55 protein-coding genes, 2 tRNA genes and 1 riboswitch (2 of these 58 running past the window's edge) are annotated in these 55,038 nt (G+C 73.1%); of the genes, 38 read left to right on the top strand and 19 right to left on the bottom strand.

Going from position 1 to position 55,038, the window contains the following annotated elements:
* From mnmA to IFT77_RS09220, 10 genes are all read left to right on the top strand, one after another.
* On the top strand, positions 1–65 hold the 3' end of the coding sequence (gene mnmA, locus IFT77_RS09175; protein WP_192169794.1) for a tRNA 2-thiouridine(34) synthase MnmA. It extends 1,057 nt beyond the left edge of the window; only the last 65 of its 1,122 coding nucleotides appear in the window; its start codon lies beyond the left edge, outside the window; it ends in the stop codon at positions 63–65.
* Between the two features lie 83 nt (positions 66–148).
* On the top strand, positions 149–2,467 hold the full coding sequence (ligA, locus tag IFT77_RS09180) for an NAD-dependent DNA ligase LigA (RefSeq protein ID WP_192169944.1): 2,319 nt from the start codon (positions 149–151) through the stop codon (positions 2,465–2,467).
* A 107-nt stretch (positions 2,468–2,574) separates the two neighbouring features.
* The gene (locus IFT77_RS09185; protein WP_192169795.1) at positions 2,575–4,080 is read left to right on the top strand and encodes an alpha/beta hydrolase; all 1,506 of its coding nucleotides are present in this window, start codon (positions 2,575–2,577) and stop codon (positions 4,078–4,080) included.
* A gap of 122 nt (positions 4,081–4,202) precedes the next feature.
* Positions 4,203–4,502, top strand: a complete 300-nt coding sequence (gene gatC, locus IFT77_RS09190) for an Asp-tRNA(Asn)/Glu-tRNA(Gln) amidotransferase subunit GatC (protein ID WP_123548173.1) — start codon at positions 4,203–4,205, stop codon at positions 4,500–4,502.
* Positions 4,503–4,504: 2 nt separating this feature from the next.
* Entirely contained in the window at positions 4,505–6,055 is a 1,551-nt protein-coding gene (gatA, locus tag IFT77_RS09195) for an Asp-tRNA(Asn)/Glu-tRNA(Gln) amidotransferase subunit GatA (protein WP_192041186.1), read from the top strand.
* Complete coding sequence (gatB, locus tag IFT77_RS09200) at positions 6,055–7,554, top strand: Asp-tRNA(Asn)/Glu-tRNA(Gln) amidotransferase subunit GatB (protein WP_192041187.1); 1,500 nt, start codon at positions 6,055–6,057, stop codon at positions 7,552–7,554. Before gatA ends, gatB begins: the two co-directional genes overlap by 1 nt.
* A gap of 37 nt (positions 7,555–7,591) precedes the next feature.
* Complete coding sequence (locus tag IFT77_RS16875; protein WP_192169796.1) at positions 7,592–8,425, top strand: hypothetical protein; 834 nt, start codon at positions 7,592–7,594, stop codon at positions 8,423–8,425.
* The gene (locus IFT77_RS09210; protein ID WP_192169797.1) at positions 8,418–9,254 is read left to right on the top strand and encodes a DUF3097 family protein; all 837 of its coding nucleotides are present in this window, start codon (positions 8,418–8,420) and stop codon (positions 9,252–9,254) included. The genes IFT77_RS16875 and IFT77_RS09210 overlap by 8 nt, the downstream gene beginning before the upstream one ends.
* 188 nt (positions 9,255–9,442) lie before the next feature.
* Positions 9,443–10,093: a spermidine/putrescine ABC transporter substrate-binding protein gene (locus tag IFT77_RS09215; protein ID WP_192041190.1), complete on the top strand. Its 651-nt coding sequence runs from the start codon at positions 9,443–9,445 to the stop codon at positions 10,091–10,093.
* Positions 10,094–10,122: 29 nt separating this feature from the next.
* Complete coding sequence (locus IFT77_RS09220) at positions 10,123–10,470, top strand: DUF3054 domain-containing protein (RefSeq protein WP_371741002.1); 348 nt, start codon at positions 10,123–10,125, stop codon at positions 10,468–10,470.
* A gap of 41 nt (positions 10,471–10,511) precedes the next feature.
* Here the strand turns inward: IFT77_RS09220 and IFT77_RS09225 are convergent, their stop codons facing one another.
* Positions 10,512–10,835 (bottom strand): ATP-dependent DNA ligase, encoded by a 324-nt coding sequence (locus IFT77_RS09225; protein WP_192041192.1) that lies wholly within the window; start codon positions 10,833–10,835, stop codon positions 10,512–10,514.
* A gap of 237 nt (positions 10,836–11,072) precedes the next feature.
* Here IFT77_RS09225 and IFT77_RS09230 point away from each other — a divergent pair, with 237 nt between their 5' ends.
* From IFT77_RS09230 to IFT77_RS09250, 5 genes are all read left to right on the top strand, one after another.
* Positions 11,073–11,807, top strand: a complete 735-nt coding sequence (locus IFT77_RS09230; RefSeq protein ID WP_192169798.1) for a DedA family protein — start codon at positions 11,073–11,075, stop codon at positions 11,805–11,807.
* Positions 11,808–11,926: 119 nt separating this feature from the next.
* The gene (locus tag IFT77_RS09235) at positions 11,927–12,682 is read left to right on the top strand and encodes a hypothetical protein (protein WP_192169799.1); all 756 of its coding nucleotides are present in this window, start codon (positions 11,927–11,929) and stop codon (positions 12,680–12,682) included.
* 75 nt (positions 12,683–12,757) lie between these two features.
* Positions 12,758–13,786 (top strand): SDR family oxidoreductase, encoded by a 1,029-nt coding sequence (locus tag IFT77_RS09240; RefSeq protein ID WP_197980647.1) that lies wholly within the window; start codon positions 12,758–12,760, stop codon positions 13,784–13,786.
* Positions 13,783–15,246: an FAD-dependent oxidoreductase gene (locus IFT77_RS09245; protein ID WP_192169800.1), complete on the top strand. Its 1,464-nt coding sequence runs from the start codon at positions 13,783–13,785 to the stop codon at positions 15,244–15,246. Before IFT77_RS09240 ends, IFT77_RS09245 begins: the two co-directional genes overlap by 4 nt.
* A complete protein-coding gene (locus IFT77_RS09250) occupies positions 15,243–15,698 on the top strand; it encodes an SRPBCC family protein (protein WP_192169801.1) in 456 nt (151 codons plus the stop codon). The genes IFT77_RS09245 and IFT77_RS09250 overlap by 4 nt, the downstream gene beginning before the upstream one ends.
* Here the strand turns inward: IFT77_RS09250 and IFT77_RS09255 are convergent.
* Together IFT77_RS09255 and IFT77_RS09260 are read right to left on the bottom strand one after the other, a co-directional pair.
* A complete protein-coding gene (locus tag IFT77_RS09255) occupies positions 15,695–17,095 on the bottom strand; it encodes a serine hydrolase (RefSeq protein ID WP_192169802.1) in 1,401 nt (466 codons plus the stop codon). The genes IFT77_RS09250 and IFT77_RS09255 overlap by 4 nt on opposite strands.
* 69 nt (positions 17,096–17,164) lie before the next feature.
* Complete coding sequence (locus IFT77_RS09260) at positions 17,165–18,847, bottom strand: long-chain-fatty-acid--CoA ligase (protein WP_192169803.1); 1,683 nt, start codon at positions 18,845–18,847, stop codon at positions 17,165–17,167.
* Positions 18,848–18,967: 120 nt separating this feature from the next.
* Between IFT77_RS09260 and IFT77_RS09265 the strand changes: the two genes are divergently transcribed.
* The 3 genes from IFT77_RS09265 (at position 18,968) to lepB (ending at position 21,533) form a co-directional block, all read left to right on the top strand.
* Positions 18,968–19,786 (top strand): oxidoreductase, encoded by an 819-nt coding sequence (locus IFT77_RS09265; protein WP_192169804.1) that lies wholly within the window; start codon positions 18,968–18,970, stop codon positions 19,784–19,786.
* Positions 19,787–19,976: 190 nt separating this feature from the next.
* Positions 19,977–20,894, top strand: a complete 918-nt coding sequence (locus IFT77_RS09270; protein ID WP_192041200.1) for an oxygenase MpaB family protein — start codon at positions 19,977–19,979, stop codon at positions 20,892–20,894.
* A gap of 33 nt (positions 20,895–20,927) precedes the next feature.
* The gene (gene lepB / locus IFT77_RS09275) at positions 20,928–21,533 is read left to right on the top strand and encodes a signal peptidase I (RefSeq protein WP_192169805.1); all 606 of its coding nucleotides are present in this window, start codon (positions 20,928–20,930) and stop codon (positions 21,531–21,533) included.
* A gap of 56 nt (positions 21,534–21,589) precedes the next feature.
* Here the strand turns inward: lepB and IFT77_RS09280 are convergent, their stop codons facing one another.
* Positions 21,590–23,293: a long-chain-fatty-acid--CoA ligase gene (locus tag IFT77_RS09280; protein WP_192169806.1), complete on the bottom strand. Its 1,704-nt coding sequence runs from the start codon at positions 23,291–23,293 to the stop codon at positions 21,590–21,592.
* Between the two features lie 131 nt (positions 23,294–23,424).
* Entirely contained in the window at positions 23,425–23,982 is a 558-nt protein-coding gene (locus IFT77_RS09285) for a TIGR03086 family metal-binding protein (protein ID WP_123548188.1), read from the bottom strand.
* Between the two features lie 137 nt (positions 23,983–24,119).
* On the opposite strand from IFT77_RS09285, the gene IFT77_RS09290 reads away from it, so the two are divergent.
* Positions 24,120–24,431, top strand: a complete 312-nt coding sequence (locus IFT77_RS09290) for a DUF6412 domain-containing protein (RefSeq protein ID WP_197980648.1) — start codon at positions 24,120–24,122, stop codon at positions 24,429–24,431.
* Positions 24,432–24,491: 60 nt separating this feature from the next.
* Entirely contained in the window at positions 24,492–25,238 is a 747-nt protein-coding gene (yidC, locus tag IFT77_RS09295; RefSeq protein WP_192169807.1) for a membrane protein insertase YidC, read from the top strand.
* A 105-nt stretch (positions 25,239–25,343) separates the two neighbouring features.
* Here yidC and IFT77_RS09300 read toward each other — a convergent pair whose 3' ends face one another.
* Positions 25,344–25,895, bottom strand: coding sequence for a YceI family protein (locus IFT77_RS09300; RefSeq protein ID WP_192169808.1), 552 nt, complete (start codon positions 25,893–25,895; stop codon positions 25,344–25,346).
* A 179-nt stretch (positions 25,896–26,074) separates the two neighbouring features.
* Positions 26,075–27,079: an aldo/keto reductase family protein gene (locus tag IFT77_RS09305; protein ID WP_192169809.1), complete on the bottom strand. Its 1,005-nt coding sequence runs from the start codon at positions 27,077–27,079 to the stop codon at positions 26,075–26,077.
* Between the two features lie 144 nt (positions 27,080–27,223).
* Between IFT77_RS09305 and IFT77_RS09310 the strand changes: the two genes are divergently transcribed.
* The 7 genes from IFT77_RS09310 to IFT77_RS09340 all read left to right on the top strand — a co-directional run bounded on the left by IFT77_RS09310 (position 27,224) and on the right by IFT77_RS09340 (position 35,355).
* The gene (locus tag IFT77_RS09310; RefSeq protein ID WP_192169810.1) at positions 27,224–27,772 is read left to right on the top strand and encodes a GtrA family protein; all 549 of its coding nucleotides are present in this window, start codon (positions 27,224–27,226) and stop codon (positions 27,770–27,772) included.
* Between the two features lie 154 nt (positions 27,773–27,926).
* Positions 27,927–29,420 carry a glycosyltransferase gene (locus IFT77_RS09315; RefSeq protein WP_371741003.1) on the top strand — a complete coding sequence of 498 codons (1,494 nt, stop codon included), beginning with the start codon at positions 27,927–27,929 and terminating at the stop codon, positions 29,418–29,420.
* Positions 29,417–31,420: a glycosyltransferase family 39 protein gene (locus tag IFT77_RS09320; RefSeq protein ID WP_192041207.1), complete on the top strand. Its 2,004-nt coding sequence runs from the start codon at positions 29,417–29,419 to the stop codon at positions 31,418–31,420. The genes IFT77_RS09315 and IFT77_RS09320 overlap by 4 nt, the downstream gene beginning before the upstream one ends.
* Positions 31,421–31,518: 98 nt before the next feature.
* The gene (locus tag IFT77_RS09325; protein ID WP_192169811.1) at positions 31,519–32,394 is read left to right on the top strand and encodes a DUF4397 domain-containing protein; all 876 of its coding nucleotides are present in this window, start codon (positions 31,519–31,521) and stop codon (positions 32,392–32,394) included.
* A gap of 129 nt (positions 32,395–32,523) precedes the next feature.
* Positions 32,524–33,702, top strand: a complete 1,179-nt coding sequence (locus IFT77_RS09330; protein WP_192169812.1) for a glycosyl hydrolase family 8 — start codon at positions 32,524–32,526, stop codon at positions 33,700–33,702.
* Positions 33,699–34,400 carry a class F sortase gene (locus IFT77_RS09335; RefSeq protein ID WP_192041210.1) on the top strand — a complete coding sequence of 234 codons (702 nt, stop codon included), beginning with the start codon at positions 33,699–33,701 and terminating at the stop codon, positions 34,398–34,400. Before IFT77_RS09330 ends, IFT77_RS09335 begins: the two co-directional genes overlap by 4 nt.
* A 148-nt stretch (positions 34,401–34,548) precedes the next feature.
* The gene (locus IFT77_RS09340) at positions 34,549–35,355 is read left to right on the top strand and encodes a polyprenol monophosphomannose synthase (RefSeq protein ID WP_370544869.1); all 807 of its coding nucleotides are present in this window, start codon (positions 34,549–34,551) and stop codon (positions 35,353–35,355) included.
* Positions 35,356–35,442: 87 nt separating this feature from the next.
* On the opposite strand, the gene treZ is transcribed toward IFT77_RS09340, so the two are convergent.
* The 3 genes from treZ to glgX all read right to left on the bottom strand — a co-directional run bounded on the left by treZ (position 35,443) and on the right by glgX (position 41,926).
* Complete coding sequence (gene treZ, locus IFT77_RS09345; RefSeq protein WP_192169813.1) at positions 35,443–37,200, bottom strand: malto-oligosyltrehalose trehalohydrolase; 1,758 nt, start codon at positions 37,198–37,200, stop codon at positions 35,443–35,445.
* A 134-nt stretch (positions 37,201–37,334) separates the two neighbouring features.
* Complete coding sequence (gene treY, locus IFT77_RS09350) at positions 37,335–39,731, bottom strand: malto-oligosyltrehalose synthase (protein ID WP_192169814.1); 2,397 nt, start codon at positions 39,729–39,731, stop codon at positions 37,335–37,337.
* Positions 39,728–41,926 (bottom strand): glycogen debranching protein GlgX, encoded by a 2,199-nt coding sequence (gene glgX, locus IFT77_RS09355; protein ID WP_192169815.1) that lies wholly within the window; start codon positions 41,924–41,926, stop codon positions 39,728–39,730. The genes treY and glgX overlap by 4 nt, the downstream gene beginning before the upstream one ends.
* Positions 41,927–42,076: 150 nt before the next feature.
* On the opposite strand from glgX, the gene IFT77_RS09360 reads away from it, so the two are divergent.
* The 5 genes from IFT77_RS09360 (at position 42,077) to IFT77_RS09380 (ending at position 46,749) form a co-directional block, all read left to right on the top strand.
* A complete protein-coding gene (locus IFT77_RS09360) occupies positions 42,077–43,036 on the top strand; it encodes an NAD-dependent epimerase/dehydratase family protein (RefSeq protein ID WP_192169816.1) in 960 nt (319 codons plus the stop codon).
* A 31-nt stretch (positions 43,037–43,067) separates the two neighbouring features.
* Positions 43,068–43,178, top strand: a riboswitch (TPP riboswitch).
* Positions 43,170–43,844: an ECF transporter S component gene (locus tag IFT77_RS09365; protein ID WP_192041215.1), complete on the top strand. Its 675-nt coding sequence runs from the start codon at positions 43,170–43,172 to the stop codon at positions 43,842–43,844. (Overlaps the previous riboswitch by 9 nt.)
* Positions 43,845–43,938: 94 nt before the next feature.
* Positions 43,939–45,333, top strand: a complete 1,395-nt coding sequence (locus tag IFT77_RS09370; RefSeq protein WP_192169947.1) for an ATP-binding cassette domain-containing protein — start codon at positions 43,939–43,941, stop codon at positions 45,331–45,333.
* A complete protein-coding gene (locus IFT77_RS09375) occupies positions 45,330–46,124 on the top strand; it encodes an energy-coupling factor transporter transmembrane protein EcfT (protein ID WP_192169817.1) in 795 nt (264 codons plus the stop codon). The genes IFT77_RS09370 and IFT77_RS09375 overlap by 4 nt, the downstream gene beginning before the upstream one ends.
* Positions 46,117–46,749, top strand: a complete 633-nt coding sequence (locus tag IFT77_RS09380; RefSeq protein ID WP_244638614.1) for a hypothetical protein — start codon at positions 46,117–46,119, stop codon at positions 46,747–46,749. The genes IFT77_RS09375 and IFT77_RS09380 overlap by 8 nt, the downstream gene beginning before the upstream one ends.
* Here the strand turns inward: IFT77_RS09380 and IFT77_RS09385 are convergent.
* The 6 genes from IFT77_RS09385 to IFT77_RS09410 form a co-directional block, all read right to left on the bottom strand.
* Positions 46,746–47,027 carry a metallopeptidase family protein gene (locus IFT77_RS09385; RefSeq protein ID WP_192169949.1) on the bottom strand — a complete coding sequence of 94 codons (282 nt, stop codon included), beginning with the start codon at positions 47,025–47,027 and terminating at the stop codon, positions 46,746–46,748. The two genes, IFT77_RS09380 and IFT77_RS09385, sit on opposite strands and share 4 nt — an antisense overlap.
* Before the next feature lie 173 nt (positions 47,028–47,200).
* Positions 47,201–47,443 (bottom strand): hypothetical protein, encoded by a 243-nt coding sequence (locus IFT77_RS09390; RefSeq protein WP_192041217.1) that lies wholly within the window; start codon positions 47,441–47,443, stop codon positions 47,201–47,203.
* A gap of 202 nt (positions 47,444–47,645) precedes the next feature.
* Positions 47,646–47,721 (bottom strand) — tRNA-His (locus IFT77_RS09395).
* 40 nt (positions 47,722–47,761) lie between these two features.
* Positions 47,762–48,382, bottom strand: a complete 621-nt coding sequence (gene orn, locus IFT77_RS09400) for an oligoribonuclease (protein WP_123548205.1) — start codon at positions 48,380–48,382, stop codon at positions 47,762–47,764.
* 98 nt (positions 48,383–48,480) lie between these two features.
* A complete protein-coding gene (locus IFT77_RS09405) occupies positions 48,481–49,740 on the bottom strand; it encodes an MFS transporter (RefSeq protein ID WP_192169818.1) in 1,260 nt (419 codons plus the stop codon).
* Complete coding sequence (locus IFT77_RS09410; RefSeq protein ID WP_192169819.1) at positions 49,737–50,174, bottom strand: MarR family winged helix-turn-helix transcriptional regulator; 438 nt, start codon at positions 50,172–50,174, stop codon at positions 49,737–49,739. Before IFT77_RS09410 ends, IFT77_RS09405 begins: the two co-directional genes overlap by 4 nt.
* Positions 50,175–50,303: 129 nt before the next feature.
* Between IFT77_RS09410 and IFT77_RS09415 the strand changes: the two genes are divergently transcribed.
* The 3 genes from IFT77_RS09415 (at position 50,304) to IFT77_RS09425 (ending at position 51,058) form a co-directional block, all read left to right on the top strand.
* Positions 50,304–50,588 (top strand): oligoribonuclease, encoded by a 285-nt coding sequence (locus IFT77_RS09415; protein WP_192041220.1) that lies wholly within the window; start codon positions 50,304–50,306, stop codon positions 50,586–50,588.
* Between the two features lie 84 nt (positions 50,589–50,672).
* Complete coding sequence (locus IFT77_RS09420; protein WP_192041221.1) at positions 50,673–50,933, top strand: thioredoxin family protein; 261 nt, start codon at positions 50,673–50,675, stop codon at positions 50,931–50,933.
* A 49-nt stretch (positions 50,934–50,982) separates the two neighbouring features.
* Positions 50,983–51,058, top strand: a tRNA-Arg gene (locus tag IFT77_RS09425).
* An 82-nt stretch (positions 51,059–51,140) separates the two neighbouring features.
* On the opposite strand, the gene IFT77_RS09430 is transcribed toward IFT77_RS09425, so the two are convergent.
* The 3 genes from IFT77_RS09430 to IFT77_RS09440 all read right to left on the bottom strand — a co-directional run bounded on the left by IFT77_RS09430 (position 51,141) and on the right by IFT77_RS09440 (position 53,537).
* The gene (locus IFT77_RS09430; RefSeq protein ID WP_192169820.1) at positions 51,141–51,983 is read right to left on the bottom strand and encodes a hypothetical protein; all 843 of its coding nucleotides are present in this window, start codon (positions 51,981–51,983) and stop codon (positions 51,141–51,143) included.
* Positions 51,984–52,067: 84 nt separating this feature from the next.
* On the bottom strand, positions 52,068–52,376 hold the full coding sequence (locus IFT77_RS16880) for a hypothetical protein (protein WP_244638615.1): 309 nt from the start codon (positions 52,374–52,376) through the stop codon (positions 52,068–52,070).
* 141 nt (positions 52,377–52,517) lie between these two features.
* Positions 52,518–53,537, bottom strand: coding sequence for an aldo/keto reductase (locus IFT77_RS09440; protein WP_192169821.1), 1,020 nt, complete (start codon positions 53,535–53,537; stop codon positions 52,518–52,520).
* Positions 53,538–53,571: 34 nt separating this feature from the next.
* Here IFT77_RS09440 and msrA point away from each other — a divergent pair, with 34 nt between their 5' ends.
* From msrA to IFT77_RS09455, 3 genes are all read left to right on the top strand, one after another.
* Positions 53,572–54,099, top strand: a complete 528-nt coding sequence (msrA, locus tag IFT77_RS09445) for a peptide-methionine (S)-S-oxide reductase MsrA (RefSeq protein WP_192169822.1) — start codon at positions 53,572–53,574, stop codon at positions 54,097–54,099.
* Between the two features lie 63 nt (positions 54,100–54,162).
* Positions 54,163–54,414: a methyltransferase gene (locus tag IFT77_RS09450; protein WP_192169823.1), complete on the top strand. Its 252-nt coding sequence runs from the start codon at positions 54,163–54,165 to the stop codon at positions 54,412–54,414.
* A 113-nt stretch (positions 54,415–54,527) separates the two neighbouring features.
* Positions 54,528–55,038, top strand: partial view of a single-stranded DNA-binding protein gene (locus IFT77_RS09455; protein WP_192169824.1) — the 5' portion only. 74 nt of this gene lie beyond the right edge of the window; 511 of the gene's 585 nt are visible here — the first part of the coding sequence; it begins with the start codon at positions 54,528–54,530; its stop codon lies off the right edge, out of view.

The raw sequence follows: 55,038 nt of genomic DNA on the forward strand, positions 1-55,038 counted from the left end.
CCCGCGTGCTCGGCCAGTGCACGATCGACCGGACGGTCAGCGCCGTCCCGGTCCCCGCGCCGTGAGCGACGGGCCCGCGGACGACGGGTCCGTGCACGACGGGTCGGTGCACGACGGGCCCACGAGCGGCGAGCCCCCGGTCGCGGTCTTGCCGGACGCCGTCGTCCCCGACGTGACGCCCGACGACCTCGCCGCCGCCCGCGACGAGGTCGCACAGCTGACGTCGCGCGTCCTCGAGCTGCGCGACCAGTACTACGAGGGAAACGCCTCGACGGCGTCCGACTCCGACTACGACGCGCTCGTGCGGCGCCTCGCCGAGCTCGAGGGCGAGCACCCCGAGCTGCTCACGGCCGACAGCCCGACGCAGACCGTGGGCGGCCGGGCAGAGACGACGCAGTTCGCCCCCGTCGAGCACGCCGAGCGCATGCTCAGCCTCGACAACGTCTTCAGCGACGACGAGCTCGCCGAGTGGGCCGGCAAGGTCGAGCGCGACGCCGGCGCCGAGCGCGTCCGGTTCCTCTGCGAGCTCAAGATCGACGGGCTCGCCATCAACCTGCGCTACGAGCACGGCGTGCTCGTCACGGCCGCCACCCGCGGCGACGGCGTCGTCGGAGAAGACGTCACGGGCAACGTGCTCACCATGGGGACGATCCCCGAGCGTCTCGAGGGCAGCGGCCACCCTCCGATCGTCGAGGTGCGCGGCGAGATCTTCTTCCCGGTCGCCGAGTTCGACCAGCTGAACGCACGCCAGCGCGAGGCGGGCGAGCGTGTCTTCGCGAACCCGCGCAACGCCGCGGCAGGGTCGCTGCGCCAGAAGGCCGAGGGCAAGAGCCCGGAGAAGCGCGCCCTGATGGACGCCCGCCTCCGCAGCCTGCGGATGCTCGTGCACGGCATCGGCGCCTGGCCCGTCCGCGAGCTCGAGCGGGACACCGACGTCCACAGCCAGAGCGAGGTCTACGACCTGCTCGCCTCGTGGGGCCTGCCCATCTCGACCCACCACCGCGTCTACGACACGGTGCCCGAGGTGGCGGCGTTCATCCACGACTACGGCGTGCGCCGGTCGAGCGTCGAGCACCAGATCGACGGCATCGTCGTCAAGGTCGACGACCTCGCCCTGCACGACGAGCTCGGCGCCACCAGCCGGGCGCCGCGCTGGGCCACGGCGTTCAAGTACCCGCCCGAAGAGGTGAACACCGAGCTGCTCGACATCGTCGTGAGCGTGGGCCGCACCGGCCGGGCCACGCCCTTCGCTGTGATGCGCAAGGTCGAGGTCGCGGGCAGCGAGGTGCGCCAGGCGACCCTGCACAACCAGCAGGTCGTCAAGGCCAAGGGAGTGCTGATCGGCGACACCGTCGTGCTGCGCAAGGCCGGGGACGTCATCCCCGAGGTGCTCGGCCCGGTGGTGGAGCTGCGCGACGGCAGCGAGCGGGAGTTCGTCATGCCTACCGAGTGCCCCGAGTGCGGCACCACGCTGCGTCCGGCGAAGGAGGGCGACGTCGACCTCCGGTGCCCCAACGCCGAGAGCTGCCCCGCGCAGGTGCGCGGCCGCGTCGAGCACATCGCGTCGCGCGGGTCGCTCGACGTCGAGGGCCTCGGCGAGGTCGCGGCGGCCGCGCTGACGCAGCCCGTCGAGCCGTCGACGCCGCCGCTCCGCACCGAGGCGGGGCTGTTCGACCTGACGATGAGCGACATCTTCCCCGTGAGGGTCGTCGTGCGCGACTTCGAGACGGGCATGGAGAAGCTCGAGGCCGACGGGGTGCCCAAGCTCGTGACGCCGTTCCGGCGGCGCCGTGCGAAGAAGGACGGCCCCTTCGACCCCGACGCCACGGAGTTCGCCGGTGACGAGACGAGCGTGCCGTCGAAGACGGCGATCGAGATGCTCGCCAACCTCGAGGCCGCGAAGACGAGCCCGCTCTGGCGCATCCTCGTCGGCCTCAGCATCCGCCACGTCGGGCCGGTCGCCGCCCGCGCCCTCGCCGGCCACTTCGGCTCGCTCGACGCGATCCGAGCCGCGGCCCGCGACGACCTGGCCGCCGTCGACGGCGTGGGCGGCATCATCGCCGACGCCCTGCGCGACTGGTTCGAGGTCGACTGGCACGTCGAGATCGTCGACCGCTGGGCCGCGGCAGGCGTCCAGCTCACGACGCCCGACCACCCGGGCCCCGGCGCGGCCGTCGAGGCCGGGGGAGTGCTCTCCGGCCTGACCGTCGTCGCGACGGGCAGCCTCGAGGGCTTCAGCCGGGAGGGCGCGCAGGAGGCGATCCTCGCGGCCGGCGGCAAGGCCGGCAACAGCGTGAGCAAGAAGACCGACTTCGTGGCCGCCGGCCCCGGTGCCGGGTCGAAGCTCACGAAGGCGGAGCAGCTCGGCGTCCGCATCATCGACGCGGCGGAGTTCGCTGTCCTCCTTAAGGAGGGCCCATCGGGGTTGGCTGTCCCCGTTTCGGGGGACGAATCCCCAGCCGACTAACGAAATGCCTGGTCAGGCGGCACCTCGCGCTCGTACGATGAGGGCGCGCATCGACCAGGGCTGTAGGGGGTCGTGGCTCAGGTGCGCACGAGGGGGAAAGACCCGACGTGCTGTTCCTCGCCGCAGCCATCCTGTCCGCATCGATCCACCTCTCCGGGGTGGTCGTCGGTCCCGTCGAGCCTGCCGCCGGGCCCGGAGCAGCGGGTGCCGAGGCGCACACGGTGTCCCCGGTGCGCACGGGGTCTGAGATGCGAACGGGGTCCGAGACGTCGGCCCCCCAGGACCGAGCCGCGTCCGAGCACGCCACGTCCGCCGGCCGGGGGACTCCGCCTGCGCCCACGAGCCTGGCCGGGCCCGCCCGCTCGGCCCTCTCCGACGTCTGCGCGGGAGCCGTCCCCGCGTCCTGCCTCGACGACCTCGCGACGGCGAGCGAGGACGAGCTCGCCGGCCTGGCCGCCTCCCTGGACGCCTCCGGCGACGACACCGGTGCGCTCGTCGACGCGGTCGCCTCCGTCCGGACCGCCCCCGAGGTGGCGTCCTGGTGGGCAGGCCTCGACCCCTCGCGCCAGCTGACCCTCGTCGCTCGCGTGCCTGGTCTCGTCGGCAACCTCGAGGGCGTCCCGTACACGACCAGGGACGAGGCGAACCGGTTGTTCCTCGTCGCCGCGCGCTCCGCGATCGGCGAGCGTCGGGGCACCCAGGACGAACGGCGCGACGACGACGACCGCGCCGAGATGCTCGACCAGGTCGCCGCGGCGGTCGGGGGCCGCGCGGCCGGCGACGCGGAGCGGCACCTCGTCGTCCTCGACACGGTGCTGCCGGGCCGAGCGGCCGTCTCGGTCGGCGACCTCGACACGGCCGACGACGTCACCGTGCTCGTGCCGGGCATGTTCTTCACCGTCGGCAGCCAGCTCGTGGACTGGACGGACACGGCCGGCGAGCTGTACGACGAGCAGAGGTCGTGGACCTACCTCCTGGCACGGGCCGACGGCGAAGGCCTCGACCAGGTCGCCGTCGTGGCCTGGCTGGGCTACCGGACCCCCGACCTGACCAACGTCTACGGGCTCGACCTCGCCCGGGCCGGGGCCGACCGCCTCGAGGACGCGATCGCGGGGCTCGACGCGGCCCGCGCCTCCTCGCCTGCCCGGGTCACGGTCGTGGGCCACTCCTACGGATCGACGACGGCCACGCTCGCCCTGTCGTCCGGGACCGTGTCGGTCGACTCCCTCGTGCTGCTCGGCTCGCCCGGCAGCGTCGTCCCCACCGCGTCGATGCTCGACGTCGCCGGCGACGACGTCTACGCCGCGGCGGGCAGCTTCGACCCCGTGGCCGGCAGCGCGTACTTCGGCGCCGATCCCGGCACCGCCGGCTTCGGCGCCGTGCTGCTGCACACCGGGGGAGGCGCGGACGGCTACACGGGACGCGCCCTCGCCGCCGCCCTCGGCCACAACTCCTACCTGGTGCCCGGCACCGAGACCCTGCGGAGCACGGCCCTGATCGGCCTCGGCCGCGGCGACCTCGTCGACGGCGAGCCCGGCGACCCGCGACCGGTCGCCCCGGAGGCGCCGGACCTCTCGCTCGTGCGGCCCCAGGACCTGTACGTGCGCGACTGAGCCCGGCCGTGCCCCGCGGCGGCCAGCACGACGTCCCGGGCCTGCCGGGCCGGGTGCGGCCCCGTAAGATCGTCGGGTACCCCCAGCCGCGGTACCCCAGACGAACCACGTGACGGAGCAGCATGTCTGAAATCACGCGCGAACAGGTGGAGCACCTCGCAGGTCTCGCCCGCATCGCCCTCACCCCCGACGAGATCGAGACCATGACCCGGGAGCTCGGGCAGATCGTCGACAACGTCGCCAAGGTGTCCGAGGTCGCGACCGACGACGTCCCGGCGACCAGCCACCCGATCCCGCTGACGAACGTGTTCCGCGACGACGTCGTGGGCGAGACGCTCACGGTCGAGCAGGCGCTCTCGGGCGCGCCCGACCACGACGGCTCGCGGTTCCGCGTGACCGCCATCCTGGGAGAGGAGCAGTAGACGTGGCCGACGCCTCCTCGATCATCCGCCTCAGCGCGGACGACCTCAGCACCCGCCTCGCCTCGCGCGACGTGTCGTCCGTCGAGGTCGTGCAGGCGCACCTCGACCGCATCGCCGCCGTCGACGGCGACGTGCACGCGTTCCTGCACGTCAGCGACCAGGCCCTGGCGACGGCCGCCGACGTCGACCGCCGCCGCGCCGCGGGCGACGCGATGGGCCCCCTCGCGGGCGTGCCGATCGCCGTCAAGGACGTCCTCTGCACGATCGACATGCCGTCGACCTCGGGCAGCCGCATCCTCGAGGGCTGGGTGCCGCCGTACGACGCGACCGTCGTCGCCAAGCTGCGTGCCGCCGACCTCGTGCCCCTCGGCAAGACGAACATGGACGAGTTCGCGATGGGCTCGTCGACCGAGTTCTCCGCCTACGGCCCGACGCACAACCCGTGGTCGCTCGACCGCGTGCCCGGAGGTTCGGGCGGCGGCTCGGCCGCGGCCGTCGCCGCCTTCGAGGCGCCCCTGGCCCTCGGCAGCGACACCGGCGGGTCGATCCGCCAGCCGGGCGCTGTCACCGGCACGGTCGGCGTCAAGCCCACCTACGGCGGCGTCAGCCGCTACGGCGCCATCGCGCTGGCGAGCTCGCTCGACCAGGTCGGCCCCGTCAGCCGCACCGTGCTCGACTCGGCGCTGCTGCACGACGTCATCAAGGGCCACGACCGCCGAGACTCCACCTCGCTGCGCGACGAGTGGCCGTCGTTCGCCGACGCCGCCCGCCGCGGCCTCGCCGGCGGCGCCCTGCAGGGCGTGCGCGTCGGAGTCGTCCGCCAGCTCGCCGGCGAGGGCTTCCAGGCAGGCGTGAAGGCGCGCTTCGCCGAGGCGCTCGACCTGCTGACCGGCGCCGGCGCCGAGGTCGTCGAGATCGACGCCCCGAGCTTCGAGTACGCGATCAGCGCCTACTACCTGATCCTCCCCGCGGAGGCCTCGAGCAACCTCGCGAAGTTCGACTCCGTGCGCTTCGGCATGCGCGTCGTGCCCGAGGGTCGCGGCACCGTCGAGGACGTCATGGCCGCCACCCGCGAGGCCGGCTTCGGCCCCGAGGTGAAGCGCCGCATCATCCTCGGCACCTACGCGCTGAGCGCCGGCTACTACGACGCGTACTACGGCAGCGCCCAGAAGGTGCGCACGCTCGTGCAGCGCGACTTCGCGGCCGCGTTCGAGAAGGTCGACGTGCTCGTCTCGCCGTCGGCGCCGACCACGGCGTTCCCGCTCGGCGAGAAGCTCGACGACCCGCTGTCGATGTACCTGAACGACCTCACGACCATCCCCGCGAACCTCGCCGGCGTGCCCGGCATCACGGTGCCGATGGGGCTCGCCGACGAGGACGGCCTGCCGACGGGCCTGCAGTTCATGGCTCCCGCCCGCGAGGACGCCCGTCTCTACACCTACGGCGCCGCCGTCGAGCAGCTCCTCGAGCAGGGCTGGGGCCACACTCTCATCTCGCGTGCGCCTGACCTGAGCAGCACCGAGCAGACCGCCGCCACCGAGGGAGTCATCTGATGGCCAAGGCAGACCTGATGGACTACGACGAGGCGCTCGCCCGCTACGAGGTCGTCCTCGGCTTCGAGGTGCACGTCGAGCTCGGCACGAAGACCAAGATGTTCTCCGACGCGCCGAACTTCTTCGGCGGCGAGCCGAACACGAACGTGACGCCGGTCGACCTGGGGCTGCCGGGCTCGCTGCCGGTGGTCAACGAGCAGGCCGTGACGTACTCGATCAGCCTCGGCCTCGCCCTCGGCTGCTCGATCGCCGAGAGCTCGCGCTTCGCCCGGAAGAACTACTTCTACCCGGACAACCCCAAGAACTACCAGGTCAGCCAGTTCGACGAGCCGATCGCGTTCGAGGGCGAGGTCGAGGTCGAGCTGCCCGACGGCACCGTGTTCCACGTGCCGATCGAGCGGGCGCACATGGAGGAGGACGCCGGCAAGCTCACGCACGTCGGCGGCTCGACGGGTCGCATCCAGGGTGCCGAGTACTCGCTCGTCGACTACAACCGCGCGGGCATCCCGCTCGTCGAGATCGTCACGAAGCCGATCATCGGCGCGGGCGCCCTCGGCCCCGAGCTCGGCGCCGCGTACGTCTCGACCATCCGCGACATCGTCCGCAGCCTCGGCGTCAGCGAGGCGCGGATGGAGCGCGGCAACCTGCGCTGCGACGCCAACGTGTCGCTCCGTCCGCACGGCCAGGTGGAGCTGGGCACGCGCACCGAGACGAAGAACGTCAACTCGTTCCGCTCGGTCGAGCGCGCCGTCCGCCACGAGATCCAGCGCCAGGCGGCGATCCTCGCCGCGGGCGGGACGATCACCCAGGAGACGCGGCACTGGCACGAGGACACCGGGCGCACCTCCGCCGGGCGCCCGAAGAGCGACGCCGACGACTACCGGTACTTCCCCGAGCCCGACCTGCTGCCGGTCGTCCCGTCGCGCGAGCTCGTCGAGCAGCTCCGCCTGGCCCTGCCGGAGGCGCCGGTGGCCCTGCGTCGCCGTCTCAAGGCCGAGTGGGCCTTCGCCGACCAGGAGTTCCAGGACGTCGTCAACTCGGGCCTCCTGCAGGAGCTCGTCGACACCGTCGCCGCCGGCGCGTCGCCCCAGGCGGCCCGCAAGTGGTGGACCGGCGAGATCGCCCGCACCGCCAACGCGGCCGGCGTCGAGCCGTCGTCGCTCGTGTCGCCCCTGCACGTCAGCGAGCTGATCGCCCTCGTCGAGTCCGGCGAGCTGACCGACCGTCTCGCCCGTCAGGTGCTCGAGGGCGTCGTCGCCGGCGAGGGCTCGCCCGCCGAGGTCGTCGCCTCGCGCGGCCTCGCGGTCGTCTCGGACGACGGAGCGCTCATCGCCGCCATCGACGAGGCGCTCGCCCAGCAGCCCGACGTGCTGGCGAAGATCCGCGACGGCAAGGTCCAGGCGGCCGGCGCCGTCATCGGCGCCGTCATGAAGGCGATGAAGGGCCAGGCGGACGCCGCGCGCGTCCGCGAGCTCGTGCTCGAGAGGGCGCAGGCCTGACCACCCGCCTCGACGCCGCAGAGGCGGCCCGGTCACGATGACCGTGCCGCCTCTGCTCCGTACCGCCGCGCCGATGGGCCTCGCCCTCGCCGCGGCGGCGCTCGTCCTGGTGACCGCCATGCAGCTGCTGCCCGAGCGCGTGGCCGTGGTCCACCTCCGGGACGGGGCCACGGGGCTGGCGGCGAGCCGGTCCGACCTCGTGCTGATCGCCTCCTCGCTGCTCGTCGGCCTCGTACTGGCGTGGCTGGTCACGGCCGCCGCGCTCGCGTGGACGCCGGCCCGGCACCTGCTCGTTCCGCACGCCGCCCACTGGAAGGCGGCGCCCCGCCGCCGCGAGCTCCGCCTGCGCCTGGCTCGCTGGGCCGCCCGGGCCTTCGCGGCCGCGGTCTGGTTCGTGACGGCCCTCGTCGTCCTGGCGATCGCCGGGCAGGGCGGGGGACCGCTGTCGGCCTGGTGGCTGCCGCTCGTCGTGTCGGGTCTCTACGTCCTCGTCGTCCTCGGCGGTTTCGCCTGGGCCTTCGGGCTCGGCTTCCGACCGGACGAGTCCGCTGGCCCGACGGCTTCGGCGGCGGCGGCACGATCGGGTGCTGCCGCCTCGGCGGCGTCTCCGACACCCGCTCCGGCCCGGCGCGCCGACCCTGCGTCACGCCCCGCCGCGCCTGCCGACCGCCCCGGGGCCAGGGCAGGGCTCGGCTCCGTCGCGGGCCCCGCCGCGGCTCCCCGCGCGACCCGCCCGCCGCCGAGCACCGTGCCCGGGCGTCGACCGACGACGGGGCGCCCCGCCGGCGGCGAGCCCGACGGCAAGGGGCCGCCGCGCCCCTACCAGCCCCGACCCACCCGACCGACCCGAGGAGGACCGCCCCGTGGATGACGACCGCTACGGACAGGACGTGCTGAGCGGCGACTGGAAGCGCTCGTCGAGACCGGCGCCGACGCCCACCGACGCCGTCCGCGACCTCGTCGTCGAGGAGGCGCGCAGCGGCTTCACGGGAGCCGTCGTGCGGGTCGAGGCCGGCACCGTCGAGCTGGAGGACTGGAAGGGCCGCGTCCGCGCCTTCCCCCTCGGCGGGTCGTTCCTGATCGACGGCTCCCCGGTCGCGCTGCGCGTGCCCCGCGCGGCGCCCCAGGGGCGCGCACGGACGGCCTCGGGCTCGTTCGCGGTCGACGGGGCCCGGGCACGGGTCGCCCGCGAGAGCAGGATCTTCGTCGAGGGCCGGCACGACGCCGAGCTCGTCGAGAAGGTCTGGGGCGCCGACCTGCGGGTCGAGGGCGTCGTCGTCGAGTACCTCGAGGGCGTCGACCACCTGGCCGAGGTGCTCGCCGAGTTCCGGCCGACCGCGACCCGCCGCGTCGGCGTGCTGGTGGACCACCTGGTGGCGGGGTCGAAGGAGAGCAGGATCGCCGACTCGATCGCCCGCGGGCCGTCGGGCGCCCACGTGCTCGTCGTCGGCCACCCGTTCGTCGACGTCTGGCAGGCCGTGAAGCCGGGTCGCCTGGGTCTCGAGTCGTGGCCCACCGTGCCGCGCTCGGTCGAGTGGAAGCACGGCATCTGCGCGCACCTCGGCTGGCCCCACGACGACCAGGCCGACATCGCCGCCGCCTGGCAGCGGATCCTCGGCCGCGTGCGGACCTTCGGCGACCTCGAGCCCGCCCTGCTCGGCCGGGTCGAGCAGCTCATCGACTTCGTCACCGTCGACTGACCCGCCCTGCCCGCCCTGTCCTCATTCAGGAACATCTGTCCTGATCCGCGCGGGGAGGGGCGTGATCGTCCTGATCCGTGCACGGATCAGGACCGCGTGACGGCTCGTTCCTGATCCCTGGGATGTCGGAGGTGCGAATCGCCCGACGGCAGCGGCCCCCGACGGGCTCCGCGCCCTAGATTCGTCGCATGGCCGATTCGATCGAGGGGCAGGTGCGCGGCGCGGTCGACGCCTGGCTGCGCTGGCTGCCGCGCTGGCGGATCGGCACGGCCCGCGGGCGCACCCGGGTCTGCCGCACCTGCTTCGGCTCGCCGGTCTCCACCGCCGCGGGCCTCGACCACGACGTGCCGCACGCCGTCCAGCACGCGCTGCTCAACCGCCTCCGGCACATCGTCGACGCCGAGGTCGAGACCTACACGACCCGCAACCTGCCCCTGGTCGACCGCGAGCTGCGGCGTGCCGCGGCGGGCGAGCCCGACGGGTACCGGCCGGAGGCCGACCTCGCACCCGAGTTCGACGGCCTCGACGTCGACCCCGAGCCGGACCCGACCCAGCCGTTCCTGTTCACCCTGGCGGGCCTCGCCGCCGAGGACGCGCCTCCTGCAGGCCCGACCGACGAGGAGGCTGCGGCCGAGCCGGAGTTCACCGAGCAGGCCAAGCAGGCCCTCCGTCGGGAGCTCGCCCTCGCCGACGAGCACGCGCAGGCGGTCGGGACGGCCCTCTGCTTCGCCGTCGCCGGCCACCGGGAGCGAATCGCGGAGGCCCTGGCGCGCCTCGTCGAGCCTCAGGTCGACGACCTGCTCGCCGAGCTGTCGCGCACCCTGGAGCAGCCACGATGACGGCGCGCCGGTCTCCGTGGTGGGCCTTCGTGGCGGATCTCGTCCTCGTGGTGGCGTTCGTCCTGATCGGGCGCCGCAGCCACGACGAGGGGTCAGCGCTGGCCGGTGTCCTGACGACCCTGTGGCCGTTCGCCGCGGGGCTCGTCGTGGGCTGGGCCCTCGTGCTGGTGCGCGGACGCTCGCTCCCGGCCGTCGGCTCCGGCCTCGTCGTGTGGCCTGCCACGGTCGTCGTCGGCATGGTGCTCAGGGTGATCAGCGGCCAGGGCACGGCGGTGAGCTTCGTGATCGTCACCGTCGTCGTGCTCGGGATCTTCTTGCTCGGCTGGAGAGCACTCGTGAGGGTGCGGCGTCGTCGGGCCCGCGGCTCGCGCCGCTGAGCGACCTGGGGCTCCGAGGCGCCCGCTGCCGCTCGGGGCCGCTACTTGCGCTTGGCCGAGTTGTCGAGGCTCGGCTCGTCGGTGAGCACCAGGCCGGACGAGCTGTTGGAGGAGGTGGTCAGCTCGGCGAGCCACTCGCGGCTGATCGTCGGGACACGACCGCCCGAGTACTTGAAGTAGAGGGGGATGCCCGGGTCGAGCCAGATGCTGCTGCGGCCGTCGCCGACCTTCTGGGTGTCACGCCAAGAGAAGAAGAACGACTCGCGTCGTCGCAGCTTGGTGGCGATGACGATCTGCAGGTGCTCGAGCGTCCTGTCGTCGAACTCGATCTCGATGCTCGACGTGCCGTAGATCAGCGATCCCATGGTGTACCCGTTCGCTCCTGTCGTCCGTGCCGCACCGTGACTCGGACGAGCGGAGCGGTCTGTGCCAACCTACCGTGCGCCCCCGACACGGACACCCCGCGTCCGGTCGTGTCCCCGGGTGCGGGCGCGGGCGCAGTCGTGCACGATGTGCAGCGTCCGGGGCTGTCCCCAGCCGTCCCTGCCATGCTCGACGAGCCGATCCGAGCCCTCGCGGGCCACGAACCGACCCAGGGACCCATGACCTCCATCGCCGCCAGCCCGCTCCTCCTCGCTGCTCCCGCCGCCCCGACCGCCCCGACCGCCCCGACCGCCACCACCGCCTCCGGTGCACCCGGCTCGCTCACCGAGAGCGACGGCATCGTCGGCATCGCCTCCCGCGTCATCGACGCCGCCGGCGAGTGGGGCGTCGGTCTGCTCACGTTCGTCGAGACGGTGTTCCCGCCGATCCCCAGCGAGCTGATCCTGCCCCTGGCCGGTGCGCTGGCGGGCAGCGGCGACATGAACGTCGTCCTGCTCGTGGCCACGGCCACGCTCGGCGCCTACGTGGGCGCCCTGGTGCTCTACTGGCTGGGCGCGGTGCTCGGCCTCGAGCGCAGCATCCGATGGCTGTCGAAGCTGCCGCTCGTCGACCGCGAGGACTTCGACTCGGCGGCGGGCTGGTTCCACCGCCACGGCCGGTCGGCGGTCTTCTTCGGTCGCTTCATCCCCGGGGTGCGGAGCCTCATCTCGCTGCCCGCGGGCGCCGACCGGATGCCGCTCGTCACCTTCTCGCTCTTCACGATCATCGGCAGCGGCCTCTGGAACACGCTCCTGATCGGGCTGGGCGTGGCCCTCGGCACCCAGTACGAGCTGATCGACCGCTACGCGACGTATCTCGACTACGCCGTCTACGCGGCGATCGCCGGGGTCGTCCTGTGGCTCGTCGTCCGGGCGGTGCGGCGTCGCCGTGCGGCCGGGCGCTCGCAGGGCTGACCCCGCCGCGGGTCCACTCTGAGCGGATCTCCACGCTGCGTCCAGGCGGGCGCACCGGGTCGTCCGTACTGTCGGACACCCCGGGAGGCTCCCGGGACCACCGGAAGGAACGGCACACCATGGGATTCCTCGACAAGCTCCTCGGACGCGACGATCCGCAGGACGGCGCGACGCCGCGGCAGGGGCAGCAGCAGGCCCCTCAGCAGACCGGTCAGCGTCCCGGCGGCCGCACCGACGACGAGATCGCCGTCGAGCGCTACCGCTACCTGCTCCGCACCGCGCCGCCGGAGACCATCGAGCAGGTGCACGCCGAGGCGTTCGCGACCCTGACGCCCGAGCAGCGCCGCACGGTCTTCGACGAGCTCAGCCGCCAGTCGCCCCAGGGCGAGCAGCCCCGCGGTGACGACGCGGGCTCGCTGGCCCAGGCGGCCACCCGCTCCGAGCTGCGTCGTCCCGGCACCCTCGAGCAGACCCTGGGAGGCGGCCAGCAGGGCGCGCAGGCCGGTGCCGGCCAGGCACAGGGCCGGCAGGGCGGCGGCATGGGCATGGGCTCGATCATCGGCGGCTCGTTGCTCGGCACGGTCGCCGGCTACGTGATCGGCTCGGCCCTCGTCAGCTCGTTCCTGCCCGACGGCGGCGACGCCACGGCCGACGGCGGCGACGCGGGCGACGCCGGTGCTGACGGCGACGCCGGTGCCGACGGTGGCGCGGACGGCGGTGCGGGCGCCGACGCCGGCTCCGACCCGCAGCTGGCCGGCGACGCCACCGGCGGCGACCCGGGCGCGGCGGGCGACTTCGGGGGCGGCGACTTCGGCGGCGGATTCGGCGGCGGCGACTTCGGCGGGGGCGGCGGCTTCGGCGACTTCGACATCTGACCGGGACCCCTGGCCAGGACTACCGTCGACCACCCGCACCCCGACGACCCCGTCGCAGACCGTCTGAGGAGACCCATGAGCAAGCTCGACCCCACCATCTCTCGCATCGCCGTCGTGACGGGGGGCAGCGCGGGTCTCGGCCGGGCCGTGGTGCGCGAGCTCGCCGACCGCGGCTGGGACGTCGCCGTGCTCGCGCGCGGCCAGGAGGGGCTGGACGGCGCCGTCGCCGACGTCCGGGCGGCCGGTCGCCGCGCCCTGGGCGTCCCCACCGACGTCGCCGACCGGGAGCAGGTCGAGGCGGCCGCGACGCGCGTCGAGGACGAGCTCGGCGACATCGGCCTCTGGGTCAACTGCGCCATGGTCGGGGTGTTCGGCGAGTTCCTCGAGACCGACCCCGACGACTTCGAGCGGGCCACCCAGGTCAACTACTTCGGCTTCGTCAACGGCACCCGCGCGGCGCTGTCGCGCATGACGCCCCGCGACGCGGGCCACGTCATCCAGGTGGGCTCCGCGCTCGCGCACCGGGGCATCCCGCTGCAGGCCGCCTACTGCGCCTCGAAGCACGCCGTGCAGGGGTTCACCGAGTCGGTGACGACCGAGCTGATCCACAACCGGAGCCACGTCGTCATCTCGACCGTGGACATGCCGGCCCTCAACACGATCCAGTTCAACTGGGTCCGGTCGCGTCTCCCCGAGCACCCGAAGCCGGTGCCGCCGATCTTCCAGCCCGAGGTGGGCGCCCGGGCGATCGCCGACGTCGCGGACAAGCCGCGTCGCCGCTCGTGGATCGGCGAGCCGACCGTCATGACGGTGCTCGGCAACCGGTTCGTGGCCAACTGGCTCGACGTGTACCTCGCCAAGACCGGCTACAGCGGACAGCAGGCGCCCGAGAAGTCCGAGCCGATGTGGCCCGACAACCTGTACAGCCCGGTGGCGGGCGACCACGGCGCCCACGGCATCTTCGACGACCAGGCCCGCTCGACCAGCCCGCAGGTCTGGTACACGCGCAACCGTGGCGTCAGCTACGCGCTCGCCGCGGCGGGTGCCCTCGGCGCGGGTGCCGCCGTCGTGCGTGCCGTCGCCGGCAGCCGGCGCCGCCCGTGACGGCCGCCTTCGACGCCGTCGTCGTCGGCGCCGGCCCGAACGGCCTCTCGGCCGCCGTCGTGCTCGCGAGGGCAGGACTGCGAGTCCAGCTGCTCGAGCGCGCCGACACCATCGGCGGCGGCACCCGCACCGCCGAGCTGACCCTGCCGGGGTTCCGCCACGACATCTGCTCGGCGGTGCACCCCATGGCGATGGCCTCCGGCTTCTTCCGGCGGTGGGGGCTCCAGCAGCGGGTCGAGATGATCGTGCCCGAGGTCTCGTACGGGCACCCGCTCGACGGCGGCACGGCGGGCGTGGCGTACCGCGACCTCGAGCGGACCGCCGACGGCCTCGGCGTCGACGGCCCGACCTGGCACCGGATGTTCTCGCGGCTCGTCGACCTCGAGCCCGAGCTGTCGCAGTTCACCCTGTCGCCGATCCTCCAGGTGCCCCGCCACCTCGGCACGACCGTCGAGTTCGGCCTGCGGATCCTGCACCAGGCGGGCCCGTGGTGGGACGCCGGCCTCCGCACCGAGGAGGCGCGCGCGCTGCTGGCGGGCGTCATGGCCCACGCCATCCGCCCGATGCCGAGCCTCAGCGCGTCGGCTGCCGGCCTCGCCCTCGCGGTGCACGGCCACGGCTACGGGTGGGCGGTGCCGCGCGGCGGCAGCCAGGCGATCGCGGACGCGCTCGCCGACGACCTGGTGGCGCACGGCGGCGTGATCGAGACCGGCGTCGAGGTGACCGGCCTGCGACAGCTGGACGCGTCCGTGCGGCTGCTCGACGTGACCCCGAAGCAGCTGATCGCGATCGTCGGCGACGAGATGCCGGCCGGGTACCGACGCCGGCTGGAGCGGTTCCGGTACGGGGGAGGCGCCTCCAAGGTGGACTTCGCCCTCAGCGGCCCCGTGCCGTGGCAGGCCGAGGAGCTGCGGCGCACGCCGACCGTGCACCTCGGCGGCGACCGGGCAGCCGTCGCCCGGGCCGAGCACGACGTCGCCCGCGGCGTGCACCCCGCCGAGCCGTTCGTGCTCGCGGTGCAGGCGGGCGTCGTCGACGACACCCGCGCGCCCGCCGGGCAGCACGCCCTGTGGACCTACGCGCACGTGCCGAACGGCAGCACCGTCGACATGACCGAGGCGGTCACGCAGCAGATCGAGCGGTTCGCGCCCGGCTTCCGCGACCTCGTGCTCGCCTCCCGCGCCCACACGGCGTCCGACCTCGAGGAGCACGACCCGAACTACGTCGGCGGCGACATCGCGTCGGGCGCTCCCACGATGCGGCAGCTGATCGCGCGCCCGGTGGTGTCGACCGACCCGTGGCGTACCCCTGTCCCCGGCACCTACCTCGCGTCGTCGTCCGTGCCGCCCGGCCCCTCCGTGCACGGGATGGGCGGCGCCTACGCCGCCCTGAGCGCGTTGCGCCACGAGTTCGGCGTCGAGCACCTGCCCCGGCTGGGCCCCGACGGAGGGACGACGTGAGCCGCGACCAGAGATTCGTCGAGGCGTCGCCGCACGACGTCTTCGACGTGCTGAGCGACGGCTGGCTCTACCCGAGCTGGGTGGTGGGCGCCTCGCGCATCCGCGACGTCGAGCTCACCTGGCCGGCCGTCGGCGCGAGGATCCACCACTCGTTCGGCGTCTGGCCGCTCGTCGTCGACGACACCACGAGCGTGCTGGTGTGGCACCCGCCGCACCGGGCAGTCCTCCGCGCGAGGGGCTGGCCGCTGGGCGAGGCTCAAGTGACGCTCACCGTCAACGACCGCACCGGCGGCTGCCTCGTCGTGATGGAGGAGGAGGCGGTCACCGGGCCGGGCGCGCTCGTCCCCGACGCCGTGCTCGACCCTGCGCTCGGCGTCCGCAACCGCGAGACGCTCCGGCGCCTCGCCTGGCTGGCCGAGGGACGGCTGCGCGACCGGGTCTCGCCGAGCTAGAGCGGGGCCGTCTCCCCGTCGCGCGGCGCTCGCAGCTGGCGGAGTGCCGGCGCGTGGAGCGGCGTGGTCTCCCACCGGACGTCGGCGTCACCGCCCTTGAGGACGAGGTGCAGGCGGTGCGGCGTCTCGACGAACACCACGTCCACGTGCAGCGCGGCGGCCCGGCGGCCCGCGGTGACCGCGAGCGCGTCGGTGACGGTCCAGGCGCCGAGGACGACCTCGGCCTCGAGCACGTTCTCGCCCTCGTGCAGCAGCACGCGCCACGACGACCCGTCGCTCGCCAACTCGACGGACGTCAGCGACGGCTGCTCGCTCGACGACGTCGGCACGAAGGAGGCGGCGTGCAGCTCGGCGGCGCCGGCGTCGTCCTCGAGGGGCGCCAGCGCGAGCGCGGCCGTGCGGCGGGCCAGCGCGTCGTCGGCGGTCGGGTCGCCCGGGCCCTCGAAGGCAGGCAGGAGGTGCTGCCAGGCGAGGTCGAGCACGGCCTGCATGTCGACGGTCTGGCCGGTGAGCGCGAGCACGACGTCGTGCTCGGGCAGCACGACGCAGAACTGGCCGTAGGCGCCGTCCCCGCGCCAGCCGTGCCGGGCCATCCAGAACTGGAAGCCGTAGCCCTGGCTCCAGTCCGCGTTCGCCTCGTCGGGGTTCGCGACCTGCACCCGGGTCGCCTCGTCGACGTAGGAGGCGGGGAGCAGCTGCTTTCCACGCCACACGCCCCGCTGCAGCCACAGCTGGCCGAGCAGCGCCACGGCCTCGGTCTGCGCGTGCAGGCCGCTGAAGCCGATCTCGCGGCCGCTGTCGTCGCGCTGCCAGCTCGCCTGCCCGATCCCGAGCGGCTCGAACAGCCGCGGACGCAGGTAGTCGGTGAGCGACAGGCCGGAGGCGCGCTGAACGATCGCCGCGACCGCGTAGGTGCAGGGCTGGTTGTAGGCGAAGACCGAGCCGGGGTCGGCCTCCGGCGGCGTGAGGAGGAACCCGCGGACGAGGTCGGCCGGGTCGGCCTCGAGGGCGCGGCCGAGTGCCTCGGCCTGGTGGCCGCTCGACATCGCGAGCACGTCGCGGACGCGCATCGACCGGCTGCGCGGGTCGGTCACGTCGGCGTCGAGCTCGGGGAAGTGGCTGAGCACGGTGTCGTCGAGGCCGAGGAGGCCCTCGTCGACCGCGAAGGCGACGGCGGTCGAGGTGAAGCTCTTGCTCAGCGAGTAGAGCAGGTGGACCCGGTCGGCCGAGTACGGGGCCCACCAGCCCTGCGTCACCACGGAGCCGTGGCGCACGACCACGATGCCGTGCGGCTCGACGCCGGGCGTGGACTCGAGCCCGTCGAGGAAGGCCTCGACGCCGACGGCGTCGATCCCCTCGGCGGACGGCGTGCTGGTGGGCAGAGCGTCGATGGTCATGCCGTCGAGGCTAGCGCCGGCCGGTCGACGCCGGTCGGCGACGCCGCGGCAGCGGCTGGTCGGCCCGGGTCAGCGGTCGGCGAGCTCGTCCCGCACCTTGCGGCGCAGCACCTTGCCGATCAGCGACTTCGGCAGCTCGTCAACCACGACGATGCGACGGGGCACCTTGTAGGGCGTGAGGTGCTGCCGGGTGAAGGTGCGCAGCGCCTGCACGTCGACCTCGGCACCCGGGTGCAGCACGATGGCGGCCGCCACCTGCTCGCCGCCGGGGGAGGGGAGGCCGACCGCAGCGGCCTCGGCCACTCCCTCGTGACGCAGCAGCACCTCCTCGACCTCGGACGGGCTCACGTTGAAGCCGCCGGTGATGATGAGCTCCTTGATGCGGTCGACGATGCGGACGAAGCCGTCCGGGTCGATCGTGACGATGTCGCCGGTGCGGAACCAGTCGCCGTCGACGAAGACCTCACTCGATTCCTGCGGCTTCCTGTAGTAGCCGCTGAAGACCTGGGGACCGCGCACGATCAGCTCTCCGCTCTCGCCGGCGGGCACGTCGACGGTCGGGTCCTCCGGGTCGACGACGCGCACCTCGGTGCTCGAGAGGGGCAGGCCGACCGTGCCGGCGCGACGAGTCGGGCCGACGGGGTTGGCCATCAGCACGGGCGAGCACTCGGAGAGGCCGTAGCCCTCGACGAGCCAGCCGCCCGACTGCTCCTCCCAGGGCTCGACGACCTCGGCCGACAGGGGCATGGCCCCCGAGATCGCCACCTCGACGCCCTTCAGCGAGATGCCGGCGTCGTCGGCGGCCTTGCGGAGGCGCGTGTAGATGGGCGGGACCGCCGGCAGGAAGGTCGGCGGGCGCTTCTTCATCACCTTGAGCACGAGCGCCGGGTCGAAGGCCGGGAACAGCACCAGGCGGGCGCCCATGCTCATCGCGAAGGTGAGGCAGAGCGTCAGCCCGTAGGCGTGGAACATCGGCAGCACGGCGTACACGGTGCAGTCGCCCCGCGTGATGGTGGGCACCCAGGCCCGCGACTGCGCCGCGTTCGAGAGCAGGTTCGCGTGGGTCAGCTGCGCGCCCTTGGGCGTGCCGGTGGTGCCGCTCGTGTACTGGATGACCGCGAGGTCCGAGGTCTCGGGGCGAGGGTGCTTCGCCTTGATGCGGGACGAGCCGACGACCTTCTCCCACGGGACGGTGCCGCGCACGGTCGTGGTCAGGCGGTCGCGCGACTCGCGCGCCTTCTTGATCGGCAGGCGGAGGGCTGTGCGCGTCGCGAGGGGCATGCCGCGGGTGACGTCGATCGACACGATCGAGTCGACGGCGACGTCGGAGGGGAAGTCCTGCAGGGTCTCGACGACCTTGTCCCACGCGATGGCGATCTTCGCGCCGTGGTCCTCGAACTGGTGCCGCAGCTCACGCGGCGTGTAGAGCGGGTTGTGCTCGACGACGATCGCGCCGAGGCGCAGCACCGCGTAGAACGCCACCACGTGCTGGGGGCTGTTCGGCAGCACGAGGGCGACGGTGTCGCCGTGGCGGACGCCGAGCTTGCGCAGGCCCTCGGCCGCTCGGGAGACCTGGTCGACGAGCTCGGCGTACGTGGTGGTCGCGCCGAAGAACTCGAGCGCCACCGACTTCGGGTACTCGGCCGCCGTGCCCTCGACGATGTCGAGGAGGGAGCCCGTGACGGGCTCGATGTCGTGGGGGACGCCGGGAGCGTAGGAGGCCAGCCAGGGACGAGCGGTGTCGATGGTCACGCGCACCACTCTAGGCCGAGATGCGCACCCTCCGAGCTGGCTGTGCGCGCGTCGGGGAGGCCGGGCGTTCAGTGGAGCCGCGCTCCCGACAGCGCGACACGACACGACGAGAGGAACACCGTGATCAAGGTCTGGTTCATCACCGGGGCATCGAAGGGCTTCGGCCGCGAATGGGCGGAGGCGGCCCTCGAGCGAGGCGACAGCGTCGCCGGCACGGCCCGCGAGCTGGAGGCGGTGGACGCGCTCGTCGAGCAGTACCCCGACACGTTCCTGCCGATCCAGCTCGACGTCACCGACCGCGCCGCCGACGTGGCCGCCGTGCAGCAGGCCGCCGAGCACTTCGGCCGCCTCGACGTCGTCGTCAACAACGCCGGCTACGGCCACTTCGGCATGGTCGAGGAGATCACCGAGGAGGAGGCGCGCGGCCAGCTCGAGACGAACCTCTTCGGCGCCCTCTGGGTCACGCAGGCGGCCCTGCCGATCATGCGCGAGCAGGGCTCCGGCCACATCGTCCAGGTCTCGAGCATCGGCGGCATCAGCGCGTTCCCGACCGTCGGCATCTACCACGCGTCGAAGTGGGCGCTCGAGGGCATCAGCCAGTCGCTCTCGCAGGAGGTCGCCGGCTTCGGCATCTCGGTCACGCTCGTCGAGCCCGGCGGCTTCTCGACCGACTGGTCCGGCCCGTCCGCCTCGCGCAGCGACGAGAACGAGGCGTACGCCGAGGTCCGCGAGGCCGCGTCCAAGCGTCCCTCGGCCGCCGACCCCGGCGACCCTACGGCCACCCGCGCGGCGATCCTCAAGGTCGTCGACGCCGACGAGCCGCCGCTCCGCGTCTTCTTCGGCAAGGCGTCGCTGGGCATCGCAAAGAAGGACTATGAGTCGCGCCTCGCGCTCTGGGAGGAGTGGCAGCCCGTCGCCGAGGAGGCGCACGGCAACTGACGCCTGCCTGCCTGCTCTGCCCGCGCCTCCTCGTCTCGACACCGGGACGAGGAGGCGCGGTGCGTCCGGGCAGGACGGCCGGACCGCCTCGACCGGCCGCGACTGCCGCGACCGCCTCGACTGCCTCGACGTCGAGACTCCCGCGCTCGCCGAGGGCAGGCGCCCAGCCCCCGCGGCGCATGATCGGAGTATGCCCGCCCTGACCGAGCCGCTCCGCGCCCGCCTCCAGTACACCTTCAACGGCCAGTACACGGGCACGCCCGAGTGGGTCACCGACCTCGCGAAGGGCGACGACGAGGGCTTCTTCGCGCCGGGGTCGGCCGTCTGGGCCGTGCACGGCTCGAACACCGCCATCCTCGCCGGGGTCCGCGCCCTGCTCGTGCAGGCGCTGCACCCGGGGGCGCTCGCCGGGGTGCACGACCACTCCCGGTTCCGAGAGGACCCGCTCGGCCGCCTGGCCGGCACGATCCGCTGGATCTACACCGTGACCTACGGCAGCCAGGAGGCGGCGACCCACGCCTCCCGGTGGGTCAGCCGCCTGCACACGAAGGTCGTCGGCAGCTACGACGACCGGCACGGCGTCTCGCACGACTACGCGGCGAACGACCCCGAGCTGCTCAGCTGGGTGCACATGGCCTTCGCCGACTCGTTCCTCGCCGCGTACCTGGCGTGGGGCGAGGGGGAGGTGCCCGGCGGGCCCGACGCGTACGTGCGCGAGTGGGCGACCGCCGGCGAGCTGATGGGCGTCGTCGACCCGCCGCGCTCGGTCGCCGAGATGCAGGACCAGCTCATGGAGTTCGACCGCCGCGGGATCCTCGAGCGCACCGCCCGGACCGAGGAGGTGGTGGGCTTCATCACGCGGCCGCCGCTGTTCCCGGTGCTGCGCGTCGGCTACCCGGTGCTGTTCAACGGTGCCGTGGGCACCCTGCAGCCGCGGTTCCGCGAGCTGCTCGGCCTTCGCGCGCCGCACGTCGGGCCGGTCGACCTGCCGACCACCCGGCCCGCGGGCGTGATGCTCGGGGCGATCGGCCGCGTGCTCGGCGACAAGCCGGTCGCCGAGGAGCACTCGCTCGCGCGGCTCGAGCGGCTGCGGGGCGCCCAGGCGTAGCCGCCGCCGCTGCGGACCGGGGAGGATGGGAGCATGACCGATCCTGCCGACGCCGCCGCGCCTCCTGCGACCCGGCGGGCGGGAGGGCTGCGCTGGCTGCGCGACCTCGTCGTGATCGTGCTGATCGCGCTGCTGGTGTCGTGGGGCGTCCGGACGTTCCTCGTGAGGTCGTTCTCCATCCCGTCGGCGTCGATGGAGCAGACCCTGCTGATCGGCGACCGCATCCTCGTGAACGGGCTCGTGCCCGACGTGACGGACCTGCACCGGGGCGACGTCGTCGTCTTCGAGGACCCGGGCGGCTGGCTGACGGCAGGCGAGGGCGACGACCTCGTCAAGCGCGTGATCGGGCTGCCCGGCGACACCGTCTCGTGCTGCGACGCCGAGGGGCGCCTGCTGGTGAACGGTGAGCCGGTCGACGAGCCGTACCTGAACGTGCCCGAGGGGGACCCGGCGTCGCTCGCGCCGTTCGACGTCACCGTGCCCGACGGCGCACTCTGGGTGATGGGCGACAACCGCGAGCGCTCGGCCGACTCCCGGTCGCACGTGACCGGCCCCTACGAGGGCTTCGTGCCGCTCGACCACGTCGTCGGCCGCGCGACGGTCGTCTTCTGGCCGCTCGGCCGCTGGGCGGTGCTGTAGGGCCGAGGAGGCGCGGCGAGCGTCGCCCCCGGTCAGCGGGTCAGCGGGCCAGCCGGTCAGCGGCCGGCGATCAGGGCGTCGCGGACCTCGCGACGGAGGACCTTGCCGATCAGCGACCGGGGCAGCTCGTCGACGACGACGACGCGACGCGGCACCTTGTAGGCCGCGAGCTGCTCGCGGCAGTGGCCGCGCACCTCCTCGGGGTCGACCGTGCTGCCGGGCTCGACGACGATCGCGGCGACGACGTCCTCGCCGCCGCCGTCGCGGGGCAGGCCGACGACCGCGGCCTCCGCCACGCCGGCGACGCCGCGCACCGCCTCCTCGACCTCGGACGGGGCGACGTTGAAGCCGCCGGTGACGATCAGCTCCTTGATGCGGTCGACGATGGTGACGTAGCCGTCGGCGCTCATGCTGACGATGTCGCCGGTGCGGAACCAGCCGCCGGGCAGGAACGCCTCGGCCGTCTCGTCGGGGCGGTTCCAGTAGCCGCGGAACACCTGCGGGCCGCGGAGGATCAGCTCGCCGGCCGCGCCGGGGGCGACGGGGCGTTCGGGGTCGGGGTCGTCGCGGTCGACGACGCGCGCCTCGGTCGAGGGGAACGGCACGCCCACGGTGCCCGGGCGACGGGTCGGGCCCATCGGGTTGCCGAGGGCGACCGGCGACGTCTCGGTGAGGCCGAAGCCCTCGACGAGCATGCCGCCCGTGACGCGCTCCCAGGCGGTGACCGTCGACAGGGGGAGGTTCATCGCGCCCGAGATGGCGAAGCGCGCGCTGCGGAGGTCGACGCCGCGCTGCTCGGCGGCCTCGGCGAGGCGCTGGTAGATCGGCGGGACCGCGGGCAGGAAGGTCGGCGGGTGCTTCGCCGCGGCCTTGAGCACGAGGTCGACGTCGAACTTGGGGAACAGCACGAGCCGTGCCCCGATCCGCATCGCGAAGGTGAGGCAGAGCGTCAGGCCGTAGGCGTGGAAGAACGGCAGCACGCCGTACACCGTCTCCTCGCCCTCGACGGCGCCCTGCACCCAGGCGCGTCCCTGCTCGGCGTTGCTGCGGAGCGACCGGTGGGTCAGCACGGCGCCCTTCGGCGAGCCGGTGGTGCCGCTCGTGTACTGCAGCAGGGCGACGTCGTCGAGGGCAGGGCGCGGGTGGCGCCTCTTCAGCGGGCGGCCCGACACGAGGTCGGGCCAGCTGACGTCGCCGACGGCACGGGCGGTGAGCGCCTCGCGCGACTTCCGCGCCGCGGGGACAGGGAGCTTGAGAGCGAGCCTGGTGCCGAGGGGCATGCTCCGGGTGACGTCGACCGAGACGACCGTGTCGAAGCGGAGGTCGCCGGGCAGCTCGCGGAGGCGCCCGACGAGCTTGTCCCAGGCGATGGCGACCTTGGCGCCGTGGTCCTCGAAGAGGTGGCGCAGTTCGCGGTCGGTGTAGAGCGGGTTGTGCTCGACGACGACGGCGCCGAGGCGGAGCGTCGCGTAGAAGGCCACCACGTGCTGCGGGCTGTTCGGCAGCAGGATCGCCACGCGGTCGCCTGCCGTCACGCCGAGCTTGCGGAGGCCCTCGGCGGCCCGCTCGATCTCGTCGCCGAGGTCGCGGTACCTGGTCTCGCGCCCGAAGAACTCGAGGGCGACCTTGCCGCGGTGGGCAGCCACCGCGTCGTCGATCAGGTCGACGAGCGTGCCCGTGACGGGCTCGATGTCGGCGGGGACGCCCGGGGCGTAGCTGTGCAGCCAGGGGCGGGCGTCGGACTCGGCGTCGGCGGTCATGCCGACATCGAACCATCCCGAGGTCCGGGCGACCTGCGAGGGCGCCCGCTCCGCCTGCCCTGCGTCGGCGGGCGGGGGCAGCCCGCGTCAGCGAGCAGGGCAGCCCGCGTCAGCGAGCGGGGCACCCTCCGTCAGCGCGCGTCGCGGCCCGTCAGCGCGAGCAGGCGGACGAGCATCGGGGCGTCGTCGTCCACGGGCACCGGCGAGGCGAACAGCCCGGAGGCCTCGAGGGCGTCCCGCTGTGGCTCGAAGACCGACCAGACGGCGGCGACGAGGTCGTCGTCCAGCTCCTCGTCCGAGCCGATGGCGCGGGCGAGGTCCCACGCGTGGATGGTGACGTCGGCGACCTGCTCGGCGAGGTACTCGTGCACCGGCACGACGTCCGAGCTGAGCCGCACCGACGCCTCGGGGTCCGCCTCGCGCCACGCCTCGGCCGCGGCCCGCGACGACCGGTGCCAGGCGTCGACGAGGTCGTCGCCGAGCGGCTCGACCGAGGCCTGCGCCTCGCTCGGGTCGCCGCCCTCGAGCAGGACGGGCACCCACTGCTGCTCGCGGGTCACGTGGCGCACGAGGTCGCGCACGGCCCACTCGGTGTCGGGCGTCGGGGCGTCCCAGTCGGTGACGGCCTCGACCCGGCGCGCGAACTCGGCGTGCGCCCGGTGCTGCAGGGTGATCCAGTCGTGCGTCATGCGGGGTCCTCCTCGGAGCAGGTATGACGGTGACAACGCAGGAGGCGCGCGAGCCTTCCCGAGGACGGCCGCGGCATCCGAGGTCCGCCGTCAGCGTACCTACCGTGTGCCCCGGCGTGTCCTCTAGTGTCGGGTGCATGACCTCCCTGCTCGAGCTGCTGGTGCGCGTCCTCGCGCCGCTCGAGCTCGCGCTCGCGATGGGGCTCGCCGTCGGCCACGCCGGGTCGCTGCCCGCCACGGTCGTCGTCGGCCTCGTCGGCGCCGCCGCGGTGCTGGCGATCGTGGTCGTCGCCCGCGCGGTGCTGGCGCTCGCGGGGCTGGGCACGGCCGTGCCGGGGCCGGTGCTGACCGAGGCGGCCGACGTGCGCCTCCTCGTCTTCGCCCGCGACCCCGACTCCGACGGACACGTGCGCGCCCGGGCGCCGGGACGGCTCCTCCCGGCCGTCTGACAGCGCCCGCGGCGCCCGACGGCCAGAAGCGACCTCTTTCCTTCTGCCGTGAGGACCTCCATGGACCTGTCCGCCTTCCCGCCCCTCGCCGTCGTCCTCGACGGCCTGCACACCGTCGTCGTCGCGCTGAGCGACCTCGTCGAGCCGATCGCCGGCGCCTCGTCGTCCGCGCTCGCCGTCGTGCTCCTGACCTTGCTCGTCCGTGCACTGCTGGTGCCCGTGGGGGTGTCGCAGGTGCGGGCGGAGATCGGCCGCCGACGACTGGCGCCCGCCCTCGCCGACCTGCGCCGGCGGATCCGCGACCCCCAGGCGCTGCAGCGCGCGACGGCGGCGCTCTACACGTCGGAGAGGGTGTCGCCGTTGGCGGGCTGCCTGCCGACCCTCGCCCAGGCGCCGGTGCTCACGGCGGTCTGGTCGCTGTTCTCGCACCCCGTGATCGCCGGGCACGCCAACGCCCTGCTCGGGCACGTCCTGGCCGGGGCCGCGCTCGGCGCCTCGCTGGTGGGCTCGGTCGGTCCCGTCGCCGCCGGCGTCGCGGCGGGTGCCGTCTGGCCCTTCGTGGTGCTGCTGGTCGTGCTCGCGCTCGTCGTCGAGCTGCGACGACGGGCCGATCTCCGAGCGGTCGGCCCGGTCGTGGCGACGCCCGGGCAGGAGGCGCTGCCCGGCCTCGCGACGGTCGCGCGCGTGCTGCCCTTCGCCACCGTCGTCGTCGCGGCGTTCGTCCCGCTCGCCGCCGCCCTGTACATGGTGACGAGCGCGGCGTGGACGCTGGGGGAGCGAGCGGTGCTCCGCCGGGTGCTGGCCTAGGAGGCGCCGGCACGAGGAGGCGCCGACCACGACGGAGGGCCCGCCCCTGCGACTGCAGGTGCGGGCCCTCCGGGGCGCGGGCGGCGTGCGCCCGCGACGGTGCGACTACGGCGCGAGGACGAACTGGATCTCGAGCGTGACGGTGACGTCGTTGCCGAGGGTGAAGCCGCCGGCCTCGAGGGCCGCGTTCCAGGTGACGCCGAACTCGGTGCGGTCGATCTTGGTGGTAGCCGAGAAGCCGAGCTTGGTCTGGCCGTAGCCGTCGACGACGAGGCCGCCGAGCTCGCTCTTCAGGGTGACGGGCTTGGTGACGCCGCGGAGGGTCAGGTCGCCGTGCACGAGGAACGCGTCGTCGCCCTTCTCCTCGATGCTCGTCGAGACGAAGGACATCTTCGGGTGCTCCTCGGCGAGGAAGAAGTCGCCGGTCTGGAGGTGGCCGTCGCGGTCCTTCTGGTTCGTGTTGACCGAGGCTACGTCGATGGACGCGGTGACCTTGCTGGCGGTGTGGTCCTCGGCGGTGACGAGCGAGGCGTCGAACGACTCGAACGAGCCCTTGACCTTGCTGATGGCGAGGTGGCGGACGCTGAACGAGACCTCGCTGTGCGTGGGGTCGAGGGTCCAGGTGCCGGCGGGGATCTTCTCTGCGGTGATGGCCATGGTGTTCTCCTGCTGTTCTGTGGGCTTCGTGGTGTGTCGTGCGGTGAGATCTAGATCGGTGACGTGTCACCGAAGGTCGGTACGAGTATATGCAAGCGCATCCTCCCGCGCGACATTCCCGATCTCCGGCCGGAGATCGGGAACGTCGTCGCCGAGGTGGAGCGTGCGAGGCCGGCGGCTCAGGCCGGGCGCTGGGCGGGCGAGACCGTCTTGGCGGGGTCGCGCTCGGCAAGGTCGCCGAGCACCTCGTCGATCCTCGTCATGACCTCGGCGGGCAGGGTCACGCCGGCCGCCTTGACGTTGTCGGCGACCTGCTCGGGACGCGAGGCCCCGATGATCGCGGAGGCGACGTTGTCGTTCTGCAGCACCCACGCGATGGCGAGCTGGGCCATCGAGAGCCCCAGGTCGGCGGCGATCGGCTCGAGGGCGGCGACGCCGGTGAGGACCTCGTCGGTCAGGAAGCGCTTGATGGTGTTCGCGCCGCCCTTCTCGTCGGTCGCGCGGCTGCCGGCGGGCAGCTCGGCACCCGGCTTGTACTTGCCGGTCAGGACGCCCTGCGCGACGGGGGACCAGACGATCTGGCTCAGGCCGTGCTGCTTGCTCGCCGGGACGACCTCCTGCTCGATGACCCGCCACAGCATCGAGTACTGCGGCTGGTTCGAGATGAGCTGCACGCCGAGCTTCTCGGCCAGCGCGTGGCCGGCGCGGATCTGCTCCGCGTTCCACTCGCTCACGCCGATGTAGAGCGCCTTGCCCTGGCGGACGACGTCGGCGAAGGCCTGCATCGTCTCCTCGAGCGGGGTCTCGCTGTCGTAGCGGTGCGCCTGGTACAGGTCGACGTAGTCGGTGCCGAGCCGCTTCAGGGAGCCGTCGATCGACTCCAGGATGTGCTTGCGGCTGAGGCCGGTGTCGTTGTGGCCCGCCGGGCCCGTCGGCCAGTAGACCTTCGTGAAGATCTCGAGCGACTCGCGCCGCTCGCCGGCGAGTCCCGCGCCGAGCACCGTCTCGGCGCCCGTGTTCGCGTAGGCGTCCGCGGTGTCGAAGGTCGAGATGCCCGCGTCGAGGGCGGCGCGGACGCACTGCGTCGCGACGTCGTTCTCGACCTGCGACGCGTGCGTCAGCCAGTTGCCGTAGGTGATCTCAGAGATCTTGAGACCGCTGTGTCCGAGGTATCTGAATTCCATGGGCTCACGCTACGCGCGTCCCGGGCGCGAGGCGAGCGGCAGCCGGGACCGCCATGTGAACAGCGCGTGACGCCAACCTGGCAACCACCGCACAAGGACGTACCCCGGGCAAACCCCCTAACGGGGGGCCCCCGAACCGGTGTCATGCCCGACGCCACTGCCCTCGACGAGAGGGTGACCACCCGACCGGCCGACGCTCCCGGCGTCGACCCTGCCGCCGCCTCCGCGGCGACGTCCCCCGTGCCCGCCCGCGCCGCCGTCTCGGTGCGCGTGGCGAGCCGCCTCCGCGAGCTCGCGACCTTCGGCCTCGTCGGCGGCATCGCCTTCGTCGTCGACGTGGGCGTCTACAACCTGCTGCGCGTCACGCTGCTCGACGACAAGCCGATCGGCGCGAAGGTGATCTCGGTGATCGTCGCGACCGCCGTCGCGTGGCTCGGCAACCGCTACCTCACGTTCCGTGCCGACCGTGGCCGTGCCGTGCTCAGGGAGGCCGTCGTCTTCGGCCTCGTGAACGTCGGGGGGCTGGCCATCGCCTCCCTCTGCCTCTTCGTGTCGCACTACGTGCTCGGCCACACCAGCCAGCTCGCCGACAACATCGCGGCGAACGGCGTGGGGCTCGTGCTCGGCACGGCGTTCCGCTACGTCGCGTACCGCTGGTTCGTCTTCGCGCCGGCCACCGCCGACGCCCGCTGACCGCACCACCCGCACCGCGCACCACCCGCACCGCGCACCACCCGAACTGCGCACCACAGGCCACCCCCGCACCACCGGCCACACCCCGCTCGCGGCACCCGACCGTCGCGATCCGGAGACCACCTCCCACCCCTGACCCGACAGGAGAACGACCGTGTCGACTGACCCGACGCACCCCGTGCACTCCCTGCTCGCCGCCGGCGAGCCGCAGCCCCTGCTGACGCCGCAGGCACCCACGAGCCCTGACCAGTTCGTGCCCAACCGCGGCGCCACGTCCGGCGCGGGGGAGGCCCTCTCGGGCTTCTCGCTGCCCGACTGGAGCCCCTTCGAGTGGATCGGCTACTCGTCGCTGATCGTCGTGTCGCTGCTGCTGACCGCGGTGGCCGTCTCGACGCTGTGGTGGATGCTGCACGCCTGGCGCTCGAAGGACAACCTCGAGGGCAGCCAGTTCAGCTCCGACCCCCTCGACGCACGGCACTCGTTCACCCTGCTGGTCCCCGGACGGCACGAGGAGGAGGTCATGGGCCAGACCCTCGACCGCCTCGCGCTGCAGGACCACCCCGACTTCGAGATCATCGCGATCGTCGGCCACGACGACCCGGGCACCGAGCGGGTCGCCCGTGAGGCTGCGGCCCGCCACCCCGACCTGATCCGCGTGGTCGTCGACTCGAGCGTCCCCAAGAACAAGCCCAAGGCGCTCAACCTCGCGCTGCAGACCTCGCGCGGCGAGATCGTCGGCGTGTTCGACGCCGAGGACGAGGTGCACCCGCGCCTCCTGACGCTCGTCGACTCGCGCTTCAGCGAGACCGACGCGGACGTCGTCCAGGGCGGCGTGCAGCTGATGAACTTCCAGTCGAGCTGGTGGAGCCTCCGCAACGTGCTCGAGTACTACTTCTGGTTCCGCTCGCGCCTGCACTTCCACGCCAAGGAGAAGTTCATCCCGCTCGGCGGCAACACCGTCTTCGTCCGCAAGGACTGGCTCGACTGGTCCGAGGGCTGGGACGCCGAGTGCCTCGCCGAGGACTGCGAGCTGGGCGTCCGCCTGTCGAGCGCCGGCGCGAAGGTCGTCGTCGCCTACAGCCCCGAGGTCGTCACCCGCGAGGAGACCCCCGGCACGTTCGTCTCGCTGCTGAAGCAGCGCACCCGCTGGAACCAGGGCTTCATGCAGGTCTACGGCAAAGGGGAGTGGAAGAAGCTGCCGCGTCTGCGCCAGCGACTCATGGCCCGCTACCTGCTGACCATGCCCTTCATCCAGGCGGCCACGGGCCTCCTGATCCCCATCTCCGTCATCCTGATCTTCACGATCAAGGTGCCGACGGCCATCGCCCTCGTCTCGTTCATCCCGCTGGCGCCGACCCTGGTGCTGCTGGCCGTCGAGTTCACCGGCCTCCGGGAGTTCGGCCGTACCTACGGCCAGAAGGTCCGGGCGCGCGACTACTTCCGCCTGGTCTGGGGCCTCATCCCGTACCAGATCTTCCTCGCCCTCGCCGCCGTGCGAGCCGTCTTCCGCCAGATCCGGGGCATGAACGCCTGGGAGAAGACGGAGCACACCGGAGCCCACCGCCCCGCCGAGACCCCAGCCCCGCAGGAGGCGCCCCGCGCGTCCCAGCAGGAGCCCGCCCTCGCCATGACAGGAGGTGACCGATGACCAGCACGCTGAACCGCCCGACGGCGGTCGACGACCGCATCGCCTCGGCGCCGCGCCGTCTCGGCACGCCCATGCAGGCTGCCCCCGAGCGCTCGCCGGGGTGGCTCCGCCGCCACGGCGCCAGCCTCGTCTGGCTGCTGCCCCTGATGGCGATCGCCGCCGTCGTGCAGGCCTTCAACATGGCCGGCTCGCCGCAGCGCATCGACGACGAGGGCACGTACACGGCTCAGGCGTGGGCCGTCCAGAACCTCGGCGAGCTCGCCCACTACACCTACTGGTACGACCACCCCCCGGTGGGCTGGCTGCAGATCTCGGCCTACACGGCCCTGACCGGAGCCTTCGACCGCTACGACGTCGCGGTGCTGGCCGGCCGCGAGGCGATGCTCGCCTTCACCGTCGTCGCCGTCGCCCTGCTCTGGCTGCTCGCCCGCAAGCTCGGCCTCAGCCGCCCGGCCGCGGCCGTCGCCGGCCTCGTGTTCGCCGTGTCGCCGCTGGCCCTGCAGTTCCACCGCACGGTCTACCTCGACAACGTCGCGACGCCGTGGCTGCTGGCCGCGTTCGTCTTCGCCCTCAGCAAGCGTTACCAGCTCGCCGGCTTCGCCGCCGCCTCCGTCTCGTTCGGCATCGCGGTGCTCTCGAAGGAGACGTACCTGCTGGCCCTGCCGTTCCTGGCCTGGATGATGTGGCGCGGCGCCGACAAGTCGACCCGCCGCTACACGCTCTCGATCGCGGGCAGCCTGCTCGTGCTCGTCGGCCTCGGCTACGTCGCGCTCGCCGCCGTCAAGGGAGAGCTGCTGCCGGGCGCCGGCCGGGTCAGCCTGCTCGAGGGCATCCAGTTCCAGCTCGCGACCCGCGAGGCGAGCGGCTCGGTGTTCGACACCGGCAGCCTCTTCTTCGCGACGGTCTCGCAGTGGTGGCAGCTCGACCAGGTGCTGATCGTCGTCGGCACCCTCGCCTCCGTCGTCGGCCTCTTCATGAAGCGGGTCCGCCCGATCGCCGTGATGATGGTCTTCCTGATCGCCTTCATGTTCCGTCCCGGCGGCTACCTGCCGGTGCCGTACGTGATCATGCTGCTGCCGTTCGCGGCGCTGCTGATCGCCGCGGTCACGGACGCCGCCGTGAAGTCGGTGCGGGCGCGCCGGGCCGGCGCCGTCTCGACGGCCGCGGTCCGCACCGGGTCCGTCACCTGGATCGCGCTCACCGTCGCCGCCGTGGTGGCGCTGGTGCCCCTCTGGGCCGTGCAGCTGCGCGGGTTCCTCGACTCCGACCTCGACGCGCCGATGCGCAACGCCGAGACCTGGGTCGAGACCAACGTCCCGAAGGACAGCCGTCTCCTCGTCGACGACGCGGTGTGGGTCGACCTGGTCCGTGCCGGCTTCGCCCGGGACAACGTGATCTGGTTCTACAAGATCGACACCGACGGCGCCGTCCAGGCTCAGTCGCCGAACGGCTGGCGCGACTCGGACTACCTGTTCGAGACCGAGTCGGTCCGGACGTCGGGAGCAGGATCGCCCGACGTGCGCTCGGCCCTCGAGAGCTCGACGGTCGTCGCCTCCTTCGGCGACGGCGACCAGCAGGTGAACATCCGCCGGATCGACAGCGACGGCGCCGCCGAGGCGCAGCGCTCCGGGGACGCCGCCGCCGCCGCGCGGTCCGCCGCCGGTGCCGAGCTCGCCCAGAACCCGGACCTGCAGGTGTCGGCCACGTTCGACCAGGCCCTCCGCGACGGCCGCCTCGACCCGCGTGCCCTGATCGTCCTCGGTCAGCTCGCGGCCGCGGCGCCCATCTCGGTCGCCGACCCGGCCGCCCTGCCGGGTGAGCAGGAGTCCGTGTTCCGGCAGTTCGACGTGACGCCGCAGGGCGGCGAGACCGTCGCGCAGCTCGACACGCTCCTCCGCGGCCTCGGCGACACCTACGAGCCGGCCTCGATCGAGCCGCAGGGAGACGGCCTTCGCATCACGTTCTCCGCCGTCGCCCCGTCGGGCGTCCTGTCCGACTGACCACGTCGCCGGGGGTCGTCCACACGACCCCCGGCACCCCTCCTCACCGCCGTCGCGCCCTCTCGGACGCGGCACCCGACCGGAAAGGAACCATCCTGATGACCTCACTCCACAGCAGCACCGCACGCACCGCCTCCGCGACCGCCGCCTCCTCGACCACCACACCGAGGCGCCGCCTCGTGACCGTCCTCGCGCTCACGGCGGCGACAGGCGTCGCCCTCGCCGGGTCGCTCGTCGGCGCGTCGCCCGCACACGCCGCCGACGGCGACGGTTGGGTCCGCGTCGGCCACCTCTCGCCCGACACCAAGTCGGTCGACGTGACCCTGACCTCGCTCGCCGGCGGCCAGGTCGTCATGGACCTCGACGACGTCACGTTCGGCCAGGTCAGCCCGTACCAGGCGCTGACGCCCGGCACCTACGTCGTCTCGATGACCGCCGCCGACGCACCCGCCGACGCGAAGCCGGTCATCACCACGAACGTCACCGTCGACAGCGGACAGCCGATCACGGCCCTCGCCTACGGACCCAACGACGACCTCGAGACCCGCGTCGTCAAGGACGACCTCACCCCGCCGACGGACGGCCAGGCCAAGGTGCGCCTGTTCCAGGCCGCGACCGTGAGCAAGACCGTCTCGGTCGCGACGACGACCGGCACGACCATCGCGTCGAAGGCCTCGTTCGGCAGCGCCAGCGGCTACGCCGAGGTGGCCGCCGGCCCGTGGAGCCTCGACCTGACCGGCCAGAAGGTCACCGGCACGAGCGACGTCGACCTCGCCGCCGGCAGCATCAACACGCTGTTCGTGCTCGACAACTCGACCGGCGGGCTCACCGTCGTGCCGGTGGTCGACAGCGCGGCCACGGCGCAGGCCCCCGTGGGCGGCGTCCAGACGGGCGGCGGCTACCTGGCCGAGCACCCCGTGAAGGACGAGCCCGCCGGCTTCTGGGCCACCGTCCGCAGCTGGTTCGGGGCCTGAGATCCCGAGGAGGCGCGGTGAGCGACCACCGTCGCCGCGCCTCCTCGGGCCCCACCCGCAGCGCCCTCCACGAAGCACCCCGCGCGGACACCGCTCCGTGAGCCACACCGAGACCCCCAGAGGAACGACATGACGAAGAAGACGAAGGCACTGCTCGCCGCAGTGGTCGTCGCGGCGCTGGCCGTGACCGCCGGCATCGCCCTCCTCGTCGTCGGAGCACCCGGCGGCGCCCCCGACCGCACCGCCGGGGGGCCTGCCGAGAGCAGCGACCCCGGCACCGGCGACAGCACTCCCGACGCCCGCAGCGCCACGCAGATCGGCGAGGACTTCCTCGACGAGTGGGTGGACGACGACGGCCGCGTGGTCCGACGCGACCAGGGTGACGACACCGTCAGCGAGGGACAGGCCTACGGCATGCTCGTCGCCGCGGCCGTGGGCGACGAGGACCGCTTCGCCGCCATCTGGGACTGGACGAAGGAGGAGCTGGTCCGGCAGGACGGACTGCTCGCCTGGCGCTGGGCCGACGGCGCCGTCGTCGACGACATGCCCGCCAGCGACGCCGACGTCGACGCCGCCAGGGCTCTCGTGCTCGCCGGTGCGGCGTTCGACCGACCCACCTGGACCACCGAGGGAGTCCAGCTCGGCACGCACGTGCTCGACGAGATGACGGCGAGCACCGACGTGGGGCGCATCCTGCTCCCCGGTCCCTGGGCCGCCGGCTCCGGCCCGTGGTCGTACAACCCCTCCTACGCCGCGCCGGCCGCCTTCGCGCAGCTCGGCGAGGCCAGCGGCGACCCCCGCTGGACCGAGCTCGAGCAGGGCTCCCGCGCGGTCACCACGAACGTGCTGACCGCCACCGCCCTGCCGAGCGACTGGGCGCAGGTGCAGCAGGACGGCACCGTCGTCCCGTTGCCGAGCGCCGACGGCTCGTCCGGCACCGTGCAGTACAGCTACGACGCCGGCCGGCTCGCCCTGCGGTACGCCGAGTCGTGCGACCCGGTCGACGTGGCGCTGGCCGCCCGGCTCGCGCCGGTGCTGCAGCGCTACCCCGACCTGCCGATGCAGCTCGACCTGGGCGGCCAGGAGGTGGGCCAGGACCAGAGCCCGCTCGCCTACGCCGCGCGGGCCGCCGCGCTCGCCAGTGCGGGGGAGCCCGACGCCGCCGCGGCCGACCTCGGTCGTGCCGACGCGCTGGCGCAGTCGACGCCGACCTACTACGGCGCCGCCTGGGCCGCGCTCGCCGCCCTCCAGCTCGACGACGAGGGCTCGGCCCTCGGCGCCTGCTCGCCCCTGGCGGTGTCCCGATGACCGTGTCGCAGTTCGTCTCGTCGCACCGACGTGCCGCGATCGCGCTCGGCGCCGCCGTGCTGCTGCTCGCCGGGGGCGCGACCGTCGCCGCCGTCGCGGCGCAGCCGGGCGGGTCCGGCGCGGAGGCGCAGGGCCCGGCCTCGACCACCGCGCCGACGTCGTCCGCCTCGCCGAGCGCCGACCCCGCCAGCGGGGCCGCCGGCTCGTTCCAGGACCCGGCGGCACAGTCGTACACCCCGCCTCCCGCGGGGGCGACGCCCGAGCGGGTGCAGATCCCGTCCATCGGGGTCGACTCCGGCCTCGAGGACCTCGGCCTCGGCGCCGCCGGCGAGCTCGACCCGCCGCAGGCGTGGGAGTCGGCCGGCTGGTACCGCGACGGCACCGTGCCCGGAGCCGTCGGGCCGGCCGTCATCGCCGGCCACGTCGACTCGGGCAGCGGGCCCGCCGTCTTCGTCGACCTGGCGAAGCTGGCCGTCGGAGACGAGGTCCAGGTGACCCTGTCGACCGGCACCGTCGAGACGTTCCGCGTCACTGGCAGCGAGCGGACGCCCAAGGCGACGTTCCCCACCAGCGACGTCTACGGCTCGACCCCGACGCCGAGCCTGCGACTCATCACCTGCGACGGCACGTTCGACCGCTCGACCGGGCACTACGTCGACAACCTCATCGTCTTCGCCGACCTCGTGTCGACGAGCTGACGCCCCACACGCTCTCCGCCGCACGACCCTGAGGCCGACGCACCCGACACGTCCGGTCCGCCCCGCACCACTGCACCACTGCACCACCGCACCACCTCACCCGACCCGCACCGCCTTCTCTCCGACCCGACCGGAAAGGACCACCCCCGTGAACGACGCGCTCGTGATCATCCCCACCTACGACGAGAGGGACAACCTCGACATGATCGTCAGCCGGACCCTCGCGTCCGGCGCCGCCGTCGACGTCCTCGTCGTCGACGACGGCTCGCCCGACGGCACCGGCGCCCTCGCCGACACCTGGGCGGCCCGCGAGCCCCGCGTGCACGTGATGCACCGGACCGAGAAGGCGGGCCTCGGCGCCGCCTACCTCGCCGGCTTCGCCTGGGGCCTCGAGCGCGGCTACGACGCGATCGTCGAGATGGACGCCGACGGCTCGCACCACCCCGAGGACCTGCCCCGCATGCTCGGCCTGCTCGCCGACGACGACCTCGTGCTCGGCTCGCGCTGGGTGCCGGGCGGCGAGGTCGAGAACTGGCCGCTGCGGCGTGAGCTGCTCAGCCGCGGCGGCAGCTGGTACACCCGCGGTGCCCTCGGGATCCGCGTGGCCGACACGACGGGCGGCTTCCGCGCGTTCCGTGCCTCGGCCCTCCGCCGCATCGACCTCGACGCCGTCGAGTCGCGTGGCTACTGCTTCCAGGTCGACCTGCTCTGGCGCGCCCTCCAGGCGGGCCTCCGGGTCGTCGAGACTCCGATCACGTTCACCGAGCGCGTCCACGGCGCCTCGAAGATGAGCGGCTCGATCGTCAGGGAGTCGCTGACCAAGGTGACCCTCTGGGGTCTCCGCCGACGAGGGCGTGCCCTCGTCGAGCTGGTCGTGCGACACCGTCGCCTGCCGAGCGTCCGCGCGACGTCGCACCGGGTCGGGCCCGTCGTGCGCCACGCGCAGGCGCGCTAGCAGGGAGGCGGCACCGTCCGCACGGCAGGGGTGGTCAGCCCCGGCCGTGCGGACGTCGTCATGTCCGGGCTCGGTCGAGCGGCGCGGCTAGCGGACCACCGCGACCGAGTGCGGCGGCAGCACCAGCTCGGCGCCGGCCGCGATCGAGTCGTCGCTGGCGAAGAGCACGGAGGAGGCGGGCACGTCGACCCGCGCCTCCTGCGTCCCGAAGTTGACGGCCACCCGGATCGTGCCCCGGGTCATCACGAACCAGCCGGCCTCGGCGTCGTGCTCGACCGAGGTGCGGCCGAGGCGCGGGTCGGTGAGCTCGGGCTCGGCACGGCGCAGCGCCGTGAGCTGCTGGTAGGCGTCGAGCAGCAGGGCGTGGCGCCCCCGCCCGAGCTCCGACCAGTCCAGCTTCGAGTCCTCGAACGTCTGCGGGTCCTGGGGGTCGGGCACGACCGACTCGTCCCAGCCCGACTTCGCGAACTCGGCGATGCGGCCCTTCGCGGTGGCCTCGCCGAGCTCCTTCTCAGGGTGCGACGTGAAGAACTGCCACGGGGTCGACGCGCCCCACTCCTCGCCCATGAAGAGCATCGGCGTGTACGGCGAGGTGAGGGTCAGCGCCGCGGCGATCTGCAGCTGGCCGTCGTCGAGGGTGGCCGCGAGGCGGTCGCCGACGGCGCGGTTGCCGATCTGGTCGTGGTTCTGGTTCGCGACGACGAGGCGCCAGGCGGGCATGTGCCGGGCGTCGACCGGGTGGCCGTGGTCGGCCTCGCGGAACGACGACCAGGTGCCGTCGTGGAAGAACCCCTTCGTGACGACCTTCGCCAGCGAGTCGAGCGACGCGAAGTCGGCGTACCAGCTGTTCGTCTCGCCGGTCAGGGCGACGTGCAGCGCGTGGTGGAAGTCGTCGCTCCACTGCCCGTCGAGGCCGAAGCCCTGACGGTGGTCGGGTCCGAAGCCGCCGCCGTCGCGAGGCGTGACGAGGCGAGCGTCGTTCAGGTCGCTCTCGGCGATCAGCGTCAGCGGACGGCTCAGGTGGGCGCTGAGGGCGGCGGTGCGCTCGCCCATCTCCTGCAGCAGGTGCACGGGGCTGTCGTCGACGAGCGCGTGCACGGCGTCGAGCCGCAGGGCGTCGACGTGGAACCGCTCGAACCACATCAGCGCGTTGTCGAGGATGAACTCGCGCACCTCGTGCGAGCCCTCGTCGTCGAGGTTGACGTTGTCGCCCCACGTGTTCGCGTGCTTGCTCGACAGGTACGGGCCGAACACGGGCAGGTAGTTGCCCGAGGGGCCGAGGTGGTTGTAGACGACGTCCTGCACGACGCCGAGCCCGGCGGCGTGGGCGGCGTCGACGAAGCGCTGGTACGCGTCGGGTCCGCCGTAGTTGTCGGTCACGGTGAACCAGTCCACCCCGTCGTAGCCCCAGTTCCAGCGGCCGTTGACGCCGTTGACCGGCAGCAGCTCGACGAGGTCGACGCCGAGCTCGACCAGGTGCGGCAGCTTCTCGATCGCCGAGTCGAGCGTGCCGTCGGGCGTGAAGGTGCCGACGTGCAGCTCGTAGACCACCGCGCCGGCGAGCTGACGACCCATCCAGGAGGCGTCGGTCCAGTCGAACGAGTCGCCGTCCCAGGTCTCGCTGAGGCCGTGCACCCCGTCGGGCTGGCGCCGCGACCGCGGGTCGGGCAGGGGCGTCTCGCCGCCGTCGACGAGGAACCCGTAGCGGTGGCCGGGGGAGCGGTCGAGGTCGGCCGGCGCACGCCACCAGCCGGTCGCGGTCTCGTGCTCGAGCGGCAGCACGGCGCCGTCGAGGTGCAGCTGCACGGTGGTCGCGGTGGGTGCCCAGACGTCGTAGACGCTCATCGGTCTCCTCGGGAGGTGTGGTGGTCGGGAAGGTGCAGGTGGTCGGGTGGCCGCGGGCAGGACGACGAACCGCCGACCCGCAGGGGGTCGACGGTAGTCGTGCGGAGGGGCGCTGTTCCTGCCCTGCGGCGTCCTTACTGCTCTTCCGCAGGGACGAGCAGCGCGACGGGGTACGTGTCGAGCACGTCGGCGAGGCGGAGGCGCCCGCCCTCGTGCTCGCGCCCGGTGAGCACGTCGCGCCAGCGGCGGCCCTGGACGAGGACGACGGTGTCGCCCCAGCCCCCGGCCTGCTCGAGGGCGACGGGCAGGCGCGTCGCGATGGTCAGCGCGCCGCCGCGGTCGGCGGCCACGGCCGAGTCGGCCTGGTCGCCGAACACGGGCAGGGCGCCGTAGCGCGTGAACAGCTCCGGGCGGTCGCGACGCAGGGTCAGCGCCCGGTGCGTGACGAGCAGCTTCGCCGCGCCCGTCTCGTCGACGGGCGGCGTCTCGCCGGCGGCGACCTGGTCGAGGAGGCGGCGGCGCAGCGCGAAGTCGACCTCGCGACGGTTGTCCGGGTCGACGAGCGAGTGGTCCCACAGCTCGCCGCCCTGGTAGACGTCGGGGCTGCCGGGGCCGGTCAGCTGCAGCAGGGCGAGGCCGAGCGAGTTGCTGCGGCCGGGGGCGCGGACGACGTCGACGATCCTCTCGATCTCGTGCCGCACCTCCTCGTGGTCGAAGACCGCGTCGATCGCCGCGTGCATGCGCTCCTCGAAGGCCTCCGCGTCGGCGGTGCGGTCGGTCCACGTGGTCGAGGTGCTCGCCTCGCGGCTCGCCTTCTCGGCGTAGGCGTGCAGTCGCTCGCGCGATGCGGGCCAGGCGCCGACGACGCTCTGCCAGAGGACGTTCTCGAACGGGCCGTCGCCGATCGGGGCGAGGTCGCGGAGGCGCTCGAGGGTCGCCGTCCACTCGTCGCCGATCTCGGAGAGCACGGTGATCCGCGAGCGCACGTCGGCGCTGCGTTTCGTGTCGTGCGTCGACAGCGTCGTCATGCCGAAGGGCCGCTCCGCCAGACGGGCCTGCTGGCGAGCGTGGAACTCGGCGGGCGTCAGCGAGAACTCGGCGGGGTCCGCGCCGACCTCGGTGAGGGTGGCGAGACGGCTGTAGCGGTAGAACGCCGTGTCCTCGACTCCCTTCGCCATGACCATGCCGCTGGTCTGCTGGAAGCGCACCGACGCCGGGTGCGACTCGTCGGCGAGGACGGCGACGACGCGGGCGATCTCGTCCGCGAGATCGGGGCGGCTCCCGGTCGCGACCTCGGCCGCGCGGGCCAGCTGGTCGGCCCCCTGCGGGAGGTAGCTGCGGTAGACCGGGAACGCGGCGGCGAGCTCGGCGAGGGCGTCGACGACGGCGTCGTCCGCGCGTCCGTCGTCCGAGACGAGGCGCGCCAGGCGGCGGATCTCGCTGCCGAGGATGCCGTCGGCGATGCCGCGCTTGGTGCCGAGGATCATCCGGTGCCAGTCGACCGCCTCGTCCGAGGCGCGGGCGTCGCCGTCCGCGGGGGAGTGCGCGCTGTCGTCGTCGGCGCGCAGGCGCGAGTCGAGGCCGTCGAGCGCGGCGGCGCCGCGGGGGTCGACGAAGACCCGGTCGAGGTCGGCGAGGGCGTCGTAGCCGGTGGTGCCGTCCGTCGCCCAGTCCTCGGGGAGGCGCTCGTCGCCCTCGAGGATCTTCTCGACGAGCACGTGGGCGCCGCCGGTCAGCGCGGCGAGCCGGTCGAGGTAGCCGCCCGGGTCGGCCAGGCCGTCCGGGTGGTCGACGCGGAGACCGTCGACGAGGCCCTCGCGGAACCAGCGCCCGATCTCGGCGTGCGACTCGTCGAAGACCCAGCCCTCCTCGACGCGGATGCCGGCGAGGGTGTTCACCGCGAAGAAGCGACGGTAGTTGAGGTCGGTGTCGGCGCGCTTCCAGTGCACGAGCTCGTACGACTGGCGGGAGTGCACGGCCGCAGCGTCGGCAGGGCCGTCCGCGGCGCCGCCGAGCGTGCCGGGTGCGATCGGGTAGACGTTCTCGTAGTAGTGCAGCTCGCCGTCGACGACCTCGAGGCCCTCGATCCGCCCGTCGTCGCCCGCGGGCTCGCCGAGCACGGGCAGCAGCACCTTGCCGCCGCCGGCCGCCCAGTCGACGTCGAACGCGTCGGCGTACCTGCTCTCGCGGCCGTGGGTGAGCAGGTCCCACCACCAGGTGCTGGCCTTCGGGGTCGCGACGCCGACGTGGTTCGGCACGATGTCGACGAGGACGCCGAGGTCGGCGCCGTGGGCACGCTCGGACAGGGCGTCGAGGCCCGCGGTGCCGCCGCGGTCGGGGTCGACCCGGCTGTGGTCGACGACGTCGTAGCCGTGGTCGCTGCCCGGCTCGGCCTCGAGCACGGGCGACAGGTAGACCCAGTCGGCGCCGAGGTCGCGCAGGTACTGCACCTGGTCGGCCGCCGCGAACAGGTCGAAGCCCGCCCTGATCTGCAGCCGGTAGGTGGAACGGGGGTGGTCGTGTCGGGTCACGCGGGCTCCTCGGCCGTGGCTCGGAGGACGACGAGGGAACGGCCCGCCACGGGGAGCCGGTCGCCGGCGAGCAGCGCCGCAGGGACCTGCGGCGTGCTGGGGGGCTGGACGGTGGTCGCGGTCCGCGTCGCCGTCGGCGTGCGCGGTGCGGCCTGGGCCGGGGGCGGAGGCGCCGACACGGTGCTGTCGACCACCACCTCCCAGCCCTCCGCGTACTCGTCGGGCGGCAGGACGAAGGTGACCGTCTCCGCGCTCGCGTTGAAGTACAGGACGAAGTTGACGTCGGTGATGCGGCCGCCGCGCTGGTCGCGCCCCCGGATGCCGTCGCCGTTGAGGAACATGCCGATCGCCTTGGCGTAGGACTCGTTCCACTCGCCCTCCTGCATGGCGTCGCCCTCGGGCGTGAGCCAGACGATGTCGGGCAGCGGCTCGCCCTCGCCCCGGGTGACGGGACGGCCGTTGAAGTAGCGCTGACGGCGGAACGTGGGGTGGTCGTGCCGCAGCTTGATCACCTCGGCGACGAACTCGACGAGCTCGCGGTCCGCCGCCTCCCAGTCGATCCAGCTGATGGGGCTGTCCTGGGCGTAGGTGTTGTTGTTGCCGCGCTGGGTGCGGCCCAGCTCGTCGCCGTGCAGCAGCATCGGGACGCCCTGGCTGAGCAGCAGGGTCGCGAGGAAGCTGCGCTGGCGCTGCTCGCGGAGGGCGCGCACCTGCGGGTCGTCGGTCTCGCCCTCGACGCCGCTGTTCCATGAGCGGTTGTGGCTCTCGCCGTCGGCGCCGCCCTCGCCGTTCGCGTCGTTCTGCTTCTCGTTGTAGCTGACGAGGTCGCGCATGGTGAAGCCGTCGTGCGCCGTCACGAAGTTGATGCTCGCGACCGGGCGGCGACCGTCGCGCTCGTAGAGGTCGGCCGAGCCGGTGATGCGGCTCGCGAACTCGCCGAGCGTCGAGGGCTCGCCGCGCCAGAAGTCGCGGACGGTGTCGCGGTACTTGCCGTTCCACTCGGTCCACTGCGGCGGGAAGTTGCCGACCTGGTAGCCGCCGGGGCCGACGTCCCACGGCTCGGCGATCAGCTTGACCTGGGACACGATCGGGTCCTGCTGCACGAGCTCGAAGAAGGTCGACAGCCGGTCGACCTCGTAGAACTCGCGGGCGAGGGAGGCGGCGAGGTCGAAGCGGAAGCCGTCGACGTGCATCTCGGTCACCCAGTACCGCAGGCTGTCCATGATCAGCTGCAGCGAGTGCGGGTGGCGGACGTTGAGGCTGTTGCCGGTGCCCGTGTAGTCCATGTAGTGCTTGGCGTCGCCGTCCATCAGCCGGTAGTAGGCGGCGTTGTCGATGCCCTTGAACGACAGGGTCGGCCCGAGGTGGTTGCCCTCGGCCGTGTGGTTGTAGACGACGTCGATGATGACCTCGATGCCCGCGGCGTGCAGCACCCGCACCATCGTCTTGAACTCCTGCACCTGCTGGCCGATGTCGCCCGTGGCCGAGTAGGCCGCGTGGGGCGCGAAGAAGCCGATGGTGTTGTAGCCCCAGTAATTGCTGAGGCCCTTCTCGAGCAGCGTGTTGTCCTGCACGAACTGGTGCACGGGCATCAGCTCGAGGGTCGTGATGCCGAGCTTCTTGAGGTGGTCGATGATCGCCGGGTGGGCGACGCCGGCGTAGGTGCCGCGCTCGTCCTCGGGGATGTCGGGGTGCGTCTCGGTGAGGCCCTTGACGTGCGCCTCGTAGATGACGGTCTCGTCGTAGCTGTACTTCGGGGGGCGGTCGCCCTGCCAGTCGAAGAACGGGTTGATGACGACGCCGAGCATCATGTGCGGGCCGCTGTCGTCGTCGTTCCGCGAGTCGGGGTCGCCGAAGTGGTACGCGAAGAGCGACTCGTCCCAGTCGATCTCGCCGCAGGTGGCCTTGGCGTACGGGTCGAGCAGCAGCTTGGCAGGGTTGGCCCGCGAGCCCGTCGCGGGGTCGTAGTCGCCGTGCACGCGGTAGCCGTACTTCTGCCCGGGCTGCACGGTCGGCAGGTAGGCGTGCCAGACGTAGGCGTCGACCTCGGTGAGGGGCACGCGCGTCTCGGCGCCGTCGGCGTCGAAGAGGCACAGCTCGACCTTGCTGGCCGCCTCGCTGAAGATCGCGAAGTTGGTGCCGCTGCCGTCGTAGGTGGCGCCGAGCGGGTAGGGGTTGCCTGGCCAGGTGTGCAATCGGACCTCCGGGTCGTGGACCACGTCAGCCTACGGGCAGCGGGCGCACAGGGGCCGCCGCGCCTAGCGTCGGGGCATGACGACCGCAGCGCTGCCGACGACGGCAGCTGTCCTCGACCCCCGCCCGCACCTCCTCGTCGGGGCCTCGTCGTGAGGGTCGTCGTGATCGGCGCGACCGGGCACGTCGGGGGCTACCTCGTGCCGCGGCTCGTGCTCGCCGGGCACGACGTCGTCGCGGTGTCGCGCGGCACCTCGGCTCCCTACCGCGAGCACGCCGCCTGGGCGAGCGTCGAGCGGGTGCAGCTCGACCGCGAGGTCGGCGACGCCGACGGCTCGTTCGGCCGGGCGATCGCCGACCTGCACGCGGACGTCGTCGTCGACCTGATCTGCTTCACGCCCGCCTCCGCGCTCTCGCTCGTGGAGGCGCTGCGAGGCAGCGGCACGGTGCTGCTGCACTGCGGCACCATCTGGGTGCACGGCCCGTCGGCGGAGGTGCCGGTGACCGAGGAGGCGCGGCGCACGCCGGTCGGCGAGTACGGCACGCAGAAGGCCGAGATCGAGCGCCTGCTGCTGGCCGAGTCGCGACGACCCGGCGGCGTGCCGAGCGCCGTGCTGCACCCCGGGCACATCACCGGGCCCGGCTGGCCGATGATCAACGCCGTCGGCAACCTCGACCTCGACGTGTGGGAGGCGCTCGCGGCGGGACGCGAGGTCGTCATGCCGGGGCTCGGGCTCGAGACCGTCCACCACGTGCACGCCGACGACGTCGCGCAGGCGTTCCAGTTGGCCGTCGAGCGTCCGGCGCAGGCCGTGGGGGAGTCGTTCCACGTCGTCAGCGAGCGCGCCGTGACCCTGCGCGGCCTCGCCGAGCAGGTCGCGAGGATCTTCGGGCAGGAGGCGCACCTCACGGTCGCGTCGTTCGACGACTTCTGCGCCCAGCGCAGCCCCGAGTCGGCCGACGCGTCATGGCAGCACCTGTCGCGCAGCCTCTCGATGAGCATCGACAAGGCCCGGCGGCTGCTCGGCTACGCGCCGCGCTACACGAGCGTCGAGGCGATCGTCGAGGGCCTCGAGTGGCTGCGCGCCGACGGGCAGCTCACGCTCGCCTGACGCGCTCGGGCCGCGGCAGCGCTATGCTCGGCGGCACACACACGGGAGTCCGGTGATCCGGGCTGAGAGGAAGCGATCCACGCTTCGACCGTCGAACCTGATCTGGATCATGCCAGCGCAGGGAGGAGAGAACATGTCTGTTTCCGTGTCCGCGAACGAGGCCCAGCCCGATCGCCAGGATCGTCCCACAGCCTCGGGGTCGCCGAGGTCGCCGAGGTCGCCGAGGCCGTCGCGCCGCTGGCGCGTCGTCGACATCGTCGTCGCCAGCGTGATCGGCGTCGCCTGCGGCGTCGTCTTCTGGGCCTGGGGCCTCGCGTGGGAGCCGCTCAGCAACCTGCTGGCCTTCACGCCCGGCCTCTCGGGCCTGCTGTCGGGCGGCTGGCTCTTCGCCGGCGTGCTCGGCGGGCTGATCATCCGCAAGCCGGGCGCCGCCGTCTACACCGAGGTGATGGCGGCCGTGGTGTCGATGCTGATCGGCACGCAGTGGGGCTTCTCGACCCTGATCTGGGGCGTCGTCGAGGGCCTCGGCGCCGAGCTCGTCTTCGCGGCGTTCCTCTACTCGTCCTTCCGCCTCCACGTCGCCCTGCTCGCCGGTGCCGGCGCGGGCGTCGCGGTCGCCCTGCTCGACACCTCGTTCTCGTCGATCGCCGCGACCGCGCTCGACTTCAAGGTCGTCTACGGCATCAGCGCCGTCGTCTCCGGGGTCGTCCTGGCCGGTCTGCTCTCCTGGCTCGCCGCCCGGGGGCTCGCCCGCACCGGCGCGCTCAGCCGCTTCGCCTCCGGCCGCTCGGCCGAGGCACGCGTCTGAGCATCGCGTCCTCGACGACGTGACCGCCTCCTCCGGCGCCCGGGTCGACGCCCGCGGCTGGGGGTGGTGGCACGCCGGCCGGATCCTCCCGGCCGTGTCCGACCTCGACCTCGTCGTCGAGCCGGGCGAGCGCGTGCTGCTGCTCGGCGCCTCCGGGGCAGGCAAGTCCACGCTGCTCGCCGGGCTGGCCGGCGTGCTCGGCGGCGACGACGAGGGCGACGCCCGCGGCGAGCTGCTCGTCGACGGGCGACCTCCGGCCGAGCAGCGCGGCCGCGTCGGGCTGGTGCTGCAGGATCCCGACTCGCAGGTCGTCCTCGCCCGCGTCGGCGACGACGTGGCCTTCGGCTGCGAGAACATCGGCGTGCCGCGCGACGAGACGTGGCGCCGCGTCGACGACGCCCTCGACGCCGTCGGGCTCGACCTGCCGCGCTCGTGGCCGACCGCCCAGCTGAGCGGCGGGCAGAAGCAGCGCCTCGCGCTCGCCGGCGCACTCGCGATGCGACCAGGCCTCGTCCTGCTCGACGAGCCGACGGCGAACCTCGACCCCGAGGGTGTCGTCGAGGTGCGCGACGCCGTCGCCCGGGTGGCCGAGCGCACCGGCGCGACGCTCGTCGTCGTCGAGCACCGCGTCTCGGTCTGGCTGCCCGTCGTCGACCGCGTCGTCGTGCTCGCCGCCGGCGGGGGAGTCCTCGCCGACGGCGCCCCCGAGGAGGTGCTCGACCGGCAGCGCGGACGGCTCACGGAGGCGGGGGTGTGGGTCCCCGGGGTCGTGCTGGAGCCGCCCGTCCGGCGTCGCGCCTCCTCGCGGGGCCCGCTGCTCGAGGCCAGCGGGCTGGCCGTGGGCCACCGCGGCCGTGCCGTCGCCTCCGACATCGACCTGGTGGTGCACGACGCCCGCACCCTGGCCGTGACCGGCCCCAACGGCGCGGGCAAGTCGACGCTCGCCCTGACGCTCGCCGGCCTGCTCGCCCCGGTGTCGGGCGAGCTGCGTGCCACCGACGAGCTCGCCGCCGGTGCCGGCGCCGTGCCCGTGCGGTGGCGCTCGCGCGAGCTGCTCACCCGGGTCGGCACGGTGTTCCAGGACCCGGAGCACCAGTTCCTCACCCCCACCGTGCGTCGCGAGCTGGCGGTCGGGCCGGAGGCGCTCGGCGAGCCGGCGGCGCAGGTCGCCGAGCGCGTCGACGAGCTCCTGGCGCGCCTCCGGCTGGACCACCTCGCCGGCGCGAACCCGTTCACGCTGTCCGGGGGCGAGAAGCGGCGCCTGTCGGTGGCGACCGTCCTCGCCTCGCGGCCGCGCCTCCTCGTGCTCGACGAGCCCACCTTCGGGCAGGACGCGCGCACCTGGCGCGAGCTGGTCGCGCTCCTGGCGGCCCTCGTGGACGAGGGCCGCAGCGTCGTTGCGGTCACGCACGACGCCGAGTTCGTCGACGCGCTGGCGGACGAGGTGGTCGTCCTCGAACGGCCCGTCGTCGCCGAGGGGTCACGATGAGCCTGCTCGAGGCGGTCGAGACCGACCGTGTCGTCGGACGGATCAACCCCGTCGCGAAGCTGCTCGCCGCGCTCGTCGTGTCGGTGGTGCTGCTGCTCTCGATCGACTGGGTGTCGGCGGGGGTGGCGCTCGGCCTCGAGCTGCTGCTGCTGCCCTGGGCGGGGCTCTCGGCGAGGCAGCTGCTCCGGCGGACCGCGCCGCTCTGGATCGCCGCGCCGATGTCGGTCGTCGTCACGGTCCTCTACGGCCGCGACGACGGCGCCGTGCTGCTGCAGTTCTGGTGGATCAGCGTGACGGAGGGGTCCGTCTCGTTGGCCTTCGCCATCGGCCTGCGCATCCTCGCGGTCGGCATCCCCGGCATCGTCCTCCTGGCCACGACCGATCCCACCGACCTCGCCGACGGCCTCGCACAGGTGCTGCGGCTGCCGGCGCGGTTCGTGCTCGGCGGCCTCGCGGGGCTCCGGCTCGCCGGGCTGTTCGCCGACGACTGGCGCCAGCTGGCCCTCGCCCGACGGGCGCGGGGCGTCGCCGACGCGCGGGGCCCGGTCGCCGCCGCACGCCGCCTCGCCGGGCAGGCGTTCGCGCTGCTCGTCCTGTCGGTGCGGCGCGGGAGCAAGCTCGCGACGGCGATGGAGGCGAAGGGCTTCGGCTCGGACACCGCGCGCACCTGGGCCCGGCCGTCGACCGTGGGGCTCCGCGACGCCGTGCTGGTCGTGATCGGCGTGCTCATCGCGGCGGCTGCCGTCACGGCTGCGGTGCTCGCGGGGACGTGGGAGTTCGTCCTTGCCTGAGGACGGGGCGGCCGACGTGGGCCGGCCTGACGCCGACGCGCGTCGTGTCGTCGTCGACCTGCTGACGAGGGCGCAGGAGGCGCGGGTCGGCCAGGACCGCGTGGTGCTGCTGATCGACGGCCGCTCGGGCTCGGGCAAGACCACGTTGGCTCGACGGCTGGTGGCGGCCTGGCCCGTCGACCGGCTCGGGCCGGTCCAATTCGTCCACCTCGACGACGTGTACCCGGGGTGGCACGGGCTCGAGGCGGCGTCTCGGGTGGTCGAGTCGACGATCCTCGCGGCAGCGGACCCAGGGTGGACCACGTGGGACTGGGAGCACGGCGTGCCGGGGGAGCGGCGCACGCTCGACCCGGACGTCTCGGTGGTCGTCGAGGGCGCCGGGGCGCTGACCCGCGCCTCCTCGGCCCTGGCGACGCTGCGCGTCTGGTTGGAGCTCGACGACGAGACGCGGCGAGCCCGGGCGCTGCGGCGCGACGGCGCGACCTACGAGCCGTGGTGGGACGTGTGGGCCGAGCAGGAGGAGCGGCACCTCACGATCGACGGCCCGCGGGGCCTCGCCGACGTCGTGGTGGACGTCGGGCGCGGCGATTCGGTCGACGGCTCGGTCGGCGGCTCGGCGGGCTAGGCCCAGCCGAGCTCGTGCAGCTGTGCGTCGTCGATGCCGTAGAAGTGCGCGATCTCGTGCACGAGCGTGACGTGGATCTCGTCGCGGAGCTCGTCCTCGGTGTCGACGACGGCGAGGTGCGGCTCGCGGTAGAGGATGATGCGGTCGGGCAGTTCGCCGAAGCCGTAGGTGCCGCGCTCGGTGAGGGCGACGCCGTCGTAGAGGCCGAGGAGGTCGAGGGAGCCGTCCTCGGGGCGGTCGTCGGTGACGAAGACGACGTTGTCGAGGCCGTCGACCATGTCGTCGGGCAGCTCGTCGAGCTCGGCCACGACCAGCTCGTCGAACCGCGCGAGGCTCAGCGTCACCGGGTCGATGCCCGCCGCTGCCGTCGCGCCGTCCGCTCTCTCGTCGTCCACCTGCCCAAGGTCCCACACGCTTTTGACCGCAGACGGTGGTGACGCCCGATCAGGTCTCAGCGGCCGGTCCGGGTGCGGAGGCGCCGCGCCGCCTGCCGGGCCCCGCGGCCGAGGCCCCAGACGACGAAGAAGATGCCCGCTGGGGGGTTGATGACGGCCATCGCCTCGACGCGACGTTCCCATCCCCAGTAGCTGTAGGCCAGGAGCGCGAGGATGCCCGTGACCACGAGGGCGACCCCGACGAGCACGAGCCCCCACCACGGCATCGGCCTGTCACTCGTCGCCACGCTGGTCACCATCTGACCGTCCTACCAGCCGGGTGCCTCGGGCGTCCTCGCGCCATCGCTCCCGTGCGTACGGAGACAACGAGCGAAGCGAAGTTGCGCCGCTGCCGATGCACCTTCTCGGCCTTCCACGACGTCTCCGACGCGGAACGCGTCGGAGGCAAGAAGGCACGGAACCCCAAAAAGGCCCTGCCGAGTAGGGGCAGGGCCTTTCCATTGGGGTGAGTAACGGGGCTTGAACCCGCGGCCTCCTAGACCACAACCAGGCGCTCTACCAGCTGAGCTATACCCACCATGCGCGACTGCCGGAGCGATCGCAACGAGAAGACTCTACTACAGCCGGGGCGCCCATTCGTCCACGACGGCCTTCGAGATCGCCTGGACGTCGTCGGTGGTGGGGCCGGGGTCGGCGACGAAGCCGGCGCGGCGGTAGTACTCGAGCTCGCGGATGGACTCGAGGATGTCGGCGAGGGCACGGTGGCCGCCGTGCTTCTGGGGCGCGTTGAAGTAGACGCGGGGGAACCAGCGGCGTGCCAGTTCCTTGATGGAGGAGACGTCGACGCTGCGGTAGTGCAGGTGGCCGTCGACGCGCGGCATGTACTTGGCGAGGAACGCGCGGTCGGTGCCGATCGTGTTGCCGGCCAGGGGCGCGTGCTGCTCGGTCGGGACGTACTTCAGGATGTACTCGAGCACCTCGTACTCGGCCTCGGCGAGGCTGGCGCCGTTCGGGATCTCGTCGATCAGCCCGGAGGTCGTGTGCATCTCGGTGACGAAGTCGCCCATGTTGTCGAGGGCCGACTGGTCGGGCTTGATGACGATGGTGAAGCCGGGGTGCACGGGCACGAGGTCGAAGTCGGTGACGACGACGGCCACCTCGACCAGCTCGTCGACGGCGATGTCGAGGCCCGTCATCTCGCAGTCGATCCACACCAGTCGGTCGTTCGTCGTAGCCATGCCGCCACTCTAGTCCGGGGCTCCGACACGGCCCGGCCCGCGCCTCCTCGTCTCGTGGGCGGGGGAGGCGCGGGCCGGGCCGGGCGTGCGGGTCGCGGCTACGAGACCTCGCCGGCCGAGATCGCCTCGGCCTCGACGCGGGTCGACTCGGGGCCGTCGTCGACGCGACGCAGGGCGCGACGCCCGGCGAGGATGATCACGAGGCCGACGGCGACGCTCGCGGCGGCGAAGACGTAGGCGGCGCTCGGCGCGATGCTGTCGGCGAGGAGCGTGGCCACGGGCGGGGCGATCGCGCCGCCGATGAACCGGACGGCCGAGTACGCGCTCGACGCCACCGAGCGGGGCAGGTCGGTCGCCTCCATCACGCTCTCGGTGAGCACCGTGTTGAGCACGCCCAGCACGAGGCCGCCGACGACGACGCAGGTGACGAGCGCCGCGGGCGTCCCGACGAACAGCGCCGCCGCGAGCAGGTCGAGCGTCAGCAGGGGCAGGGCGATGCGCAGCACCGTCGTCCGCTTCATCCGGGCGGTCAGCAGCGGGGCGACCCACACGGAGGTGATCGCGAGGCCGACGCCCCAGCCGAAGAAGGTGAGGCCGATGCCCATGGCGCCGAAGCCGAGCGGGTACGGGGTGTACGCCAGCAGGACGAAGAAGCCGATGTTGTAGAAGAACGCGGTCGCCGCGAGGGTGCCGAGGGCCGGCACGGCCAGGGCGCGGAACGGCGCCGACAGCCTCGTGGGCGTCGGCTTCTCGATCGCGCCGCCCTTGAGGAAGACCGCGATGGCGATGAACGCGATCGCCATCAGCACGGTGACGCCGAAGAACGGTCCGCGCCAGCTCACGGAGCCCAGCAGGCCGCCGATCAGCGGGCCGATCGCGATGCCGAGGCCGAGGGCGGCCTCGTACAGGATGATGGCGGAGGCGGTGCCCCCGGAGGCGGCGCCCACGATCGTCGCGAGCGCGGTCGAGATGAAGAGGGCGTTGCCGAGGCCCCAGCCGGCACGGAAGCCGATGACCTCCCACACGTCGCCGCTCGTGGCGGCGAGCACGGCGAAGACGACGATCAGGGCGAGGCCGATCATGAGGGTCTTCTTGGCGCCGAGGCGGCTCGAGACCCAGCTGGTGAAGAACATCGCGATGCCGGTGACGGCCAGGTAGCTGGTGAAGAGCAGCTCGGTCTGCGTCGGGGTCGCCTTGAGCGACTCGGCGATGGCGGGGAGGATCGGGTCGACGAGGCCGATGCCCATGAAGGCGACGACGCAGGCGAACGCGATCGCCCAGACGGCCGTGGGCTGCTTGAGGATGCTCGGCTTCGCGGTGCCGGTGCTCGCGGCCGCGCCGTGGGTCGCGGCGCTCATGCGGACACCGCCTCGGACGAGACGCGGGTGCTCAGCAGCTGGGCGGCGTGGTCGAGCACGCGCCACTCGTCGTCGTCGAGGTCGTCGAAGAGGTGGCCGAGCGCGGTCGCGAGCTGGCCCTTCCACTCGGCCAGCGCCTCCGTGCCCTTGGGGGTGATGGCGATGAGCCAGGCGCGGGAGTCGTCGACGTCGGCGATGCGGCGGACGAGCTCGTCGTCGGCCAGGCCGTGGATGAGCTTGGTCATCGTCGGCTGGCTGACGCGGCTCGTCCGGGCGAGGTCGCCGACGCGCATCGAGCCGTCGGTCGTGAGGATCGAGAGCGTGCGCCAGACGGCGGGCGAGGTCGTGCGGCCGGTCTCCTGCGCGGCGATCCGCGTCAGGCGATGGGTCGACGTCAGGAGATTCTCCAGGATGTCGGTCGGCTGTGAAGTCATCCGGCAAGTGTATAGCCAATCTATATAGCTTGGCAATGTGAATGGGTCTCGCGACCGTGGACGGGCGGATCCCGGGGGAGACGCACCCAAGCTGGGCAAGGGATCGGTGCCTCCTGGTAGAACGGCTCCATGACAGACAGCAAGCCCACCGTGGCCGAGGGATCCGAGTACGTCGTCTTCTTCGAGGGCGGCCCGAGCGACGGCCGGACCGACACGCGCATCAGCACCAACGGCTCCTACGACGAGGAGATCGTCGACTACGTCCTGATCGACGGCCTCGAGACGGGCTTCGTCTACACGGCCGGCGAGGCGAAGATGGTCGGCGAGCAGCTGCAGGTCCACTACTCGCTCGACGTCAGGGACAGCGACCCGGTCGAGGACCCCGAGGACCGCAACGACGACCTCGACAACTGAGGCAGGTCGTCGGCTCCGCAGGGAGTCGACGCGACACGAGGAGGCGCGGGGAACATTCCCCCGCGCCTCCTCGTTGTCCCGGCCATGAAGCTCGAGCTGTACACGTCCGCTTTCTGTGCTCCCTGCCACGCGGCCCGCGCCGTCGTGGCCGACGCTCAGGCCCTCGTCCCTGCCCTCGTGGTCGACGAGGCGGACGTCGCCGCGCGTGCCGACCAGGCCGAGGCGCGGGGCATCACGAGCACGCCGACCATGGTCGTGCTCACCGACGACGGCACCGAGGTGTTCCGCGCGGCGGGCGCACCTCGCCTCGACCAGGTGCTGAGCGCGCTGGCCCTCGCCGTCTGACGGCGTCGCCGCCCGGGGGGACCGGACCCACGCGCTATCGTGGGGGCACGCCCTCGTAGCTCAGCGGATAGAGCAGGAGCCTTCTAATCTCTTGGTCGCAGGTTCGATTCCTGCCGAGGGCACCATGACGTGATCCACGTGGTGCTTCTCATCTCTTGGTCGCAGGTTCGATTCCTGCCGAGGGCACCGTGACGTGATGGCCAGGCGTCAGGCGTCGGGCGAGGTCCGGCGGCGGACGTCCTGGGCGCTGACCTGCTGGCCGTACGACGTCGTGTCCGGGTCGACGTCCGTGTCGTCGTCAGGCGACGACGTCAGGACCGCCGTGGCGCGGGTCTCGGACGGGGCCTCGCGAGCCGGGGCCGGCTCGTCGGCGGGACGTGTCGCGGGGGAGACCGGCGAGCGCCACTGCTCGTAGGCCGGTGCTCCCGTCTGCGCGGCCTGTGCGGGCTGCGCGGGCTGTGCCGACATGGTCGGGCGTGCTTCGCGAGACGCCGTGGCCGCCTGTTCCGCGTCCCAGGCCTTCTGCCGTGCGTCGAGGCCCTTGTCGACGTCCGCCTCCTCGTAGCTCCACCGCTCGAGGTCGGCCTTGAAGAGCTTCTTCGCACGCCCGGGCTTGTTCTGCCACTCGATCAGTCGGTCGCGCAGCTCGTCGAGAGCGTGCCCCGAGTCGTAGCTGAAGCTCGCGGAGTTCCGCTTGAGCTCCGCGATCTCGTGCTCGGCCCAGCTGGCCGCCGTGCCGGCCCCGGACACCGGCAGGAGGCGGAGCCGCACCTCGCTCTCCTGGGCGAGGTGGTCGGCGTAGGCACGCTCCTCCGGCCCGAGCGAGCTCCAGATCGCCGCCTTGCGGGCGGCCGAGACGATGCCCGCGACCGCCGTGGCCTTCGCCTCGTCGTCGTGCATCGCGACCACGCGGCGCATGGCCGCACGGCCGATCAGGGCGGCGACCACGCCTGCCAGGACGATCGCCACGAAGGGCACGACGGCCCCGCTGACGATGCGCCACCCTGCGTCCGACGACGCCCACTCCACGAAGCTGTTCCACCACTGCATGCGGCGAACTCTACAGCTGAGGTCGAAGGTCGTCGGGGCACCGACAGGAGTGCCGCCGAGCGTGTCGCGCGCCGTTCAGCGTGCTCAGGCGAAGCGGAAGCAGTCCGTCGCGTCGGACCGGCTCCAGAACTCGCCGATCTCGACGAACCGACGCTCGCGGGCGACGAAGCGCTTGGCCCGCCAGCGGTCGCCGAGCGGGTCGTCGAGCCGCTCCACGTAGCCGAGCACCTCGCCCCCGGCCCGGGTGACCCGAGCGAGGTCGTCGCGGACCTGCACCAGGCGGAGGCCGCCGCGGGTCTCGGTGAGGGCCTCGCGCGTCGCCGCGACGGCGGGGGGCGTCGTTGCGGCGCGGGTGGCGTCGGGGCTGAGGATCGTGGTGCTCGTGAAGGTCACGTGGTGCTCCTGGAGGTCATCCGGCCGATGCTGTCGAGGACGAGCACCACGGTACGGACGACCACCGACATCGACGACGCCGCCCGCACCCTCGAGGGGAGCGGGCGGCGTGACGGTGCGGTCCCGGGAGGACCCCGCGTCTCAGCGGTCGGTGCCGTCCACCGCGAACGGCTCGATCGCGGCGATCTCGTCGTCGCTCAGCCCCGCGCCGTGCAGGGCGTCGAGGCTGTCGTCGAGCTGCGCGACCGACGACGCGCCGATGAGGGCGCTCGTCACGGCGGGCTGCCTCAGCACCCAGGTCAGGGCGAGCTGGGCGAGCGACTGGCCGCGCGCCTCCGCGATCTCGTTCAGGCCGCGCACGCGCTCGAGGTAGGTCTCGTCCAGGGCGTCCTCGGTGAACCAGCGGCCCTCGGCGGCGCGCGACCCGGCCGGGGCTTTGCCCGAGAGGTACCTGTTCGTCAGCAGGCCGCCGGCGAGCGGCGAGAAGACGATCGAGCCGACGCCGTTCTCGAGCAGGGTGTCGAAGAGGCCCCGCTCGGGCGCGCGGTCGAACATGTTGTAGCGCGGCTGGTGGATGAGCAGCGGCACGCCCTCGTCGGCGAGGGCGTCGATCGCCGCCTGCGTCTGCTCCGGGCCGTAGTTCGAGATCCCCGCGTAGAGCGCCTTGCCCTGGTGCACGGCCGTCGCGAGGGCGCCCATCGTCTCCTCGATCGGCGTCTCGGGGTCGGGTCGGTGCGAGTAGAAGACGTCGACGTAGTCGAGGCCCGTGCGCTCGAGGCTGGCCTCGAGCGAGTTGAGCAGGTACTTGCGCGAGCCGCCGTCGCCGTAGGGCCCGGGCCGCATGTCGTAGCCGGCCTTGGTGGAGATCACGAGCTCGTCCCGGTAAGGGACGAGGTTGGCGGCGTGGATGCGGCCGAACTGCTCCTCGGCCGAGCCGTAGGGCGGCCCGTAGTTGTTCGCGAGGTCGAAGTGGGTGACGCCGCGGTCGAAGGCGCGCAGCACGATGTCGCGCTGCGTCTCGAGGGCGCGGTCGGTGCCGAAGTTGTTCCAGAGGCCGAGGGAGATGCGGGGCAGCTTGAGGCCGCTGCGCCCGGTGCGGACGTAGTCCAGCTTCGAGTACCGCTCGTCGTCGGCGACGTAGTGAGTGAAGGGTGATCTCATGTCGTCAGCCTAGGGCGGGAGTACCCTCGCCGACATGACCACGTTCGTGCTCGCCGGCGGCTGCTTCTGGTGCCTCGACGCGGTGTTCCGCACCCTCGACGGGGTCTCAGCGGTCGTGTCCGGCTACACCGGCGGCCGGACGGCGCACCCCTCGTACGACGACGTCTGCACGGGGACGACCGGGCACGCCGAGGCGGTCGCGGTGACGTTCGATCCCGAGGTCCTCCCGGCCGACGTCGTGCTCGACGTCTACTTCACGCTGCACGACCCGCGGCAGCTCGACCGACAGGGCGCCGACGTCGGCACGCAGTACCGGTCGGCGATGTTCGCGGCCGACGACGAGCAGGTCGAGCTGTTCGAGACGGCCCGCGACCGGGCCGCCGAGACGTGGGGCGGAGGCGTCGTCACGACGATCGAGCGACTCGGCCCGTGGACCGAGGCCGAGCCCGAGCACCAGGACTTCTTCGCGAAGAACCCGGGCCAGGGCTACTGCACCGCCGTCGCGCTGCCGAAGGTGACGAAGGTGCGCAAGAGCTTCGCGAGGTGGGTGCTCGCGACCTGAGCGTGCGCCGTGCAGCTGCGCGGCGCACTCGATGATCCACTGCAGAGAGGACGGTGCTCGACGATGAGCGACCAGACCAGCACGACCAGCACGACCAGCACGACCGACGCCGCGGAGTCCGCCGGCCAGACCTGGGTCGCCGTCGGACCGGCGGGGACGGTCGGGTCGATCGGACGCACGGTCGACGGGTTCGTCGTCCGTCTCGTCGGCCGGCCCGAGCAGAGCGGCGAGTACCCGACCCTGGCCGTGGCCAAGAGCGCGCTCTTCGCAGCCCTCGGCCCCGGTGCCGAGTACCCGGAGTTCCACGAGCACTGAGCTCCTCGGGGCGACACCCCTCGTCCCTCCCCGTCGCGACGGGCCGAGCACCCCCTCCACAGGGAGGCGCGGTGCCCGCCCGCCCACCGGCCCGGTCCCGTGAGACTCCCCGCATGACAGACACCATCACCCTCACCGGGATCATCGCCACCGACCCTCGCGTCGTCACCACCGAGGCCGGCCTCGACATCGCCAGCTTCCGGCTCGCCTCGACCCACCGGCGCTTCGACCGCGTCAAGGACGAGTGGGTCGACGGCGACACGAACTGGTACACCGTCACCGCCTTCCGGTCGCTCGGCGCCAACGCGGGGCAGAGCCTCCACAAGGGCGAGCGGGTCGTCGTCCTCGGCCGCCTCCGTGTCCGGGCGTGGGAGGCCGGCGACAAGTCGGGCACGACCGTCGAGGTCGACGCGGACGCGATCGGCCACGACCTGCGCTGGGGCCGCTCGGCGTTCGTTCGCTCGACGTCCGCTGCGGCCGCCCCCGCGGGCGCGTCCGAGGCGACCGCAGGAGGCGCGGCGGGCGACGCCGCGACGGCTCCCGCTGTCGAGACGCCCGCCTCCACGTCCGGCGGATGGGCCACGGGCGGCGGCCCCGCCCTCGACGAGCAGGCCCCCTCGGCGG

It is taken from the genome of Frigoribacterium sp. CFBP 13729, from assembly GCF_014841875.1.
Lineage (GTDB): Bacteria > Actinomycetota > Actinomycetes > Actinomycetales > Microbacteriaceae > Frigoribacterium.

What these genes read in the sequence shown, in the direction of transcription:
- IFT77_RS09235 (WP_192169799.1), top strand. Translation starts at nt 11,927, where the DNA reads ATGGGATTCCTCGACAAGCTCCTCGGACGCGACGATCCGCAGGACGGC.
- IFT77_RS09450 (WP_192169823.1), top strand. Translation starts at nt 54,163, where the DNA reads ATGAGCGACCAGACCAGCACGACCAGCACGACCAGCACGACCGACGCC.
- IFT77_RS09215 (WP_192041190.1), top strand. Translation starts at nt 9,443, where the DNA reads ATGGCCGATTCGATCGAGGGGCAGGTGCGCGGCGCGGTCGACGCCTGG.
- treZ (WP_192169813.1), bottom strand. Translation starts at nt 37,200, where the DNA reads ATGAGCGTCTACGACGTCTGGGCACCCACCGCGACCACCGTGCAGCTG.
- IFT77_RS09410 (WP_192169819.1), bottom strand. Translation starts at nt 50,174, where the DNA reads ATGACTTCACAGCCGACCGACATCCTGGAGAATCTCCTGACGTCGACC.
- gatB (WP_192041187.1), top strand. Translation starts at nt 6,055, where the DNA reads ATGGCCAAGGCAGACCTGATGGACTACGACGAGGCGCTCGCCCGCTAC.
- IFT77_RS09285 (WP_123548188.1), bottom strand. Translation starts at nt 23,982, where the DNA reads ATGACGCACGACTGGATCACCCTGCAGCACCGGGCGCACGCCGAGTTC.
- IFT77_RS09385 (WP_192169949.1), bottom strand. Translation starts at nt 47,027, where the DNA reads ATGGTCGACGGCCTCGACAACGTCGTCTTCGTCACCGACGACCGCCCC.
- IFT77_RS09325 (WP_192169811.1), top strand. Translation starts at nt 31,519, where the DNA reads ATGACCTCACTCCACAGCAGCACCGCACGCACCGCCTCCGCGACCGCC.
- IFT77_RS09365 (WP_192041215.1), top strand. Translation starts at nt 43,170, where the DNA reads ATGTCTGTTTCCGTGTCCGCGAACGAGGCCCAGCCCGATCGCCAGGAT.
- IFT77_RS09415 (WP_192041220.1), top strand. Translation starts at nt 50,304, where the DNA reads ATGACAGACAGCAAGCCCACCGTGGCCGAGGGATCCGAGTACGTCGTC.
- IFT77_RS09420 (WP_192041221.1), top strand. Translation starts at nt 50,673, where the DNA reads ATGAAGCTCGAGCTGTACACGTCCGCTTTCTGTGCTCCCTGCCACGCG.
- IFT77_RS09310 (WP_192169810.1), top strand. Translation starts at nt 27,224, where the DNA reads ATGCCCGACGCCACTGCCCTCGACGAGAGGGTGACCACCCGACCGGCC.
- IFT77_RS09225 (WP_192041192.1), bottom strand. Translation starts at nt 10,835, where the DNA reads ATGGGATCGCTGATCTACGGCACGTCGAGCATCGAGATCGAGTTCGAC.
- lepB (WP_192169805.1), top strand. Translation starts at nt 20,928, where the DNA reads ATGACCGATCCTGCCGACGCCGCCGCGCCTCCTGCGACCCGGCGGGCG.
- IFT77_RS09280 (WP_192169806.1), bottom strand. Translation starts at nt 23,293, where the DNA reads ATGACCGCCGACGCCGAGTCCGACGCCCGCCCCTGGCTGCACAGCTAC.
- IFT77_RS09375 (WP_192169817.1), top strand. Translation starts at nt 45,330, where the DNA reads ATGAGCCTGCTCGAGGCGGTCGAGACCGACCGTGTCGTCGGACGGATC.
- orn (WP_123548205.1), bottom strand. Translation starts at nt 48,382, where the DNA reads ATGGCTACGACGAACGACCGACTGGTGTGGATCGACTGCGAGATGACG.
- IFT77_RS09230 (WP_192169798.1), top strand. Translation starts at nt 11,073, where the DNA reads ATGACCTCCATCGCCGCCAGCCCGCTCCTCCTCGCTGCTCCCGCCGCC.
- IFT77_RS09320 (WP_192041207.1), top strand. Translation starts at nt 29,417, where the DNA reads ATGACCAGCACGCTGAACCGCCCGACGGCGGTCGACGACCGCATCGCC.
- IFT77_RS09430 (WP_192169820.1), bottom strand. Translation starts at nt 51,983, where the DNA reads ATGCAGTGGTGGAACAGCTTCGTGGAGTGGGCGTCGTCGGACGCAGGG.
- IFT77_RS09305 (WP_192169809.1), bottom strand. Translation starts at nt 27,079, where the DNA reads ATGGAATTCAGATACCTCGGACACAGCGGTCTCAAGATCTCTGAGATC.
- gatC (WP_123548173.1), top strand. Translation starts at nt 4,203, where the DNA reads ATGTCTGAAATCACGCGCGAACAGGTGGAGCACCTCGCAGGTCTCGCC.
- IFT77_RS09330 (WP_192169812.1), top strand. Translation starts at nt 32,524, where the DNA reads ATGACGAAGAAGACGAAGGCACTGCTCGCCGCAGTGGTCGTCGCGGCG.
- IFT77_RS09240 (WP_197980647.1), top strand. Translation starts at nt 12,758, where the DNA reads ATGAGCAAGCTCGACCCCACCATCTCTCGCATCGCCGTCGTGACGGGG.
- msrA (WP_192169822.1), top strand. Translation starts at nt 53,572, where the DNA reads ATGACCACGTTCGTGCTCGCCGGCGGCTGCTTCTGGTGCCTCGACGCG.
- yidC (WP_192169807.1), top strand. Translation starts at nt 24,492, where the DNA reads ATGGACCTGTCCGCCTTCCCGCCCCTCGCCGTCGTCCTCGACGGCCTG.
- IFT77_RS09440 (WP_192169821.1), bottom strand. Translation starts at nt 53,537, where the DNA reads ATGAGATCACCCTTCACTCACTACGTCGCCGACGACGAGCGGTACTCG.
- IFT77_RS09390 (WP_192041217.1), bottom strand. Translation starts at nt 47,443, where the DNA reads ATGGTGACCAGCGTGGCGACGAGTGACAGGCCGATGCCGTGGTGGGGG.
- IFT77_RS09255 (WP_192169802.1), bottom strand. Translation starts at nt 17,095, where the DNA reads ATGACCATCGACGCTCTGCCCACCAGCACGCCGTCCGCCGAGGGGATC.
- IFT77_RS09300 (WP_192169808.1), bottom strand. Translation starts at nt 25,895, where the DNA reads ATGGCCATCACCGCAGAGAAGATCCCCGCCGGCACCTGGACCCTCGAC.
- IFT77_RS09405 (WP_192169818.1), bottom strand. Translation starts at nt 49,740, where the DNA reads ATGAGCGCCGCGACCCACGGCGCGGCCGCGAGCACCGGCACCGCGAAG.
- IFT77_RS09270 (WP_192041200.1), top strand. Translation starts at nt 19,977, where the DNA reads ATGCCCGCCCTGACCGAGCCGCTCCGCGCCCGCCTCCAGTACACCTTC.
- IFT77_RS16875 (WP_192169796.1), top strand. Translation starts at nt 7,592, where the DNA reads ATGACCGTGCCGCCTCTGCTCCGTACCGCCGCGCCGATGGGCCTCGCC.
- IFT77_RS09290 (WP_197980648.1), top strand. Translation starts at nt 24,120, where the DNA reads ATGACCTCCCTGCTCGAGCTGCTGGTGCGCGTCCTCGCGCCGCTCGAG.
- IFT77_RS09335 (WP_192041210.1), top strand. Translation starts at nt 33,699, where the DNA reads ATGACCGTGTCGCAGTTCGTCTCGTCGCACCGACGTGCCGCGATCGCG.